Origin of the sequence: Ciceribacter azotifigens, from assembly GCF_048159625.1 — a bacterium.
GTDB lineage: Bacteria > Pseudomonadota > Alphaproteobacteria > Rhizobiales > Rhizobiaceae > Allorhizobium > Allorhizobium azotifigens.
In genome coordinates, this window is sequence record NZ_JBLQTA010000001.1 from 54,166 (window position 1) to 109,606 (window position 55,441).

General features: G+C 64.5%; 54 protein-coding genes and 1 tRNA gene (1 of these 55 cut by a window edge). 31 read left to right on the forward strand and 24 right to left on the reverse strand.

Translation table 11 applies throughout. The features are described 5' to 3' along the window. The first annotated feature begins 21 nt into the window (after positions 1-21). Positions 22-1,284, forward strand: coding sequence for an AGE family epimerase/isomerase (locus ACM6UT_RS00300; protein ID WP_416795383.1), 1,263 nt, complete (start codon positions 22-24; stop codon positions 1,282-1,284). A 31-nt stretch (positions 1,285-1,315) separates the two neighbouring features. Here ACM6UT_RS00300 and ACM6UT_RS00305 read toward each other — a convergent pair whose 3' ends face one another. The 4 genes from ACM6UT_RS00305 to ACM6UT_RS00320 all read right to left on the reverse strand — a co-directional run bounded on the left by ACM6UT_RS00305 (position 1,316) and on the right by ACM6UT_RS00320 (position 7,404). Continuing rightward, positions 1,316-2,518 carry an efflux RND transporter periplasmic adaptor subunit gene (locus tag ACM6UT_RS00305; RefSeq protein WP_416795384.1) on the reverse strand — a complete coding sequence of 401 codons (1,203 nt, stop codon included), beginning with the start codon at positions 2,516-2,518 and terminating at the stop codon, positions 1,316-1,318. Between the two features lie 5 nt (positions 2,519-2,523). Further along, on the reverse strand, positions 2,524-4,884 hold the full coding sequence (locus ACM6UT_RS00310; protein ID WP_416795385.1) for an ABC transporter permease: 2,361 nt from the start codon (positions 4,882-4,884) through the stop codon (positions 2,524-2,526). A 5-nt stretch (positions 4,885-4,889) separates the two neighbouring features. Continuing rightward, a complete protein-coding gene (locus ACM6UT_RS00315; RefSeq protein WP_416795386.1) occupies positions 4,890-5,597 on the reverse strand; it encodes an ABC transporter ATP-binding protein in 708 nt (235 codons plus the stop codon). A 1,731-nt stretch (positions 5,598-7,328) separates the two neighbouring features. Continuing rightward, positions 7,329-7,404: transfer RNA gene (locus ACM6UT_RS00320), tRNA-Ile, on the reverse strand. A gap of 150 nt (positions 7,405-7,554) precedes the next feature. Here ACM6UT_RS00320 and ACM6UT_RS00325 point away from each other — a divergent pair. Next, positions 7,555-8,295 (forward strand): SIMPL domain-containing protein, encoded by a 741-nt coding sequence (locus ACM6UT_RS00325; RefSeq protein WP_416795387.1) that lies wholly within the window; start codon positions 7,555-7,557, stop codon positions 8,293-8,295. 82 nt (positions 8,296-8,377) lie between these two features. Here the strand turns inward: ACM6UT_RS00325 and ACM6UT_RS00330 are convergent, their stop codons facing one another. After that, positions 8,378-8,755 (reverse strand): hypothetical protein, encoded by a 378-nt coding sequence (locus ACM6UT_RS00330; RefSeq protein ID WP_416795388.1) that lies wholly within the window; start codon positions 8,753-8,755, stop codon positions 8,378-8,380. A 134-nt stretch (positions 8,756-8,889) separates the two neighbouring features. Beyond that, positions 8,890-9,309, reverse strand: a complete 420-nt coding sequence (locus tag ACM6UT_RS00335; RefSeq protein ID WP_416795389.1) for a secondary thiamine-phosphate synthase enzyme YjbQ — start codon at positions 9,307-9,309, stop codon at positions 8,890-8,892. Positions 9,310-9,408: 99 nt separating this feature from the next. On the opposite strand from ACM6UT_RS00335, the gene ACM6UT_RS00340 reads away from it, so the two are divergent. Next, a complete protein-coding gene (locus ACM6UT_RS00340) occupies positions 9,409-9,876 on the forward strand; it encodes a heme-degrading domain-containing protein (RefSeq protein WP_416795390.1) in 468 nt (155 codons plus the stop codon). A 6-nt stretch (positions 9,877-9,882) separates the two neighbouring features. Here ACM6UT_RS00340 and ACM6UT_RS00345 read toward each other — a convergent pair whose 3' ends face one another. Continuing rightward, complete coding sequence (locus ACM6UT_RS00345; RefSeq protein ID WP_416795391.1) at positions 9,883-10,260, reverse strand: YybH family protein; 378 nt, start codon at positions 10,258-10,260, stop codon at positions 9,883-9,885. A 77-nt stretch (positions 10,261-10,337) separates the two neighbouring features. Then, positions 10,338-11,228 carry a LysR family transcriptional regulator ArgP gene (locus tag ACM6UT_RS00350; protein ID WP_416795392.1) on the reverse strand — a complete coding sequence of 297 codons (891 nt, stop codon included), beginning with the start codon at positions 11,226-11,228 and terminating at the stop codon, positions 10,338-10,340. Between the two features lie 92 nt (positions 11,229-11,320). Between ACM6UT_RS00350 and ACM6UT_RS00355 the strand changes: the two genes are divergently transcribed. Next, positions 11,321-11,926 carry a LysE/ArgO family amino acid transporter gene (locus tag ACM6UT_RS00355; protein ID WP_416795393.1) on the forward strand — a complete coding sequence of 202 codons (606 nt, stop codon included), beginning with the start codon at positions 11,321-11,323 and terminating at the stop codon, positions 11,924-11,926. Between the two features lie 9 nt (positions 11,927-11,935). Here the strand turns inward: ACM6UT_RS00355 and ACM6UT_RS00360 are convergent, their stop codons facing one another. The 3 genes from ACM6UT_RS00360 to dnaG form a co-directional block, all read right to left on the reverse strand. After that, on the reverse strand, positions 11,936-12,997 hold the full coding sequence (locus ACM6UT_RS00360; protein WP_416795394.1) for a DUF930 domain-containing protein: 1,062 nt from the start codon (positions 12,995-12,997) through the stop codon (positions 11,936-11,938). A 207-nt stretch (positions 12,998-13,204) separates the two neighbouring features. Beyond that, positions 13,205-15,247 carry an RNA polymerase sigma factor RpoD gene (gene rpoD, locus ACM6UT_RS00365; protein ID WP_416795395.1) on the reverse strand — a complete coding sequence of 681 codons (2,043 nt, stop codon included), beginning with the start codon at positions 15,245-15,247 and terminating at the stop codon, positions 13,205-13,207. A gap of 400 nt (positions 15,248-15,647) precedes the next feature. Further along, positions 15,648-17,639: a DNA primase gene (gene dnaG, locus ACM6UT_RS00370; RefSeq protein ID WP_416795396.1), complete on the reverse strand. Its 1,992-nt coding sequence runs from the start codon at positions 17,637-17,639 to the stop codon at positions 15,648-15,650. A gap of 221 nt (positions 17,640-17,860) precedes the next feature. On the opposite strand from dnaG, the gene ACM6UT_RS00375 reads away from it, so the two are divergent. After that, positions 17,861-18,151, forward strand: a complete 291-nt coding sequence (locus ACM6UT_RS00375) for a BrnT family toxin (protein WP_416795397.1) — start codon at positions 17,861-17,863, stop codon at positions 18,149-18,151. Beyond that, positions 18,117-18,449 (forward strand): BrnA antitoxin family protein, encoded by a 333-nt coding sequence (locus ACM6UT_RS00380; RefSeq protein ID WP_416795398.1) that lies wholly within the window; start codon positions 18,117-18,119, stop codon positions 18,447-18,449. The genes ACM6UT_RS00375 and ACM6UT_RS00380 overlap by 35 nt, the downstream gene beginning before the upstream one ends. Positions 18,450-18,504: 55 nt before the next feature. On the opposite strand, the gene ACM6UT_RS00385 is transcribed toward ACM6UT_RS00380, so the two are convergent. Then, positions 18,505-18,954, reverse strand: a complete 450-nt coding sequence (locus tag ACM6UT_RS00385; RefSeq protein WP_416795858.1) for a GatB/YqeY domain-containing protein — start codon at positions 18,952-18,954, stop codon at positions 18,505-18,507. A 328-nt stretch (positions 18,955-19,282) separates the two neighbouring features. Here ACM6UT_RS00385 and carA point away from each other — a divergent pair, with 328 nt between their 5' ends. Then, a complete protein-coding gene (gene carA / locus ACM6UT_RS00390; protein WP_416795399.1) occupies positions 19,283-20,488 on the forward strand; it encodes a glutamine-hydrolyzing carbamoyl-phosphate synthase small subunit in 1,206 nt (401 codons plus the stop codon). Positions 20,489-20,529: 41 nt separating this feature from the next. On the opposite strand, the gene ACM6UT_RS00395 is transcribed toward carA, so the two are convergent. Together ACM6UT_RS00395 and ACM6UT_RS00400 are read right to left on the reverse strand one after the other, a co-directional pair. Beyond that, positions 20,530-21,927: an MATE family efflux transporter gene (locus ACM6UT_RS00395; RefSeq protein WP_416795400.1), complete on the reverse strand. Its 1,398-nt coding sequence runs from the start codon at positions 21,925-21,927 to the stop codon at positions 20,530-20,532. Positions 21,928-22,117: 190 nt separating this feature from the next. Then, a complete protein-coding gene (locus tag ACM6UT_RS00400) occupies positions 22,118-22,441 on the reverse strand; it encodes an ArsR/SmtB family transcription factor (RefSeq protein WP_416795401.1) in 324 nt (107 codons plus the stop codon). Positions 22,442-22,491: 50 nt separating this feature from the next. Between ACM6UT_RS00400 and ACM6UT_RS00405 the strand changes: the two genes are divergently transcribed. Further along, positions 22,492-22,977 carry an SRPBCC domain-containing protein gene (locus ACM6UT_RS00405; RefSeq protein ID WP_416795402.1) on the forward strand — a complete coding sequence of 162 codons (486 nt, stop codon included), beginning with the start codon at positions 22,492-22,494 and terminating at the stop codon, positions 22,975-22,977. Positions 22,978-23,018: 41 nt separating this feature from the next. Here ACM6UT_RS00405 and ypfJ read toward each other — a convergent pair whose 3' ends face one another. Continuing rightward, the gene (gene ypfJ, locus ACM6UT_RS00410) at positions 23,019-23,936 is read right to left on the reverse strand and encodes a KPN_02809 family neutral zinc metallopeptidase (RefSeq protein ID WP_416795403.1); all 918 of its coding nucleotides are present in this window, start codon (positions 23,934-23,936) and stop codon (positions 23,019-23,021) included. Positions 23,937-24,038: 102 nt separating this feature from the next. After that, positions 24,039-25,523 carry an amidase gene (locus ACM6UT_RS00415; RefSeq protein ID WP_416795404.1) on the reverse strand — a complete coding sequence of 495 codons (1,485 nt, stop codon included), beginning with the start codon at positions 25,521-25,523 and terminating at the stop codon, positions 24,039-24,041. Between the two features lie 127 nt (positions 25,524-25,650). Between ACM6UT_RS00415 and ACM6UT_RS00420 the strand changes: the two genes are divergently transcribed. The 9 genes from ACM6UT_RS00420 to ACM6UT_RS00460 all read left to right on the forward strand — a co-directional run bounded on the left by ACM6UT_RS00420 (position 25,651) and on the right by ACM6UT_RS00460 (position 35,891). Next, on the forward strand, positions 25,651-25,917 hold the full coding sequence (locus tag ACM6UT_RS00420; RefSeq protein WP_416795405.1) for a hypothetical protein: 267 nt from the start codon (positions 25,651-25,653) through the stop codon (positions 25,915-25,917). Positions 25,918-26,299: 382 nt separating this feature from the next. Then, positions 26,300-29,794 (forward strand): carbamoyl-phosphate synthase large subunit, encoded by a 3,495-nt coding sequence (carB, locus tag ACM6UT_RS00425; protein ID WP_416795406.1) that lies wholly within the window; start codon positions 26,300-26,302, stop codon positions 29,792-29,794. 95 nt (positions 29,795-29,889) lie between these two features. Further along, positions 29,890-30,237, forward strand: coding sequence for an ArsR/SmtB family transcription factor (locus tag ACM6UT_RS00430; RefSeq protein WP_416795407.1), 348 nt, complete (start codon positions 29,890-29,892; stop codon positions 30,235-30,237). Continuing rightward, positions 30,234-30,680, forward strand: coding sequence for an SRPBCC domain-containing protein (locus ACM6UT_RS00435; protein ID WP_416795408.1), 447 nt, complete (start codon positions 30,234-30,236; stop codon positions 30,678-30,680). The genes ACM6UT_RS00430 and ACM6UT_RS00435 overlap by 4 nt, the downstream gene beginning before the upstream one ends. A 1-nt stretch (position 30,681) precedes the next feature. Continuing rightward, positions 30,682-31,158, forward strand: a complete 477-nt coding sequence (locus ACM6UT_RS00440) for an SRPBCC family protein (RefSeq protein ID WP_416795409.1) — start codon at positions 30,682-30,684, stop codon at positions 31,156-31,158. Between the two features lie 130 nt (positions 31,159-31,288). Then, positions 31,289-32,830, forward strand: a complete 1,542-nt coding sequence (locus ACM6UT_RS00445) for an MFS transporter (protein ID WP_416795410.1) — start codon at positions 31,289-31,291, stop codon at positions 32,828-32,830. A 99-nt stretch (positions 32,831-32,929) separates the two neighbouring features. Continuing rightward, positions 32,930-34,162, forward strand: a complete 1,233-nt coding sequence (locus ACM6UT_RS00450; protein WP_416795411.1) for a T6SS phospholipase effector Tle1-like catalytic domain-containing protein — start codon at positions 32,930-32,932, stop codon at positions 34,160-34,162. A 165-nt stretch (positions 34,163-34,327) separates the two neighbouring features. After that, positions 34,328-34,804: a transcription elongation factor GreA gene (greA, locus tag ACM6UT_RS00455; RefSeq protein WP_129332390.1), complete on the forward strand. Its 477-nt coding sequence runs from the start codon at positions 34,328-34,330 to the stop codon at positions 34,802-34,804. Positions 34,805-34,835: 31 nt separating this feature from the next. Then, on the forward strand, positions 34,836-35,891 hold the full coding sequence (locus ACM6UT_RS00460) for a glycosyltransferase family 4 protein (protein WP_416795412.1): 1,056 nt from the start codon (positions 34,836-34,838) through the stop codon (positions 35,889-35,891). 15 nt (positions 35,892-35,906) lie between these two features. Here the strand turns inward: ACM6UT_RS00460 and ACM6UT_RS00465 are convergent, their stop codons facing one another. Beyond that, entirely contained in the window at positions 35,907-36,833 is a 927-nt protein-coding gene (locus tag ACM6UT_RS00465) for a glycosyl transferase (RefSeq protein ID WP_416795413.1), read from the reverse strand. A 168-nt stretch (positions 36,834-37,001) separates the two neighbouring features. Between ACM6UT_RS00465 and ACM6UT_RS00470 the strand changes: the two genes are divergently transcribed. Then, the gene (locus ACM6UT_RS00470; protein WP_416795414.1) at positions 37,002-38,021 is read left to right on the forward strand and encodes a polysaccharide pyruvyl transferase family protein; all 1,020 of its coding nucleotides are present in this window, start codon (positions 37,002-37,004) and stop codon (positions 38,019-38,021) included. A gap of 5 nt (positions 38,022-38,026) precedes the next feature. Here the strand turns inward: ACM6UT_RS00470 and ACM6UT_RS00475 are convergent, their stop codons facing one another. From ACM6UT_RS00475 to ACM6UT_RS00485, 3 genes are all read right to left on the reverse strand, one after another. Continuing rightward, positions 38,027-38,671: a glycosyltransferase family 29 protein gene (locus ACM6UT_RS00475; protein WP_416795415.1), complete on the reverse strand. Its 645-nt coding sequence runs from the start codon at positions 38,669-38,671 to the stop codon at positions 38,027-38,029. Between the two features lie 80 nt (positions 38,672-38,751). Further along, a complete protein-coding gene (locus ACM6UT_RS00480) occupies positions 38,752-39,597 on the reverse strand; it encodes a glycosyltransferase family A protein (protein ID WP_416795416.1) in 846 nt (281 codons plus the stop codon). A gap of 20 nt (positions 39,598-39,617) precedes the next feature. Beyond that, entirely contained in the window at positions 39,618-40,085 is a 468-nt protein-coding gene (locus ACM6UT_RS00485) for an Lrp/AsnC family transcriptional regulator (protein WP_416795417.1), read from the reverse strand. Positions 40,086-40,315: 230 nt separating this feature from the next. Between ACM6UT_RS00485 and trxB the strand changes: the two genes are divergently transcribed. The 4 genes from trxB to ACM6UT_RS00505 all read left to right on the forward strand — a co-directional run bounded on the left by trxB (position 40,316) and on the right by ACM6UT_RS00505 (position 44,048). Continuing rightward, complete coding sequence (gene trxB / locus ACM6UT_RS00490; protein WP_416795418.1) at positions 40,316-41,290, forward strand: thioredoxin-disulfide reductase; 975 nt, start codon at positions 40,316-40,318, stop codon at positions 41,288-41,290. Positions 41,291-41,310: 20 nt separating this feature from the next. Further along, complete coding sequence (locus ACM6UT_RS00495; protein ID WP_416795859.1) at positions 41,311-42,207, forward strand: LysR family transcriptional regulator VtlR; 897 nt, start codon at positions 41,311-41,313, stop codon at positions 42,205-42,207. Between the two features lie 347 nt (positions 42,208-42,554). Next, on the forward strand, positions 42,555-42,848 hold the full coding sequence (locus ACM6UT_RS00500; protein WP_416795419.1) for an ArsR/SmtB family transcription factor: 294 nt from the start codon (positions 42,555-42,557) through the stop codon (positions 42,846-42,848). 87 nt (positions 42,849-42,935) lie between these two features. Next, on the forward strand, positions 42,936-44,048 hold the full coding sequence (locus tag ACM6UT_RS00505) for an alkene reductase (RefSeq protein WP_416795420.1): 1,113 nt from the start codon (positions 42,936-42,938) through the stop codon (positions 44,046-44,048). Positions 44,049-44,096: 48 nt separating this feature from the next. On the opposite strand, the gene ACM6UT_RS00510 is transcribed toward ACM6UT_RS00505, so the two are convergent. Then, a complete protein-coding gene (locus ACM6UT_RS00510) occupies positions 44,097-45,113 on the reverse strand; it encodes an NAD-dependent epimerase/dehydratase family protein (protein ID WP_416795421.1) in 1,017 nt (338 codons plus the stop codon). Positions 45,114-45,463: 350 nt separating this feature from the next. Further along, positions 45,464-45,730 carry a DUF2188 domain-containing protein gene (locus tag ACM6UT_RS00515; protein WP_416795422.1) on the reverse strand — a complete coding sequence of 89 codons (267 nt, stop codon included), beginning with the start codon at positions 45,728-45,730 and terminating at the stop codon, positions 45,464-45,466. Between the two features lie 333 nt (positions 45,731-46,063). Between ACM6UT_RS00515 and ACM6UT_RS00520 the strand changes: the two genes are divergently transcribed. Then, positions 46,064-47,263 (forward strand): OpgC family protein, encoded by a 1,200-nt coding sequence (locus tag ACM6UT_RS00520; RefSeq protein ID WP_416795423.1) that lies wholly within the window; start codon positions 46,064-46,066, stop codon positions 47,261-47,263. 72 nt (positions 47,264-47,335) lie between these two features. Here the strand turns inward: ACM6UT_RS00520 and ACM6UT_RS00525 are convergent, their stop codons facing one another. Continuing rightward, positions 47,336-48,538, reverse strand: a complete 1,203-nt coding sequence (locus ACM6UT_RS00525; protein WP_416795424.1) for a pyridoxal phosphate-dependent aminotransferase — start codon at positions 48,536-48,538, stop codon at positions 47,336-47,338. A gap of 221 nt (positions 48,539-48,759) precedes the next feature. On the opposite strand from ACM6UT_RS00525, the gene ACM6UT_RS00530 reads away from it, so the two are divergent. The 6 genes from ACM6UT_RS00530 (at position 48,760) to ACM6UT_RS00555 (ending at position 53,803) form a co-directional block, all read left to right on the forward strand. Continuing rightward, a complete protein-coding gene (locus ACM6UT_RS00530) occupies positions 48,760-49,689 on the forward strand; it encodes an EAL domain-containing protein (RefSeq protein WP_416795425.1) in 930 nt (309 codons plus the stop codon). A 253-nt stretch (positions 49,690-49,942) separates the two neighbouring features. Continuing rightward, entirely contained in the window at positions 49,943-50,347 is a 405-nt protein-coding gene (locus ACM6UT_RS00535) for a hypothetical protein (protein WP_416795426.1), read from the forward strand. 97 nt (positions 50,348-50,444) lie between these two features. Beyond that, complete coding sequence (locus ACM6UT_RS00540; RefSeq protein ID WP_416795427.1) at positions 50,445-51,593, forward strand: PQQ-dependent sugar dehydrogenase; 1,149 nt, start codon at positions 50,445-50,447, stop codon at positions 51,591-51,593. Between the two features lie 82 nt (positions 51,594-51,675). Then, positions 51,676-52,566 carry a DMT family transporter gene (locus tag ACM6UT_RS00545; RefSeq protein ID WP_416795428.1) on the forward strand — a complete coding sequence of 297 codons (891 nt, stop codon included), beginning with the start codon at positions 51,676-51,678 and terminating at the stop codon, positions 52,564-52,566. A 462-nt stretch (positions 52,567-53,028) separates the two neighbouring features. Beyond that, positions 53,029-53,244 (forward strand): cold-shock protein, encoded by a 216-nt coding sequence (locus tag ACM6UT_RS00550; protein WP_112690789.1) that lies wholly within the window; start codon positions 53,029-53,031, stop codon positions 53,242-53,244. 148 nt (positions 53,245-53,392) lie between these two features. Further along, positions 53,393-53,803 carry a BA14K family protein gene (locus ACM6UT_RS00555; protein ID WP_416795429.1) on the forward strand — a complete coding sequence of 137 codons (411 nt, stop codon included), beginning with the start codon at positions 53,393-53,395 and terminating at the stop codon, positions 53,801-53,803. 68 nt (positions 53,804-53,871) lie between these two features. Here the strand turns inward: ACM6UT_RS00555 and ACM6UT_RS00560 are convergent, their stop codons facing one another. Then, complete coding sequence (locus ACM6UT_RS00560) at positions 53,872-54,519, reverse strand: MBL fold metallo-hydrolase (RefSeq protein WP_416795430.1); 648 nt, start codon at positions 54,517-54,519, stop codon at positions 53,872-53,874. A gap of 334 nt (positions 54,520-54,853) precedes the next feature. Here ACM6UT_RS00560 and ACM6UT_RS00565 point away from each other — a divergent pair, with 334 nt between their 5' ends. Together ACM6UT_RS00565 and ACM6UT_RS00570 are read left to right on the forward strand one after the other, a co-directional pair. After that, positions 54,854-55,321: a MarR family winged helix-turn-helix transcriptional regulator gene (locus ACM6UT_RS00565; protein WP_416795431.1), complete on the forward strand. Its 468-nt coding sequence runs from the start codon at positions 54,854-54,856 to the stop codon at positions 55,319-55,321. Further along, positions 55,322-55,441, forward strand: partial view of a response regulator gene (locus ACM6UT_RS00570; RefSeq protein ID WP_416795432.1) — the beginning only. It continues 585 nt past the right edge of the window; only the first 120 of its 705 coding nucleotides appear in the window; the start codon lies at positions 55,322-55,324; the stop codon falls past the right edge of the window. It begins immediately after the preceding gene.

The following is a 55,441-nucleotide window of genomic DNA, read 5'->3' on the forward strand; positions in this document are numbered from 1 at the left end:
AGATGCGCTGAGGAGGATGCCATGCCCGAAACCGCCAAGCATACGGGTCTCGCCTATCGCTGGGCCGATCGGCCCTATCACCGCAAATGGCTTCTCGATCGGGCAGGCGAGCTCTTCGACTTCTTCCAGTTCGCGAGCACCAATCCGAAGGGCGGCTTTTTCGACCTGAAGCGCGATGGCACGCCGCTCGTCGCCGGCAATCCGGTCCGCGGCATCCACGCCGCCGCCCGCATGGTCCACTGCTTTGCGATCGGCGATCTGCTCGGCCGGCCCGGCTCGGCCGATGTCATCGACCACGGCATGCAGTTCCTCTGGAACCGCCACCGCGACCGAAAGCATGGCGGCTATTTCTGGCAGGTCGACGACAACGGCCCCGTCGACGCCAGCAAGCAGGGCTACGGCCACGCCTTCGTGCTGCTTGCCGCCTCCTCCGCCAAGGTGGCCGGCCATCCGCTCGCCGAAGCCATGCTCGATGACGTCACCGAGATCCTCCAGACCCGCTTCTGGGAGGAAGCCCACGGGGCGATCGCCGAGGAATTTGCCGCCGACTGGTCGCCGGTCCCCGGCTATCGCGGCCAGAATTCCAACATGCACCTCACCGAGGCGCTGATGGCCGCGTTCGAGGCGACCGGCGAACGCCACTATCTCGACAAGGCCGAGCGGATCGCCGATCTCGTCATCCGCCGTCGCGCCAGCGAATGCGGCTGGCGGGTACCGGAGCATTTCGACGAGAACTGGCAGCTCGACCGCGACTATCGGGGCAACGAGATGTTCCGTCCCTCCGGCACCACGCCCGGCCACTGGCTCGAATGGGCCCGCCTGGTCCTCCAGCTCTGGGTGCTTGGCGGCAGGCGCCACGACTGGATGCCGGAGGCCGCCCGCGGCCTGTTCTTCCAGTCGATGTCGCTTGGCTGGGACCGCACGCACGGCGGCTTCTTCTACACGCTCGACTGGGAGAATGCGCCCGCCCGCCGTTCAAAGCTCTGGTGGCCGCTCTGCGAGGGCGCCGGCGCCGCCCACTATCTCGCCGAACACCTGCCGAGCGACTTCCACGAGGAGAGCTACCGCCGCATCTGGAGCTTCATCGCCCGCCACAGCCTCGACCGCACCCACGGCGGCTGGTTCGAGGAACTGACCGAGGACCTGGTCCCCGCGACCACCATCTTCCCCGGCAAGGGCGACATCTACCACGCGCTGCAGGCCTGCCTGATCCCGCTCTTCCCGGCAACCGCGAGCCTCACCCGGGTGATTTCCGAAACCGGCGGCCCGGCCTTGGAGGCTTGAGACCCGAGGATCCAGACCCGATGCCAGCCCCTCACTCCTGCCGCGGCTCGACGAGGCTGCCGTCGCTCAGCGTGTCGCTCGGATGCAGGATCACCACGTCGCCGGGCTCGAGCCCGGAGAGGACCTCGGCATGTTCGTCGTTCATGTGGCCGATGCCGACCTCCGTCTGGCGGGCGCGCCCGTCGCGGATGACGAAGAGGTTCCAGTTGCGCCCGTCGCGGAAGAGCGCGCTCAGCGGCACCTGCAGCACGTCCTCGCCTTCCCATAGTGTCAGCCGCGCATAGACGCGGAAATTGTGCCCGAGCCGCGGGTCGCTCTCCTGCAGGTCGAGCACGAGATTGACCCGCTGCTCCTCGATCCCGAGCGCCGAGACCTTGGTGAAACCCGCCGGGTCGACACGCCGCACGACCGCCGGCAGCGCCCGGTCGCCGCCCCAGTCGACGATCTCCGCCTTCGCACCGGGCGCGATCCGCACCGCGTCGGAGGAGAGCAGATCGACCGCCACTTCGAGGTCGGACGGGTCGCCGATCTCGGCGATTTTGGTGCCGGTCGCGACCGGCTGCTCGCTTTTTGCGAAGACCGTCAGCACCACCCCGTCCACCGGCGCCGTCACGTAGACGCAACAGCCGCCGCCCTTGTCAGTCGGAGCCGAGGCGGGCTGGACAAGGCGTGCCTCGGCGCTCGCAAGCTCGGCCTTGCGAAGCTCGATCGCCGCGCCTGCCGAGGCGAGCTGCGCCTCCAGCACCTCGACGTCGGTGCGTGCCTTCTGCAGCTGGCTCTCGGCGATATAACGGGTCCGGGCAAGCTGGACGGCGCGTTCGAGATTGTCGCGCGCGAAATCGAGGTCGGACTTGATCCGTCGGTAGTCGGTCTCCGCCATCGACACGGCGGCGCGCGCGGCGTCGCGTGCGGCGGCGAGTTCCGCCTCGCTGCGGCGGTCGATCAGCGGCGGGTCGAGCGGATGGATCGCCGCCACCAGCGTCACGTCCGCCTTCACCCGGTCGCCCTCGTCGAGCACCGTGCGGGCGAGATGGCCGGCGATCGGCGCCGAGACGGCATAGACGTCGCGCACCCGCGTGATCCCCTCCTGCGAGATCGTCACCCGGAGCGGCCCGCGCTCGGCCACGCCGGTGTCGACCGGCTGCGGCTTTTCCCGGAGCGCATAGGCAAATCCCGCGATGATCGCGGCGACGACCAGCAGCAAGCCCGCCCGTTTCAGCCATTTGGACCACATGCACCTTACTCCCTGGACTTCAGCACGCTCACGAGGTCGAGCCTGTCGATGCGCCGGCGGACGATCAGCGCCGAGACCAGCGACGCGCCCATGACGACGAGGCTCGCGATCGCGAACGTCTGCGAATTGACGACGAAGGGAACACGAAAGAGGTCGCTGGCGAGCCCTTCGATCACCAGCCTCGAAAACACGTAGCCGAGCAGCCAGCCGAAGGGCTGCGCGACGAGCACGACGACGGAGAGCTCGGTGAGCAGCACGCTCGAAACCTCCGTCCGCGTGAAACCGAGCACGCGCAGGCTCGCGAGTTCCCGCGCCCGCTCAGACAACTGGATGCGGGCGGAATTGTAGATGAGCCCGAAGGCGACGATGACCGCGAGCGTCGTATAGACCGCCGTCATCGTCGCGATGTTCTTCTCGATCGTCGCCCGGAACTGCTGCCGCGAGAGCCCGATCAACATGATGTAGGCGACCGCCGGCGTGTTCTTCACGCTGTCGTAGAGCGCCTCCTTCAGCACCGGATCGACCGAGATCCGCGCACCGGAAATCCGCCGCCCGTCGCCGATCAGCCGGTCGAGCGCGTCGATGCGCATATAGGCATCGATGCCGACGAGGCTCTGCACGATGCCGGTCACCGGCACGTCGATCCGGCGATGATCCTTCTCGACCAGTTCCACCTCCACCATGTCGCCGACCTTCAGCTCCAGCGCTTCGGCGACGCGGCCGATGACGAGAAGCCCCGAGGACGGCGGTTCGAGCGGCCGCATCTCCGCATCCATGATCCGCCCGAGCTCGCCGCCCTCCGGCATGCCGAGGATGGCGAGGTCCTTCTCGTGGTTCTTGTTGCGCAGCTTGACGGCGATCGACCGGAAGGGTTCGGCCCGCGTCACCCCCGGCATGTGCCGGATAGCATCGAGGGCGGCCGGCGCGCGCTCGCGGTCGAGCCTCAGCGTCGCGTCCTGCCGCTCCATGCGGAAGAAGATCTGGTCCACCATGTAGTCGACCGAATCCGACGAGAACATCGCCACCACCAGCAGCGCCACCGAAAGCGCGACCCCGAGCGAGGTGAGCAGCGAGCGCACCGGCGTGCGGATGATCTGCCTGACCGCCATGATCGTCAGTTGCGAGAACAGCTTCGAACTCAGCTGCCGGCGGAAGAGCGAGCGGAAGCGCACCGGCGCCGGCGGTTTCATCGCCACCGCGGCCGGCAGCACGATCACCGACCAGATCGCCTTGCCGGCACCGACGACCGCGGCGGCGACGCTCACGCCGCCCGAGATCGCGTAGAGATCGACGCTCTCGCGGAAGATCAGGAACGGAAACGAGAAGAATTCCGCATAGAGCCGCGTCAGCCCGCGGCCGATCCAGTTGCCGGCACCGAAGCCGATCACCACACCGATTAGCGCAATCACGATGGTGAGCTTGGCATAGTGCCAGGCGACCTCGAAATCGCGGTAGCCGAGCGCCTTCAGGAGCCCGATCTGCTCGCGCTCCAGCGTGATCAGCCGCGTCAGGATCATGTTGACGAGGAAGGCCGCGACGAAGAGGAAGATCGGCGGAATGATCGCCGCCATCGCCTCCAGCTGGATGAGCTCGTTGTCGAGGAAGGTGTGCGAGATCTGGTCCTTGCGCAGATACGTGCCCTGCCCGCCGTAAGGATCGAGCAGGTCGTCGATTGCGCTGACGAGATCGTCGGTGTCGGCGCCACGCAACACCGTCAGCGAGGCGTCGTTGAAGGCGCCGTCCATGTCCATGACGCCCTCGAGTGCCGTGCGGGTCATGTAGAAGACGCCGAAGCGGCGCGGATCGGGCACCATGTCGCCGGGGCCGATCGTGTAGATGTATTCCGGCGAGAGCACGATGCCGGTCACCGTCAGCGTCTGCTTGCGGCCGTTCATGATCGCGTCGAAGGTACTGCCCTGCGTCAGCCGGTGGGCCAACGCGAAGCTTTCGAGCACCGCCGCCTCGTGCGGACGGTCGGGCTCTGGCAGCCGGCCGCTGCGGATATAAAGCCGGTTCACCGCCGGCTGGCCGCTGTCGGGGATCGAGACGGCGACGCCGGTCGCGGGCTCGGCCATGCCGGGCATGTCGAGCAGCACGTAGTCGACGATCCTCAAGTCGACGCCGCCCACACCCTCAAGCGCCGCGATGCGTTCCTTCAGGTGGAGCGGTGCCCGGTTCGCCGTGACGAAGAGATTGCCGAACCGGTAGCGCTCGTAGAAGACCGCGCGCGTCTCTTCGAGCGACCGGTAGGCGCCGACCGCAAGGATGATCGTCATCACGCCGCAGGCCATGACCAGCGCGACCGCCAGCACCTGGGCCCAGAGCCTCAGGATGTCACGGAAGAGCTTGCGGTCGAGCATCGACATTGACGTCACCAGACCACGGAGGACGGCGGCAGGCGCTCGGTATTGATCACCGTCTCGGATATCCGCCCGTCATGGAAGGTGAGCACCCGGTGGGCGATCTGCCGGATCGCGGCATTGTGGGTGATGATCGCCGTCGTCGTCTTCAGTTCCTCGTTGATCCGGCAGAGCGCTTCGAGCACCAGGATGCCGGTCTTCGAATCGAGCGCCCCCGTCGGCTCGTCGCACAGCAGCACTTCCGGCCGCTTGGCGATCGCCCGGGCGATCGCCACCCGCTGCTGTTCGCCGCCGGAAAGCTGTGCCGGGAAATGGTCCATCCGCTGCTTCAGCCCGACCATCTCCAGCGCCTCGCCGGGCTTCATCGGATTGCGCGATATCTCGGTCACGAGCGCGACGTTCTCCCAGGCGGTCAGGCTCGGGATCAGGTTGTAGAACTGGAAGACGAAGCCGACATGGTCGCGGCGGTAGAGCGTCAACTGCCGCTCGGAGAGGCTCGTCAGCTCGTGGTCGGCGAAGCGGACCCGGCCCGAGGTCGCCTGGTCGAGCCCGCCCATGATGTTGAGAATCGTCGACTTGCCGCTGCCCGACGGCCCGAGCATGACGACGATTTCGCCGCCTTCGAGCGTGAGGTTGATGCCGCGCAAGGCCTGCACCTCCACGTCGCCCGTCCGGTACGACTTGGTGACGTTTTCAACGAGGAAGAGCGGTTCGGCCATTGGCTCACCTTACAGCATGTGGCGCGACCATAAAGCAGGGCGTCAGGCCCCGCGTTGACAAAAGTCAACGGAAGATCGCCCACCGGCCCGCCGGCAAGCCTCGCACCAGTTTCGCGACCTAGCACCTTCTTGCAGAAAACACTGTTTGTGGGCATACTCGCGGACCGCGAATGCAGCCCTGTCGTGCAGACTGATCATGAGGATCTGTGATGGCGTATGATTGGAGTGGCGTGCGTACCCGGCGTATCCGGAGACTGAAACTGGCGGCGATCACCATGGTCGGCCTTTTCATCATCTCGGCCCCTGTGCTGGCCTTTTCCTGACAATTCGAAAACCCCGGCCGCCAATGGCGGCGGTGCCGCTTGTCCCTTTTCCCCGTCCTGACGGGGGTGAGGAGTGGTCGGCGATGCCGGGCGATCGATCCGGTGAATCGATTGCGGCGACGAACGCACCCACCTCCCCCTTGAGGGGGGAGGTCGCGCGCAACGCGCGGGTGGGGTGACGACGTCACGGATCACCCCACCCCGGACCTGCGGTCCGACCCTCCCCGCGCAAGCGGGGCGAGGGAACGGCTGACGCCAGTGTCGCTTGTCCCTTCTCTCCGCAAGCGGGGGTGAGGCGCGGTTCGCGAAGCGAAGCAATCGATCCAGGTAACCTATTACAGCAACGAACGCCCTGAACCATGCGAAGGGTGGGGGCCGGCAGGCGGATGAGGGGCGATCCTGCGGGGGGGGACGCACCCATCCACCGTCATGCCGGGCTCGACCCGGCATCCAGCCGCGCGATATCCATCGCGCGGGGAGACTTTTTCGCCTCCTTCTAAATGCATTCTTTCGGCTCGCCGACGCTCGCCGGCTGGATGCCGGATCAAGTCCGGCATGACGGAGGCGATGGATGCCTAACCGATCTCCCCCCTTGAGGGGGAGATGTCACCGAAGGTGACAGAGGGGTGAGCGGCCCCACTGCGGGGTCTCAACAAAAATTCCCCAACGAAATCAATCCCCACCCCCCATTTTCATTCACCCCCTTCCGACCTGTCGTAGAATCACCCTGTTCCGCCATCGGATACACCGGGCCATGCGAAGTCCGGCGAGGCGGGGCCGGCGCCGGGGTCGACGACTGTCGCAGGTAAAAAACCCCGGCCGCTGCAACGGTCTCCCCCCGCGGGAGGCGGAAGGCGAAGACGGTCCGGACCGGCTCGCCCTCACCGCCGTGAATGCGGGCGTGCCTCGGAGGCACACAGACAGGCGCCCGGGAGCTTGAAAAAGCCCCCCGGCGAAAAGACGGCGGGGTGGAACGAGCCGGCGCAAATGCCGCTCCTCCATCTGCCGGCGAGGGTCAGGCCGGACGGTACCATCCGGCGGGAACCTCCCGGGTCACCGGCCAGGTTCGAGCGAATGTCCTTCACCGGATGCGCGCTTCGAGCCGATCCGCGCCCGGCCGATGTCGAAACTTGAAGTTCCGGCAAAGGCGCCGCCTGCCAGAGAGACGCATGCAGCGGGCAAGAACGCCGAACGGGGCGCCGCGAGGAGCCAGATATTCATACTCTGACAGGCCCCCCGCGGCGCCGCGTCCGAGACTGAGGTGACCGACCCGGAGGGAGACATCCCGACCGGCGGCGAAGCCTGAGCGGTTTTTGACAAGCTGACAAAGACACCGATGGTGGCGAGCCGTTGCGATGTTGGCGGGAAGTGCGCGGCAAAGGGAGATGACGGCGGCAGGAAACAGAAATGGTGGGCCCGGAGGGACTCGAACCCCCAACCAAGCGGTTATGAGCCGCCGGCTCTGACCATTGAGCTACAGGCCCGGCGCCAGGCGCCGCCGGCGGCAATGGTCCCCGCCGGCAAGGTCCCGCTCTAACGCAATTCGGTGGAGGCGACAAGCCATTGCCGCAATGGCTACACAATCGATCGCCATCACGCTATGCGAAGGGACCGATCAACCAAAGGATTAGACGATGACGAGCCGTATCCTGCCTTCCCTCGCATTCGCGGCGCTCGCCTGCGCCGCCACCCTCTCCCCCGCCGCCGCTTTCGCCGAAGAGGAAAAGCTGCGCGAAGCCACCATCGTCGTCTCCGGCGAGGGCGAGGCGAAACTGGCCCCGGATCTTGCGGTCCTCTCGCTCAGCGTCCTACGCGAGGCGCCGACCGCGGCCGAGGCGCTCGCCGCCAACACCGAGGCGATGGGCAAGGTCATCGCCGAGCTGAAGGCCGGCGGCATCGAGGCGCGCGACCTGCAGACCAGCGATTTCTCGGTCATGCCGCGCTACCGCGACCGCAACGACGACGAACAGATCCGCGAGCCGGAAATCATCGGCTATGCGGTGACCAACGGGCTCACGGTGCGCGTGCGCGACCTCGGCAAGCTCGGCGCGATCATCGACCAGTCGGTGCGGCTCGGCGTCAACCAGGGCGGCAGCATCGTCTTCACCAACGACAAGCCGGATGCCGCAATCAGCGAGGCCCGCAAGGCAGCCGCCGCCGAGGCGATCGCCAAGGCAAAGACGCTCGCCGAAGCCACCGGCGTGACGCTCGGCCGCGTGGTCGAGATCAGCGAGAACTTTGCCCGCCCGATGCCGCAGCCGGTATTCCGCGCGGCGATGGAGAAGGACATGATGGCAGGAGCGCCGGCACCGATCGAGGCCGGCGAAAACAGCTACAGCGTGACGGTCAACATCACCTACGCGATCAAGCAGTAAGCCGAAAAAATGCGAACGGCCGCCCCTGCCCGGACCTGATCCGGGGCAGGAGCGGCCGGCGCCCCCAGCAGTGCGGGCGCGATCAGTAGCGGATGATCGGGCAGCCGCGCACGTTGGCGAAGACCATCCGGTCGCGTTCGCCGTAGCGATAACCGGCGACGACCACCTTGCGCGGCGTCACGCGCTGGACGCGGGCGTGGCGCAGGCCGTTCCAGCGGGCCTTTTCCACCGCACGACCGGGATTGCAGGGCCGGTACTGGCGCCGCTCGTAGCGCTCATGGCGTTCGTACCGGCGGTAGGGATCTTCCCAGCCGCGGCGCTCGCCCGGATAGTAGCCGGGTTCGCCGACATAGATGCCGACGCCGAAATCCGCGCCTGCTGCGGCGGAACCGGCCGTCGCAGAAACCGCGCCGAGGGCGATGAGGGCCGCGAGGCCTGCCTTTGCGAGAATGTTGCGCATGTCTTCCTCCTTGGTCAGTGGCGTGGAACCGTTGTTCCGTTTGCCTTGTCGATTGGGAGGACATTAGCCGCGCCGGGCTGAACGCCGTCAGAACCCGCCGTTCACGTGCCGTTCATCGGCAGGATCGCCGGGAATCAGGGCGAAAGATGCAAGACGACCGAGCGCCGGTGCGGCCGGTCGCGGTGCTCGAAGAGATAGATGCCCTGCCAGGTGCCGAGGAGCAGGCGGCCGGTGTTGACCGGCACGGTGAGCGAGACCGGCGTCAAAGCCGCCTTGATATGCGCCGGCATGTCGTCCGGCCCCTCGCTGTCGTGGGTCACCCAGCGCATCGAGGGATCGTCGGCCGGCGGCACCAGGCGGCGCAGGAAGCGCGTGAGGTCGTCCTGCACGGAAGGGTCGGCGTTTTCCTGGATCAACAGCGAGCAGGAGGTGTGGCGGACGAAGAGCGTCAGCAGGCCCTCGCCGCCGTGGCCGGAGACGAAGCGGCGCGCCTCGTCGGTGAACTCGTAGAGCCCCTGCCCCGACGTCGCGATGGTGAGAATGGTCTGCGGCATGTTCGCCTCCCTCTTCGGCCGGCACGGATGCATTTGACATTCGATGCCTCGCCGCCGCAAGGTCCGCGGCGACCGTCACGTCCAGCAGAGGAGCATGCCATGACCACGGATACCAGCCTGATCGACGAACTCGAGGCGCAGGAAAAGGCGCTGGTCTTTGCGGCTTTCGACGAGACGGTGGCCTACGAGATCGGCGAGCGGCTGGTCCGGGCGGCAAGGCAGGACGAGGCCCCGGTGGTGATCGATATCCGCACGCCCGACCGCACCCTCTTCCATGCCGCCCTGCCCGGCTCGTCGCCCGACAACGATCATTGGGCGCGGCGCAAGAGCAATGTGACACTCAGGCTCCACAAGTCGTCGATGCGCGTCGGCGAGAGTTACCGCCTCAAGGGCCGCACGCTCGGCCCCGACCACGGCTTCGATCCGCTCGACTACGCCTCTCACGGCGGCAGCTTCCCGGTCCGCGTCACCGGCACCGGGGTCGTGGCTGCGATCACCGTCTCCGGCCTCGCCTCGGCGGAAGATCACGCGATGATCGTCAAGGTTCTCGAAGAATACCTGCGGTGAGCGGCGTCAGAGCGGCGTCGCGCAGTAGAGGCTGATCCTCTGGAACGGGCCGCCGTCACGCTCGAAGACGAAGACCGCCGGCAGGGAAACCCGTGCCTTCGCCGGCTCGTCCTCACCGGGCGCCGCCCTGGTGACGGCCGAAAGCGTCACCTCGGCCGCGCCGCGGAGATCTGCTTCGCTGGTCATCACCACGACGTCGGAAAAGCGGATATCGCGGCCGAGCACGAAGGCCGCAAGCGTGTTGCGGATCGAATCGGCGCCGATCACGCGGCTGCCGTCCGGCATGTCGAGTGCCGCATCGTCATCGATGAGCCCCATCAGGGCCTCGAAATCGCGGCGGTTGAGCGCCGCAAGGCTCGCATCGATCTGGCTCTTGAGGCGCATCTTTCTTCTCCCCGCTTCCTCCACCCGTCCCGAGCAGTTAGCGCGCGATCGTCATCGCGGCAAGGGGTGGCGGCGTTTCAGGCCTCCGGCGGCAGCAGCACGGTGGCGGCCGCCTGGACCACCGCCTCCGTGATGCCGCGGATCGCCGGCTGCACCGAGCGGCTCCAGTGCCAGTAGAGCGGCACGTCGTAAGGCGCATCCGCGACGAGCTGCACCAGCCTGCCTTCGGCGATCAGGTCGCGCACCAGCACCTCCGGGTTCATGCCCCAGCCGATGCCGGCGAGCGTCGCGTCGATGAAGGCTTCCGACGAGGGAAGCCAGTGGGTCGGCGTGGCGACCGCCTCGCCGAAGACCTTCCCGATCCAGCGCGCCTGCAGCATGTCCTTGGCGTTGAACGTGAGGCATGGCGCGGCAGCGAGTGCCTCAGGTGTCACGCCCCCCGGAAACCAGCGGCGGGCGAATGCCGGGCTCGCCGTCGCGAGATAGCGCAGCGCCCCGAGCGGACGACTGTCGCAGCCCTGCACCGCGCCGCTGTCGCCGGTGACCGCCGCACGCACCTCGCCACGCCGCAGCCATGCGGCGCTGTGGTCCTGGTCGTCCAGCACAAGGTCGAACAGGCAGTCGTCGACCGCCGCCATGGCCGGTACGAACCATGTCGCCAGGCTGTCGGCATTGACGGCGATGCGGATGCTCGGACGTTCGGCCGAGATCGGGCCGACGCCGATCTCCTCGCGCAGGCTGTATTCGAGCAGCGCCACCTCCTCCACGTGGCGGAAGAGTTTCTGACCGGCCGGCGTCGCCGTGCAGGGCTGGCCGCGGACGACAAGCACGAGGCCGAGACGCTCCTCGAGGAGTTTTATCCGCTGCGACACGGCCGAAGGCGTCAGGCCGAGGAGGCGTGCCGCCTTCTCGAAGCTCCCGGCGCGCAGGACGGTTGCGAGCGCATCGAGCAGCGCGTAGTCCATCATTGATGAATTTTCCTTACCCAGATGCCATATATTTAATTTTCCTAATCGCCAGCCGCGGCGTAGTCAAAGACCATTTCTGGCAGAGAGGTCCGATGACGACAGCAGCAATCTCCGGCTTCTTCCTCGGCCTCAGCCTGATCGTCGCGATCGGCGCCCAGAACGCCTTCGTGCTCAGGCAGGGGCTGAGGCGCGAGCACGTCTTCTGGATCTGCCTGACCTGTGCCGCCTCCGATGCCGTTTTGATTGCGGCCGGCGTCTCCGGCTTCCGCGCCACGACCGGTGCCCTGCCCTGGCTCGAACCGGCGCTGCGTTTCGGCGGCGTCGCCTTTCTCGGCTTTTACGGCCTGAAAAGCCTGCGCGCGGCAATTGCCGGTAACGCCGCCCTCGACCCCTCCGCCACCGAGGCGCAGAGCCTTGCGGCGGCGCTTGCGACCTGCCTTGCGCTCACCTGGCTCAATCCGCACGTCTATCTCGATACGGTGGTGCTGCTCGGTTCGATCTCGACGCAATATCCGGGCCGGGAGACCGCCTTCGGGATCGGTGCGGCCATCGGCTCCTTCCTGTTCTTCTTTTCGCTCGGATACGGCGCGCGCCTGCTGCGTCCCCTCTTCGCGCGGCCCGCCGCATGGCGCCTCCTGGACGGCGTAATCGCACTCGTCATGTGGACGATCGCCGGCCGCCTCGCGTTTGCCGGATAGCGCGCGCCTTCAGAACACCGGAAAGCCCCGGCTCTTCCACTCGCTGCGCGGGATTTCCTTGCCGACGGCGAAGGCGAAGGAGCGCACGGTCATTGCGTTGGCGTCGAGCTCGCAGCGGAAGCGCAGCTCGTACCAGCGCGCACTCGCCCGGAAGGCGGCGTTGCGGACGTCGAGCACCGTCCCGGTCTTCAGCGCGAAGGACGGCAGAAGTTCAGGCCGGTAAGGCGGCGAAGCGCGGCGAAGCTGCTCGCGCAGTTCGGTCACGCAGAGCTCGGCGGCGCGCTCGTCCCGCGGCATGTCGCCCATCGCCGTCTTCGCAACGGGGTTGTCGGTGATCGCGGTGGAGAAGAGCTTCTTCACCTCCGGAAGATCGTTCGGCACGTCCGCCTCGGTCGGCGTATTCGGCTTCGCTTCGGTCTTCGGCGGGCTCTCCGGCGCGGCCTCCTCCAGCGCGGCGATCGTTTCGGCGGCAAGGTCGCCGGCGCCTGGCTTCGCCGTCTCGTCCGCCATGTCGGCTTTCGGAAGATCAATCTTCGGCTGCGGCTTCGCCCCGGCCGCAGGCTCCTTCTTTTCCGCCGTTTCGGTAGGAGGCTTGGGCTCGAGCTTCGGCTTTTCCTCGGGAGGCTTTGCCGCCGGTTCCTCGGCGGCGTTGCCGTCGCGCGCTTCACGCGGGCCGCTGTCCTTCTCGCCGAAGGCGAAGACCGGGCGCAGCGTCGGGATCGGCACGCGACCGCCCGGCGGCTGCCCCTCCGCGGCGACAGGAGGCGGCTCCGCCTTCTTTTCCTCCTGCTTCGGCGGCGGTGGTGGCGGTTCTTCCTTCTTTTCCTCTTTCGGAGGCGGTGGAGGCTCTTCTTTCTTCTCTTCCTTGGGAGGCGGCGGCGGCTCCGGCTTCTTCTCCTCCGGCGGCGGCACGATCTCGACGCTGACGCTCTCCTCCGTCTGCGGCGCGGGCATCTCGAAGGGCAGATCGAGGAAGAGGACGGCGGCAAAGACGAGATGCAGCGCGACGGAGGCCGGTATGCCCCATCGGAGACTGTTGCTGCTGCGCGGCCTCGGCGTCTCGTCGTTCATGGGGAGCATGTAAGTCGGAAAGGAGACGGGATAAAGTCCGCATGACCGGCGGTTGAAGAGAAATGCGCGCCGTTACCCGCGAGCAACGAGGTGTCGCGGATTGTAGGGCGGTGCCGGTCAGGGCTGAAGCCCAACCGCGACATAGAAACAAGGAGACCGGCGAGATTGCTCTCGCCGGCCCTTCGTCTTTTATCCGGGTGACAGGTATCAGCTGTCCAGGAAGCTTCTGAGCTTGCGGCTCCGGCTCGGGTGCTTGAGCTTGCGGAGCGCCTTGGCCTCGATCTGGCGAATACGTTCGCGGGTGACCGAGAACTGCTGGCCGACTTCTTCGAGCGTGTGGTCGGTGTTCATGCCGATGCCGAAGCGCATGCGCAGAACGCGTTCCTCGCGCGGGGTGAGCGAGGCGAGGACACGGGTCGTCGTCTCCCTGAGGTTCGCCTGGATGGCGGCGTCGATCGGCAGGAGCGCGTTCTTGTCCTCGATGAAATCGCCGAGATGCGAATCTTCTTCGTCGCCCACCGGGGTTTCGAGCGAGATCGGCTCCTTGGCGATCTTCAGGACCTTGCGGACCTTTTCGAGCGGCATTGCGAGCTTTTCGGCCAGTTCTTCCGGCGTCGGCTCGCGGCCGATCTCGTGCAGCATCTGGCGCGAGGTACGGACGATCTTGTTGATCGTCTCGATCATGTGCACCGGAATGCGGATCGTGCGGGCCTGGTCGGCGATCGAGCGGGTGATCGCCTGCCGGATCCACCAGGTGGCATAGGTCGAGAACTTGTAGCCGCGGCGATACTCGAACTTGTCGACCGCCTTCATCAGGCCGATATTGCCTTCCTGAATGAGGTCGAGGAACTGCAGGCCGCGGTTCGTGTACTTCTTGGCAATCGAGATCACGAGACGGAGGTTCGCCTCGACCATCTCCTTCTTGGCGATGCGCGCTTCGCGTTCGCCCTTCTGCACCATGTGCACGATGCGGCGGAATTCCGAAATCGAGATACCGGTTTCCTGGGCGAGGTTCTGGATCTCGCCGCGGATGTCGCGGATCGTCTGGTTTTCCTCGCGGGCGAATTCCTTCCAGCCGCGCGCCGCCAGATTGCCGATCGACTTCATCCAGTTCGGGTCGAGTTCCGCACCCTGATACTGTTCGAGGAAGGCCTCGCGCTTGACGCCATAGGATTCGGCGAGACGCAGCAGCCGGCCTTCATTCTGCACGAGGCGCTTGTTGATGTCGTAGAGCTGTTCGACCAGCGCATCGATGCGGTTCTGGTTGAGCGACAGCGACTTCACCGCCGTGATCAGTTGGTCCTTGAGTTCCTTGTAGCGGCGTTCCTGGCCCGACGACAGCGTTCCGGCGCAGGCGAGACGCGCCTCCACCTGCTGGTCCTGCAGCTTCCGGAGCTTCTTGTAAGTGTCGGCGATGAGGTCGAGGGTTTCCATGACCTGCGGACGCAGCTCAGCTTCCATCGCCGCCAGCGACAGGTTGCTCTCGTCCTCGTCTTCTTCCTCTTCCTCCGGCGGCAGGCCTTCGCCGCCGACATTGGTGATGTCGTCTTCGCTCGACGAGCGGCTGCGCCTCGCCTTTTCCTTCTCTTCCGCCGCCTTGCGGTCGGCCTCGATCTTTTCCGGGCTCTGGAACTGCGGGGCAGCCTTGGCCTCGGGACCGGAATAGGTGGTTTCGAGATCGATGATCTCGCGCAGCAGCGTCGTGCCTTCGTTCAGCTCGTCACGCCAGATGATCAGCGCCTGGAAGGTGAGCGGGCTTTCGCAGAGGCCCGCGATCATCGTCTCGCGGCCGGCCTCGATGCGCTTGGCGATCGCGATTTCACCCTCGCGCGAGAGAAGCTCGACCGAGCCCATTTCGCGCAGGTACATGCGCACGGGGTCGTCCGTGCGGTCGGTCGGCTCTTTCTTCTTGGCGGTTGCGAGCGCGGTGCCGGCGGTCGGCGCCAGTTCGCCGCCTTCCTCTGCATCGTCGCCGTCATCGTCGTCGGAAGCGGCTTCTTCGGCTTCCTCGTCCTCGATGACGTTGATGCCCATGTCCGAAAGCATGGACATGGTGTCTTCGATCTGTTCCGAGGTGACTTCTTCCGAGGGCAGCACCGAGTTCAGCTCGTCCATGGTGACGTAGCCGCGCTTCTTCGCCGCCTTGATCATTTTCTTGACCGCGTCGTCGGAAAGGTCGAGAAGCGGACCGTCCGTCGAAACGTCGCGTTCGCTGTCGGCTTCTTCGTTTTCTTTGACTTTGGTTGCCATTTATCTCGTCGCTTTCCCTGACGCTGTCATTACCACGTGATGCCACACGGACAGGCTCGAACGGGGCCATGTCCGCCGCGAATCACAGTCACTGACCTAACGGAATGATCTTTAATCCCCGATTAACTACGGGAGTACCAACGGCCATGCCGCACACTTGCGCTTTCGAATGACCGCACATGGTAATATAGATCCGCCCTGATCCAATTCACCTACAAATGCCTATTCTGGTGATTCCCACAAATTTTCCCGGCGTCAAGCTCTACAGGCGTCAATACCCAGGAAAATTGGAGAAAAACCACGGCTACGAGCCATCATCCTTGTTTGTTACCGCAGATGTAGGATCGAAACCGCGGAAGACAAGGGGGAAAGCCGCCCTCGCCGAAGTTTCCGCCGACGGCTAGTGGTGCCCCGTCGCCGCACCCTTCACCCGCCCCGACATCACGCCGAAACCGTCGACGATCGCTTCCTGGTTCTCCATGCGGGTGATCTCGAGCTGTACCTGATGCAGCGCGCCGATCAGCTGGTCGATGCGCCCCGCATCCTCGGCCTCCGTGGCGTCCGCGATCTCGCGCTCGAGTTCGAGCCGCTGCTTCTTCAACGCCCGCGCCCGCTTGTGCAGCGACAGGGCCTGCCGATAGCCTTCGCGCGCATCCTCGCCGGCGGCGATCTCGGTCGCCGTCCAAAGCCGCGCATTGCGGATCTGCTGGTCGAGGCTGCGGATGAGCTCGGAAAAGCCCTGCTCGTCCAGCTTCGCCGTCAGGTGGTCGCGGTCGAGATGCGCGCCGGCCCCCGCCGCCGCGGTCAGGAGCGCCGACCAGAGCCGCTGCAGGTCGCGGTTCTCGTATTCGATATGGGCGACCTCGTCGTAATCGTCCTGCAGGATCTGCGGATGGTTGACGACGGTGAGCGCCAGCACGCTCTCGCGAAGCGTCGGCTGGTCGGACCGGCCCTTGACCATACCCGAGCGCGCCAGGCGATCGGAAACGGCCGCGCCGCGCTGGCCGTAGCCCTGACCGGGAGCCCCGCCCCTGCCCTGTCCCTGTCGCTGCCCGCGCTCGAAACCGCCGCGGCGGTCGCCGCGTCCTGCCGGCGCGCCCGACTGGAAGAAGGCGTTGAGGCGGTCGCGGACGTCTTGCTGGTAGTGGCGCCTGACGCTCTCGTCGGCGATGACGGCGATCACCTGCTTCAGCCGTGCCTCGAGCTCGGCGCGCTTTTCCGGCGTATCGAACCCGCCGCCCCCGGCCTCGCGCCGCCACACCATCTCGGCGAGCGGGCGCGCCTCGGAAAGCACCTTGTCGAAGGGCGCGCGGCCCTCGTGCTTGACGAGGTCGTCCGGGTCCTTGCCGTCCGGAAGCAGGGCGAAACGGACCGAGCGGCCGGGTTTGAGATGCGGAAGGGCGAGATCGACGGCGCGGAAAGCGGCCCGCTGGCCCGCACCGTCGCCGTCGAAGCAGAGCACCGGAACCGGCGTCATCTTCCACATGAGGTCGAGCTGGTTTTCCGTGAGCGCCGTACCGAGCGGCGCGACAGCGTTCGCCACACCTGCCTGGGCGAGCGCGATGACGTCCATGTAGCCTTCCACCGCGATGATGGTATCGGCACCGCCCGCACCCTGGATCGACCGTCGCGCGCGGGAAAAGTTGTAGAGCACGTTGCCCTTGTGGAAGAGCTCCGTATCCGGCGAGTTCATGTACTTCGCCAGCGCATCCGGCGCCATCGCGCGGCCGCCGAAGGCGATGACCTTGTCGCGCGACGACAGGATCGGAAACATGATGCGGTCGCGGAAATAGTCGTAGGAGACGGGAATGTCGTCGCCGTGGCGCACCAGTCCGCAGGCCTCGATCTGCTCCTTCGGCACGCCCTTGCCGGCGAGATATTCCTTGAGCGCGTTGCGGCTCTCCGGCGCGTAGCCGAGGCGGAAGGTCTCGATCGTACGACCGGAAAGGCCGCGCTCACGCAGATAGGCCCGCGCCCTGGCGCCGTTCGCCGTCTGCAACTGCTCCTGGAAGAAGACGGTCGCCATCTCCATGACGTCGAGGAGCGTCGTGCGCTCCTTCTCCCGCCGTTCGGCCTGCGGATCGGGCGCCGGCATCGGCACGCCCGCCATGTCGGCGACCTGCTGGACCGCCTCCGGGAAGCTCAGACCTTCAAGATCGGTGAGGAAGCGGAAATGGTCGCCGGTGACCCCGCAGCCGAAGCAGTGATAGCGCCCTTTGCGGTCCTCGCAGTGGAAGCTCGGCGACTTCTCCCCGTGGAAGGGGCAGCAGGCCCAGTAGTCGCCGCGCGAGACATTGGTCTTCTTCCGATCCCAGGATACGCGCCGGCCGATCACCGCCGAAATCGGCACGCGGTCGCGGATCTCGTCGAGAAAGGGTTGGGAAAAGCGCATGAATGTCCTCGGGGTCGATCCATCCATATAGGCCGCCCGCACGGCAAATACCATCGCGCCGACGATCCATACCCGTTATTCACAGCCGTTGACTGTACTTACGTTTGTATATACAATTTTGCCGACTTGGTCTTTGTTGGACATCTCGACGGCCAGAGAGTTCGTGAGGTGACCGGACGAAACCGAGTCCATCCTCTTTCGTCCTGAAGAAAGCGGCACCGATGGATGTCTCTCAAGCAGACTTCTCCCGCTTCGAATGGGACGAAGACAAGCGACTGAGGAATATAGAGAAACACGGAATTGATTTCGAAGACGCGGTACTGGCTTTGGCCTTGCCGCGGGTCGAGTATCCTTCCGACAGAAATGGAGAGAGACGCACGGTTGCGATTTGTCCGGATGACTTGCGCCTGGTCGCCGTGGTCTACACGATGAGGGGCGATATCTGCCGGATAATTTCAGCTCGCGTCGCACGACCAAATGAGCAACGAGAATATTACACGCGTTACCCGTGAGGACATACTGCGCAAGCGGGCAAGGGGCGAAAAGAGCCGCACCGACTGGAAACGCGTCGATGCCATGACCGACGAGGACATCGTCGCGGCCATGCGGGACGATCCCGACTGGCAGGACCTGATCGACATCGACTGGTCGAAGGCGGTCGCCGTGACCCCGCAACAGAAGACGGCGATATCGATCCGGCTGGACGAGGATATCGTCGATTTCTTCAAGGCGACCGGCAAGGGCTACCAGACGCGCATCAACGCGGTCCTTCGCCATTTCGTGACCGAGCAAAAACGCTCGAAGCGCTGAACGAAAAACTCCGCCCGGAGGCGGAGTCTCGTTAATCCATACCCGAAGGCAAAGCTTATTTCAGCAGATCCTTGACGACGCCGGAGGCCTTGGCGAAGTCCATCTGGCCGGGGTAGCGTTCTTTCAGCGCATTCATGCACTTGCCCATGTCGCGCAGGCCCTGTGCGCCGGTCTCCGTGATGACGGAGGCGCAGAGCTCGCGCACCTTTTCCTCCGGCAACTGCTCGGGCATGAAGCTCTTGATGACGCCGATTTCCTCGCGCTCCTGGGCGGCGAGTTCCGGACGTCCGTTCTCTTCGTAGATGCGGGCGGATTCGTCCCGCTGCTTGATCATCTTGACGAGGATCTGCATGATGTCGTCGTCGCTGACCGGGTCCTTGCCCAGTCCGCGATTGGCGATATCCCGATCCTTGATCGCAGCCTGGATCAGCCGCAACGTCGACGTCCGGCACGTATCCTTGGCCTTCAGGGCATCCTTGAGGGAATTGGCGAGCACATCTCGCATCATGATTATTCTCCGCGAAAAAGCCGTTGGGCCGGCAGGGTCGATTGTGGCTTTTCCTTGTCAATTGAACCGCACTAATAGCCAGTGACGCCCGCGCAGGCAAATCAATTAGACAAGCCGTTGAATCCGATGGACGTTAATTCCACGGTTTCCACAGTGAAGAATTGACCTGGCGGAGCGATCCGTCTATTTTCCGGCACCTGCACGAAAATGTAATCAGGGCTTCAAGCGCGCTTTGCCGCGCAGCCTCGATCTGCGACAGAAGATGGCCACTGTCAGCCGGTTCTTCAAGGGAACCGGGGGCAGACGGCTAAACAAGGAACGGAATATGACCGCGACAGCCCCATGGACCACCCGCAAGCCAACCGCCCTTCTCGTTCTCGCCGACGGAACCGTGATCGAAGGCCGTGGGATCGGCGCGACGGGCAAGGTGCAGGCTGAGGTTTGCTTCAACACTGCGCTCACCGGTTACGAGGAAATCCTGACCGATCCGTCGTATCTCGGCCAGATCGTCACCTTCACCTTCCCGCATGTCGGCAATGTCGGCACCAATGCGGAAGACATCGAGGACCTGACGCCGGCCGCCCGTCACGGCGCCGTCGGCGTGATCTTCAAGGCCGACATCACCGATCCTTCGAACTACCGCGCCGCCCAGCACCTCGACGCCTGGCTGAAGGCCCGCGGCATCATCGGCCTCTGCGGCGTCGACACGCGCGCGCTGACGGCCTGGATCCGCGAGAACGGTGCCCCGAACGCGGTGATCGCCCATGACCCGACCGGTGTCTTCGACCTCGAGACGCTGAAGGCGGAAGCGAAAGCCTGGAGCGGCCTCGAAGGCCTCGACCTCGCCAAGGTCGCGACCTCCGGCCAGTCTTCGGTCTGGACGGAAACGCCCTGGGTCTGGAACAAGGGCTTCGGCACGCTCGGCGCCGAAGATGCGAAATACCACGTCGTCTGCGTCGACTACGGCGTGAAGCGCAACATCCTGCGGCTCTTCGCCGGTCTGGACGCAAAGGTGACGGTGGTACCTGCGACGACCAGCGCCGAGGACATCCTTTCGCTCAATCCCGACGGCATCTTCCTCTCGAACGGCCCGGGAGACCCGGCCGCAACCGGCGTCTATGCCGTACGGGTCATCCGCAAGCTCATCGACAGCGGCCTGCCGGTCTTCGGCATCTGCCTCGGCCACCAGATGCTGGCGCTGGCACTCGGCGGCACGACCGAGAAGATGCACCAGGGCCACCACGGCGCCAACCATCCGGTCAAGGACTTCACCACCGGCAAGGTCGAGATCGTATCGATGAACCACGGTTTCGCGGTCGACTCGAAGTCGCTGCCGGAAGGCGTTGAGGAGACTCACGTTTCGCTCTTCGACGGCTCGAATTGCGGCCTGCGCCTCGTCGGCAAGCCGGTCTTTTCGGTCCAGCATCACCCGGAAGCCTCGCCCGGCCCGCAGGACAGCCACTATCTCTTCCGCCGCTTCATGAACATGGTGCGCGAGAGAAAGGGCGAGATGGCGCTCGCAGAGCGCTGATCGGACTCTCTTATTAGCGGATCATTTCGACGGCCCGGCAATCACTGCCGGGCCGTTCGCATTTCGTAGCGCACCCTGAGATAGAAGCGGGCGCAAAGCAGGAACGAGGCACTGCCGAGACCGACGAGGAAGCCGAGCCAGATACCGACCCCGCCGAGCCCGAACGGGAAGGCCATCAGCCAGGCGAGGAAGAAGCCGATCGGCCAGTAGGCTATGAGCGCCATGACCATCGGCACACGGGCGTCCTTCAACCCGCGCAGCAGGCCGCTCGCGATCGCCTGCAGCCCGTCGACGAGCTGGAAGATGCCGGCGACCACCACGAGGTGCGCGGCAAAGTCGAGCACCGCCGGCGCCTCGGGCTTGTTGGTGTCGATGAAGATGCTGCTGAGCACCCGCGGCAATGAGAAGAACAGGATACCGCCGGCAATTGCGATCACGCTGGCGATGGCGAGAACGGCAATCGCCGCGCGCACAAGCTCGGCATAATCGCCGCGGCCGTGGGCGACACCGATCCTGACTGTCGCGGCCTGCGAGAGGCCGAGCGGGATCATGAAGGCGATGGAGGCAAGCTGCAGCGCAATGCCGTGGGCGGCGAGCTCGATCGTGCCGATCCGCCCCATCAGCAGCGAGGCGGCGGTGAAGAGGCTCACCTCGGCGAGAACGGTCACGCTGATCGGCAGGCCGAGATGCACGACTTCCCAGAGCGCGTGCCAGTCCGGCCGCCAGAAGCGGACGAAGAGCTCGTATTTCCGGGTCTGTTCGAGGGCCTGGATATAGACGACCATGGCGAGGAAGCTTGCCCACTGCACGCAGACGGCGACGATCGCGGCACCCGTCATGCCGAGTGCCGGCAGGCCGAAATGACCGAGCACGAGGCCATAGGCCAGCACGCCGTTCATCAGCAGCACGCCGAGCGTCACATAGAGCACGATCCCGGCCCGGCCGATGGCGCTGACGAGCGCCCGCAGCACGGCGAAGAGCAGTGCCGGCAGGAGGCCCAACTGGACGATCATCACATAGCCGGCAGTCAGCGCCGCGACTTCCGGCTTCTGGCCGAGCGCGAGCAGGATCCGCTCGGCATTGAAGAAGAGCGGCATCGTCAGTAGCGAATAGGCAATCGACGCCCACATGCCCATGCGCAGCGAACGGCGGACCGAAACCACGTCACCGCGGCCATAGGCCTGTGCCACCATCGGCACGACGGCGATCGAAAGCCCCGAACCGAAGATGAAGATGGTGAAGAAGAACTGGCCGGCAAGTACCATCGCCGCGAGCGATTGCGCACCCAGCTGACCGACAATGACGACGTCGGTCGTGTGAATGCCGAGCTGGGCGAGCTGTGCGCCGATCAGCGGAATCCCGAGCGCCAGCGTTGCGCGGATATGCGCGCCCCAGCTGTTGGAGGAGCCGACCGGCCGAACTGCGGTATGCGTGGACATGTTCAGAACCCTGGACGAAAAAAGCCGCTTCCAGGAAATCTGGCAAGCGGCGGACAGCATCACCGTTACGCGAGCCGTCCGGAACGCGCAACCCGAAAGGGCGTTCCTTCAGCAAAACTCGTCGACATATCAACTCGCCTTATGGTGCCGTGCAAAATCGTCCGGGCTCGCACGGCCTGCAGCGAAGCAGTCACGCTTCCAGGTCCCGTTTCAGGCGATCCAGCAGCGATACGGCGTTCGCCGCATACTCACCGATCCAGCGGTCGTGGATCGCCTTGATCGGCAACGGGTTCAGGATGTTGCGGCGCTCCCGCCCCTCCCTCTTGACGATGACGAGGTCGGCGCCTTCCAGCACCTTCAGGTGCTGCATCACCGTACAGCGGTCAAGTGCGGGAAAAGACTCGCAAAGTGCCCCGGTGGTCAGCGGCCCTGTCTTCAACCGGTCGAGCATCGCTCGCCGCACCGGCGCGGCCAGCGCCTTGAAGACCAGATCCTCCTGATTCGTACTTGACATGTTATATTTTTATAACATTATTGGAGCTCTGCCAAGAGGAGGAGACGACCATGAGCGGTCCGCTGAAGTTCAGAGTGTCTGCGCATATCTCCAAACCCGTGGGCGAGGTCTTCGAAGCCGTCGCCGATCCGGCGACACTCTCACGCTATTTCACCACGGGCGGCGCCAAGGGGCGGCTCGAGACCGGCGCGACGGTCTATTGGGATTTCCATGACTTTCCCGGCGCCTTCCCGGTCGAGGTCGTGGAGGTCGTGCCGGACCGGCGCATCGTGCTGCGCTGGGAAGCGAACGAAGGCCCGCCCACCGAGGGCGAGGCGGTGACTACACAGGCCGGATACAAGACCACCGTGACGATGGAGTTCGAACCGCTCGACGACGGACGCACGCTTGTCACCATCGCCGAGGAAGGCTGGCGGCCGACGGAGGGCGGGCTCCGCGCCTCCTACGGCAATTGCCAGGGCTGGATGCAGATGCTCTGCGCCATGAAGGCCTGGCTCGAATACCGCATCAACCTGCGCGAGGGGATGTTCAGATAGGCAGGCGGACGCCGGCGCGGCATCCGCCCGGGCACCGACGATCAGACGTCGCCGGAGAAGGTGTCGCAGGCCCCGACCTTGCCGGCGTCATAGCCGCGCTTGAACCACTTCATCCGCTGTGCCGAGGTGCCGTGGTTGAAGCTGTCGGGAACGACATAGCCCTGGCTGCGCTTCTGCAGCGTATCGTCGCCGATCTGCTGCGCGGCGTTCAGCGCCTCCTCGATGTCGCCTTCGGAGAGAAGCCCCTTCTGGTCGGTCTGCTTGGCCCAGATACCGGCAAAGCAATCGGCCTGCAGCTCGACACGCACCGACATGCGGTTCGCCTCGCCTTCGCCCATCGTCTGGCGCATCTGGTTGAACTTCGGCAGGATGCCCGTCAGGTTCTGCACGTGATGGCCGACCTCATGGGCGACTACATAGGCCTGGGCGAAATCGCCGGACGCGCCGAACTGGCGGGAGAGTTGCTGGAAGAAATCCGTGTCGAGATAGACCTTGCGATCACCCGGACAGTAAAACGGGCCGGTCGCCGACGACGCTGTGCCGCAGGCAGACCGGGTCACGCCTGAAAAGAGCACCAGCCTCGGTTCTTCGTAACGCTCGCCTGAGGCGGAAAAGATCGTGTCCCAGGTGTCCTCGGTCTCGGCGAGCACGACGCCGACGAAACTGCCGATCTCCTTCTCCTGTGGCGAAAGTTCGCGCTGCGTAGTCTGCTCGTAGCCGGGGCCGCTCGTCGAGCCGTCATCCAGCATCTGCAGCATGTCGATCCCCATCATCTTCAGGACGAAGTAGAGGACGATCAGGATCACGATGGTCGAGAAGCTCAAGCCCCCGCCGCGCCGCCCGACCGGGATGCGCAGGCCCGAGCGACCGAACGGATCGCGCCCCATGCCCGTGCCGCCCGTCGAGGCGCTGCGACGATCCTCGATGTTCTGCGACTGACGTCGGCCTCTCCATTCCATGTCGGCACCTCTTCTTCCGGCTTCATTCTTCTGTCCGCAAGAACAGTCTATAGCCGAAAGCGTTCCCGCCGACCATCCGGAGCGCCGCGCGAGCGGCTCCAATCAGAGGTTCGGGCGCCTGTCCCTCCACGGCCGGGCCTCTTCCAGCTGCCCCGCGAGCCGGAAGAGCGTTTCCTCGTCGGCAAAGCGGCCGACGAAATGCATGCCGACCGGCAGGCCTTCCGGCGACCAGCAGAGCGGCACCGACATTGCCGGCTGTCCGGTGACGTTGAAGACCGGCGTCCAGGGGATGAACCCGAACGTCTCGGCGGCGAGCTGCTCGGCGATGCCGAGCTTCTTCAGAAGCCACCCGCCGCGGATGTGTCCCATCACCCGGATGAGCGCCTTTTCGATCGGCTTGGGCTGCAGCGCGCCGATCTTCACCGGCAGGCTCGAAAGAACCGGCGTCATCAGCACGTCGTGATTCTCGAAGAAGCCGAGAATCGACCGGGCGGCAAGCTTCAGGTAACGCATCGCCGCGGCGAGTTCGGCGGAGGAGAAGGCCTGCCCAAGGAGCGCAAGCCCGAAGGAAGACGGATCGTAATCCTCCGGCCGTATCTTCACACCGGCCATCTCCGCGGTGAACGCGATGTCGGCACGCAGCTCGGCGGCAAGCACCGTCAGGAAGGCCATGGAAAACGCCGTGCGGTCGACGGCCGGGGCCGCCTCCACCACCTCGTGCCCGAGCTCTTCCAGAAGCCGCACCGCCTCGGCGAAGGCGGCCTTCACCTCCGGCGCCACCTCCCCACCGAGCATCGGCGTGTCGGAGACCGCGATCCGCAGCCTTCCCGGCGGATGACCGACCGCCGTGAGCCAGAAGCCCGAATAGGCCGGCAGCGGATGCGGCGTGCCGATATCCGGTCCGTGAGTGGCGTCGAGCATAGCCGCCGAATCGCGCACTGAGCGCGTCAGCACGTGCTCGCCGGCAAAACCCGACCAGGCTTCGCCGATAAAGGGGCCGGCGGGTGTGCGTCCGCGCGTCGGCTTCATACCGAAGAGGCCGCAAGCGGAAGCGGGAATACGGATCGACCCGCCACCATCGCCGCCCGAGGCTATCGGCACCATGCCCGCCGCGACCGCCGCCGCAGAGCCGCCGCTCGATCCGCCCGGCGTCAGGCTCGGGTCCCACGGATTGCGGCAGGGGCCGAAGATCTCCGGCTCGGTATAGGGCGTCAAACCGAATTCGGGCGTGTTGGTCTTGCCGAGAAAAATCACGCCGGCCTTGCGCCAGCGCCTGACGAGTTCGTTCTCTCCGGATGCGGGAATGCGGGCCCATAGCCGGTTGCCGTTCGAGGTCGGCACGCCTTCGATCTGGGCAAGAAGGTCCTTGACGAGGAAAGGAACACCGGCAAACGGCCCCTCGCCCGCCGTTTCCGCGGCCTGGCGCCGCGCCGTATCGAACATCGGCCGGACGACGGCATTGAGCTTCGGATTGTCCCGCTCGATGTGGGCGATCGCCGTCTCGACGAGTTCGCGCGCCGACACCTCTTTGCGCCGGACCAGCTCCGCCAGTCCGAGCGCGTCGTAATTCAAATAGTCTGCAAACATGTGAGCCCCCCGAGGAGGCCGCAGGCTAGCACGCGCAAATTCCGGAGCAACCTGCCGATTTTACCGGGGGAAATTCTTCCAATGAGTGTATATTTCATAGATGCAACCACAGGATGGAGACTTGCAGATGGCCTATCCCGTTCACAACCAGCAGGCCGATGCCATGACCCTGTTTCTGGCAAACGGCACACAGGTCAATCTTCCGGGCAACGGCAACGCCAATGCGGGAGATGCGATCGACCGCATCAGCTACCACGGACTGACCTATGACCGCGTCGGCGGCTGGGTGGTCGCGGACGGCACCCAGTTGGCAGCCAGCTACGCCGGCGGACAGAACGTCTATCTGACGACGCCGCAGCATTTCGAGGTCGTCTATCACTATAACGGCCCGTGAAACACGGTTGGACATCCCCCAGAACGCACGTCCCCCCCCCCCCGCGATGCCGCAAGCGCGCGGCATCGCTGAGAAGGCGGCTGATGCTCCTTTGCCGATCATGCGCTTGAACGCATTTGTTCGGCTGCCTCTCGTGCGTCCAAGTGCTTGAGCGCCCCACGACGCCGGAGCATTTCGACGCGTGGACGTCGCGGGCTCCGATCGCATCGGCGCGCTCTGAACGCGCCCTCCCCAACTTTCCTCGCGCGCGATGAATTTTGGGGTTCCGCTACGGCGAACAATTCCCTATAAGCCGCTTCTAGCCTGAAAAGACCCTCCTTGCGCCCCGGCCGGTGAATTGCCCTGGCCGGCGTTTCGCGCAACAAGAAATTGGAAGACGCCGATGCCGAAGCGCCAAGATATCAAGTCCATCCTCATCATCGGCGCGGGGCCGATCGTCATCGGTCAGGCTTGCGAATTCGACTATTCAGGAACTCAGGCCTGCAAGGCGCTGAAGGAGGAAGGCTACCGGGTCATCCTGGTCAACTCCAACCCGGCGACGATCATGACCGATCCGGGCCTTGCCGACGCGACCTATGTCGAGCCGATCACTCCGGAAGTCGTTGCCAAGATCATCGCCAAGGAACGCCCGGACGCGCTGCTGCCGACCATGGGCGGCCAGACGGCGCTCAACACCGCACTCTCCCTGAAGAGAATGGGCGTGCTCGACCGCTACAACGTCGAGATGATCGGCGCCAAGCCGGCCGCAATCGACAAGGCGGAAGACCGCGCGCTGTTCCGCGAGGCGATGGCGAAGATCGGGCTCGAAACGCCGAAGTCGATGCTGGCGAACGCCACCGAGATCAAGGATGCCGACCGCAAGACCCACGAGGCCGCGCGCGCGGAGCTGAAGGCGAAGCTGTCCGGCGCCGAGCTCGACAAGGCGCTCGACGAACTTGAGAACCAGTGGAACCTCGGCGAGAGCGATCGCAAGCAGCGCTACATGAGCCATGCCATGGCGATCGCCGCCCAGGCGCTCGACGATGTCGGCCTGCCGGCGATCATCCGCCCGTCCTTCACCATGGGCGGCACCGGCGGCGGCATCGCCTACAACCGCTCGGAATTCTTCGAGATCGTCGGCTCCGGCCTCGACGCCTCGCCGACCACCGAAGTGCTGATCGAGGAATCGGTTCTCGGCTGGAAGGAATATGAAATGGAAGTCGTCCGCGACAAGGCGGACAACTGCATCATCATCTGCTCGATCGAGAACATCGATCCGATGGGCGTGCACACGGGCGATTCGATCACGGTCGCGCCGGCGCTGACCCTGACCGACAAGGAATACCAGATGATGCGCAACGCCTCGATCGCGGTGCTGCGCGAGATCGGGGTCGAGACCGGCGGCTCGAACGTCCAGTTCGCCGTCAACCCGAAGGACGGCCGCCTCGTCGTCATCGAAATGAACCCGCGCGTGTCGCGCTCCTCGGCGCTGGCCTCCAAGGCGACCGGCTTCCCGATTGCCAAGGTCGCCGCCAAGCTCGCTATCGGCTACACGCTGGACGAACTGGAAAACGACATCACCGGCGGCGCGACCCCGGCCTCCTTCGAGCCGTCGATCGACTACGTCGTCACCAAGATCCCGCGCTTTGCCTTCGAGAAGTTCCCGGGCGCAGAACCGACGCTCACCACCGCCATGAAGTCGGTTGGTGAAGTCATGGCGATCGGCCGCACTTTCGCAGAATCGCTGCAGAAGGCGCTGCGCGGCCTCGAAACCGGCCTCACCGGCCTCGACGAGATCGAGATCCCCGGCCTTGGCACCAATGGTGACGGAGCCGACGACAAGAACGCCATCCGCGCCGCGATCGGCACGCCGACGCCGGACCGCCTGCGCATGGTCGCCCAGGCTCTGCGCCTCGGCATGTCGCCGGAGGAAGTGCACGAAGGCTGCAAGATCGATCCATGGTTCATCGCCCAGTTCAAGGCGATCGTCGACATGGAAGCGCGTGTCCGCGAACACGGCCTGCCGGAAGACGCCGAGAACCTGCGCATGCTGAAGGCCATGGGCTTCTCCGACGCCCGCCTCGCCTCGCTGACCGGCGGCAAGCCGAAGGACGTCGCGATGCTGCGCAATTCGCTGGGTGTCCGCCCGGTCTTTAAGCGCATCGACACCTGTGCGGCCGAATTCGCCTCGCCGACCGCCTACATGTATTCGACCTACGAGACGCCCTTCGTCGGCAATGCCCGTTCCGAAGCACAGGTCTCCGACCGCAAGAAGGTGGTCATCCTCGGCGGCGGCCCGAACCGCATCGGCCAGGGCATCGAGTTCGACTATTGCTGCTGCCATGCCGCCTTCGCGCTGAAGGATGCCGGCTATGAAGCGATCATGGTCAACTGCAACCCGGAAACCGTCTCGACCGACTACGACACCTCCGACCGCCTGTATTTCGAGCCGCTGACGGCCGAAGACGTGATCGAGATCATGCGCGCCGAGCAGGAAAACGGCACACTCGTCGGCGTCATCGTCCAGTTCGGCGGGCAGACCCCGCTGAAGCTCGCAGAAGCACTGGAAAAGAACGGCATCCCGATCCTCGGCACCGCGCCGGACGCGATCGACCTTGCCGAAGACCGCGACCGCTTCCAGAAGCTGCTGATGAAGCTCGACCTGACGCAGCCGAACAACGGCATCGCCTACTCCGTCGAACAGGCCCGCCTGGTCGCCTCGGAGATCGGCTTCCCGCTGGTCGTTCGCCCGTCCTACGTCCTCGGCGGCCGCGCCATGCAGATCATCCACAATGAGAGCATGCTGCAGTCCTACCTGCTGGACACCGTTCCGGGCCTCGTTCCGGAAGACATCAAGCAGCGCTACCCGAACGACAAGACCGGCCAGATCAACACGCTGCTCGGCAAGAACCCGCTGCTCTTCGACAGCTACCTGACCAACGCGGTCGAAGTCGACGTCGACGCGCTCTGCGATGGCGAGAACGTCTTCGTCTCCGGCATCATGGAACACATCGAGGAAGCCGGCATTCACTCGGGCGATAGCGCCTGCTCGCTGCCGTCGCGCTCCTTCTCGCCGGAACTGCTGGACGAGCTGGAACGCCAGACCAAGGCCATGGCCAAGGCATTGAACGTCGGCGGCCTGATGAACGTGCAGTACGCCATCAAGGACGGCGTGATCTACGTTCTCGAAGTCAACCCGCGCGCCTCGCGCACGGTGCCCTTCGTCGCCAAGACCATCGGCGCGCCGATCGCCAAGATCGCCGCCCGCATCATGGCTGGCGAGAAGCTCGACCAGGCGATCGCCGCCTACGGCAAGAAGCCGGATCCGCGCAACCTCAAGCACATCGCGGTCAAGGAAGCCGTCTTCCCGTTTGCCCGCTTCCCCGGCGTCGACACCCTGCTCGGCCCGGAAATGCGCTCGACCGGCGAGGTCATCGGCCTCGACACCGATTTCGCGCTCGCCTTCGCCAAGAGCCAGCTCGGCGCCGGCGTCGAGCTGCCGCGTGACGGAACGGTCTTCGTTTCGGTTCGCGACGAGGACAAGGAACGGGTCCTGCCGGCCGTGCGCCTGCTCGCCGATATCGGCTTCAAGGTCATGGCGACCGGCGGCACCCAGCGCTTCCTCGCCGAGAAGGGCATCGACGCCGTCAAGATCAACAAGGTTCTCGAAGGCCGTCCGCACATCGAGGACGCGATCCGCAACCGCCAGGTCCAACTCGTCATCAACACGACCGACGGCAACAAGGCGATCTCGGATTCGAAGTCGCTGCGCCGCGCCGCGCTGATGCAGAAGGTACCCTACTACACCACCATGGCCGGCACGCTGGCCGCGGCGGAGGCAATCCGGGCGCTGAAGAACGGCCAGCTCGAAGTCCGGCCGCTGCAGAGCTACTTCTGAGACGATCCCCAGACGCCAGGCCGGTCAAGCGCCACTTGACCGGCTTCTTTTTATGTTGTAGTTAACCGACAAGTTAATTAACTTTACGGTTAATCATGCAGACCGATCCGCTTTCCGAAACGCTCTTCGCCCTCGCCGATCCGACCCGCCGCGCCATTCTTGCCCGGCTCGCGAAGGGCGAGGCGACGGTGAACGAACTGGCGTCGCCTTTCGACATGAGCCTGCCGGCCGTGTCGAAGCACCTGAAGGTGCTCGAGCGGGCAAAGCTGATCTCGCGGGGACGTTCCGCGCAGTGGCGTCCCTGCCGGCTGGAGCCCGAACCGCTGAAGGGCGTCGACGACTGGTTGACGGACTACCGGAAGCTCTGGGAGGACAGACTCGACCGGCTGGATACCTATCTCGCCACCCTGCAGAAGGACCGTGCAAAAGAGGAAGGCAAATGAGCGACAAGATCGAAATCCTCAACGAACGCCTGTTTCCCGTCGATCGCCGAACGCTCTTCGACGCGTTCGCCGATCCGGAAAAGCTCGCACGCTGGTGGGGACCGCACGGCTTCACCAACCGCATCACCGCATTCGACCTCCGGCCGGGCGGCACCTGGCTCGTCACCATGACCGCCTCGAATGGTACCGACTTCCAAAATCGCTGGACCTTCGAGGATGTATCCCACGGAAGGAGCATCCGCGCTTTCCATCACGAGCCGGTCCACGCCTTTTCACTCGAGATGACCTTCGCCGATGACAACGGCGGCGCCCGCCTGACCTGGCGGATGCTGTTCGACCGGACGGAAGAAAACCTGGAACTGGGGCGGTTTCTCCACGCCGCCAACGAGCAGAATTTCGATCGGCTGGAAGCCCTCCTCCGTCAACGCAAGGGAGTACACTGAGATGTCCGACGTCCTCGATCCCGCAAAGATCCTGCGTGTGGAACGCACCGTCAGCGCGCCGCGCGAACTGATCTTCGAAGCCTTTTCCGATGCCCGGCATCTGGATGCCTGGTGGGGTCCGAACGGCTTCACCAACGAGACCCATGCGATGGAGTTCGCCGTCGGTGGGCTCTGGCACTATACGATGTACGGCCCTGACGGAAAGGTATGGCCGAACTGGATCCGGTACACGGAAATCTCTCCGCCCTCGCGCCTCGCTTACGAGCATGGCGCCGAGCTCGGAGAAGCGGCCCACTTCAACGGCATCATCACCTTCGAAGACGAAGGCGGAAAGACCCGTGTCTCGCTGATCCTCATCTTCGCGACGAAGGAAGCCCGCGACGCGACCCTGGAGTTCGGCGCCATCGAAGGCGGAAACCAGACACTCGCCAAGCTCGACGCCTACGTGCAGCGCAAGGCACGCGCGGCCGACAACTGACGGTCGCGTCGTCGCAGGCGTTCCGTTCCCTCGTCCGTCAGCGGCATCCCTCACCGTCCCATCAAAATTTGACATTTGTCTATTGATCGGAATTGCCGCAGAGTGATGGTTCTTCCAGAAGGAGCGTTCCATGCACACGCCGCTTGACACGCCGGCCGGCAAGGCCGGCCGCCGCGAATGGGTTGGCCTGGCGATCCTGTCGATCGCCTGCCTGATCTATTCCATGGACCTTTCGGTGCTCTTCCTCGCCATGCCGGCAATCGTCACCGATCTCGATCCCACGGCGGCCGAACTGCTGTGGATCAACGACATCTACGGCTTCATGGTGGCGGGCTTTCTCGTCACTATGGGCACGCTCGGCGACCGCATCGGCCGGCGCAAGGTGCTCCTTGCCGGTGCCTCGGCCTTCGGTGCGGCGTCGATCTTCGCTGCCTTTTCGACCAGCGCTCCGATGCTGATCGTCGCGCGCGCCTGCCTCGGCGTCGCGGGCGCCACCATCGCGCCGTCGACGCTTTCCCTGGTCGTCAATCTGTTTGCCGACGAAGGCGAGCGCAACCGCGCCATCGGCATCTGGGGTACCGCCTTCGCGCTCGGCGGGCTGATCGGACCGCTGATCGGTGGGGTCCTGCTGCAATATTTCCACTGGGGTTCGGTCTTCCTGGTCAACGTGCCGGTGATGCTGGTGCTCGTCGTTGCGGCCCCCTTCCTGCTACCGGAATATCGCAGCGGCAGCGCCGGCCGGATCGACCTGCCGAGCGTCGCCCTGTCGCTCACAACCGTGCTTCCGATCATCTACGGCTTCAAGAAGATCGCGACGGAAGGGATGACGGGCATCCATCTCCTGCCGGTCGCGATCGGGCTCGCCGTCGGGGCGCTGTTCATACGGCGCCAGCGGCGGCTCGCCGATCCGCTGATCGATCTCGCCCTTTTCAGGATACCCGCCTTTACGGCCTCCCTGCTCGTCAATCTCGCCGGCGTCTTCTTCGTCTTCGGCATCTTCCTGTTCCAGAACCAGTACCTGCAACTCGTCCTCGGCCTTTCCCCGCTCGAGGCTGCGCTCTGGTCGGGTCTGCCGGGCCTCGTCTTCACCGTCATGTCGTTGCAGGCCTACCGGATCACCAACCGGCTCGGCTCGGTGAGGACGGTGCTGCTCGGCCTCGTCGTCAACGCGGTCGGCGCCGCCGCAATGGGCGTCGCCGCCTATCACCAGAGCCTCTTCGGGGTTCTTTGTGCGAGCGGCCTGATCGCCATCGGCTTCGTGCCGGTGATCCTGACCACGACGGGGCTGATCGTCGGCTCGGCCCCACCCGAGCGCACCGGTGCGGCCTCGGCGATCTCGGAGACGAGCGCGGAATTCGGCGGTGCGCTTGGGGTGGCCCTGCTCGGCAGCCTCGGCACCGTCGTCTACCGCTTCGAAATGGACGGCGCCGACCTCGACAGCCTGCCGCCACCCATGGCCGAGTCGAGCCGCTCGACGCTCGCCGGCGCGGTCGATGCCGCCCGAACCCTCGGCGAGACCGCTGCCCCCTGGCTCGATCTCGCCCGCGGCAGTTTCTCCCTCGGCTTTGCCGTCTCCTGCGCGCTCGCCACGGTGGCGCTCGTGCTGCTCGCCGCCGTCGCCCGCCGCGTCTACGCCGGCGCGCCTGCAATCGAGAGCAACTCTGCGCATTGATCGGTGAGCGAGCCTACCGCCGTCTGCCCGGTCAACCGCAAATTGTGGTGAGACGCGCCAACTGCTATGCTGCCCCAATCGCGGCGGGGAGCATGCGCCATGGCGAAGAACATCGTCCTACTGTTCGACGGCACGTCAAACGAGATTGCCGAGGACAGAACCAACATCCTGCGCCTTTTCGGGGCGCTGAAGCGAAACACCGACCAGATCGTCTATTACGATCCGGGCGTCGGCACCTTCGGCGCGGTGAACGCCTGGCTGAAGCCCTATCGCGATGCGGTCGAGATCTGGGGCATGGCGACCGGCTGGGGCCTCGATCAGAACGTCAAGGACGCCTACCGTTTCATCGTCGAGAATTACGAATCCGCCCCGCGCGGCAGGGGCAGCCGGAAGGACGGCGAGGACGACCGCCTCTTTCTCTTCGGCTTCAGCCGCGGCGCCTACACCGCAAGGGTGCTGGCGGGCTTCATCCACGCCCTCGGGCTCGTCAGCCGCCACAACCTCAACCTCGTCGACTATGCCTACAGCGCCTACAAGGCGATCCCGGATTTCGTGCCGCCACCGGAGAGCGATGCCGGTCCCGGCGAGGACACGCCTTCCGCGTTTTCCGCGATGCGCCTGCATGAGCGGACGCTGAAGACCTTCAGGCCGAAAATCAGGATGCTCGGTCTCTTCGACACCGTCGGTTCGGTGATCGAACACGGCCCCTCGGGTGTGCGGCTGAAGACGCATCCCTTCACCCGGCGCAATCCGAGCGTCGAGGTCGTCCGCCAGGCGCTGGCGATCGACGAGCGGCGAACGATGTTCCGGCCGCAATACTGGGACACCGACCAGCCTTACTGGGGAAGCCCGTTCCGGCCGAAGGAACCGCCACCGCCGCAGGACGTCAAGGAAGTGTGGTTCGCCGGCTGCCACGGAGACGTCGGCGGCGGCCAACCGGAACGGGAAAGTGCGCTGATCAAGATTCCGCTCGCCTGGATGGTCAAGGAGGCGACCGACAAGGGCCTCGAGGTCATTACGCGGACGGTGAACGAGATCGTATTCGGGCAGAACCCGCAAAAGCCCTATGTCGCGCCCGACCCGAAGGGGCCGGACCACGACAGCATGAATCTCGCCTGGCGCGTTCTGGAAATCGTGCCGCGACGGGTGCCGGACAGTTCGTGGCGACGCGGCGGCGCCGCGGGCGGCGTCTATCTGCCGTTTTCCGACCCGCGTTTCATCCCGGCCGAGGCCCTGGTCCACCAGTCGGTGATCGACCGCATGGCCGCGCCCCTGCCTCGCGGTCCCTACCGGCCGGAAAACCTTCCCTCCCGTTACAGGATCGAACCGTGACAGGCCGGAACGCCGCGGGGGGCCTCGACAAAAGCTCTGGAAATTCCGACCGGGCTGCTATACCTTCCACCGAAGTGATTTGAGACATGGTTCCGTAGCGCCGCTCCGGAACCTGTTTTCTTTTATGTCTGCGCCATGCAGGCGCCACATGCGAAGGAAGTCGAAATGGTAGAAAAGGTACCGATGACGCAGAACGGTTTCGCCAAGCTGCAGGAAGAACTGCGCTGGCGGCAACAGGAAGAGCGCCCGCGGATCATCGAGGCGATCGCGGAAGCGCGCGCCCATGGCGACCTTTCCGAAAATGCCGAGTACCACGCCGCCAAGGAAGCACAGAGCCACAACGAGGGCCGTATCACGGAACTCGAGGACCTGATTGCGCGCGCGGAAGTCATCGACCTTTCGAAGATGTCGGGTTCCAAAATCAAGTTCGGCGCGACGGTGAAGCTCGTCGACGAGGACACGGATGAAGAGAAGGTCTACCAGATCGTCGGCGACCAGGAAGCCGACGTGAAGGCCGGCCGCATCTCGATCTCCTCGCCGATCGCGCGGGCCATGATCGGCAAGGAAGTGGGCGACTCGATCGAAGTCGTCGCCCCCGGCGGCTCCAAAGCCTACGAGATCCTGGCGGTGCAGTGGGGCTGAGGCCCCTGCCGCCGGAACAGGGATTGCCCGCGTGACGGATATCGCCGACGTCGAGGTCATCGCGCCGAATTTCAAGCAGCGGCTTTCCGGCGTCACCTCGACGATCATCCAACTCGTTCCCGTCCAGAACCGGCTCGGCCAGAAGGTTGCAACTCTCGGGCCGGGCCTTCCCGCCTCGCTTCCGCGGATCGGCTATGCCGACCTCCTGCGTCTCTGGAATAGGCCGCGAAGCGGGCAGAAGCGCGTCTGGCACGCGCGCCGCAACAACGAGATGCTGGCCGGGCTCGTGCTGCGCGATCTCCTGCGCATGCCGCTCAAGATTCTCTTCACCTCCGCCTCACAGCGCAGGCACACCCGCTGGACCAAGGCGCTGATCGCCCGCGTCGACGCCGTCGTCGCGACGAGCGCCCGTACCGCCGCCTATCTCGACGTCGAAAACAGCGTCGTCATGCACGGCATCGATACCGCACGCTTCTCTCCGCCGGCAGACAAGGCGGCGGCCAAGCGGGCCGTGGGGCTCGATCCCGAGCGGAAGATCGCTGGCTGTTTCGGCCGCGTGCGCCGCCAGAAGGGCACCGACCTCTTCGTCGACACGATGATCGCCCTGCTTCCCAGCCGGCCGGACTGGATCGCCATCATCGCAGGCCGGGCGACCGCCTCGCACGCAGCCTTCGAGACCGAACTCAAGGAACGGGTGGCGAAGGCCGGGCTTTCGGACCGCATTCTCTTCGTCGGCGAACACACCAACATCAACGACTGGTACCGGGCGCTCGACCTCTTCGTCGCACCGCAGCGCTGGGAGGGTTTCGGCCTGACGCCGCTCGAGGCGATGGCGACCGCCGTGCCTGTCGTCGCGACCGATGTCGGCGCCTTCCCCGAACTGATCGTCACCGGAGAACAGGAAACGGGCGTCGTTATCCCGGCCGACGATCTCGCGGCGATGACGGCCGCCGCCGGCGCCTTCATGGACGATCCGGCACGCCTATCCGCCGCGGGCACCCGGGCGCTCGCCCATGTCACCGAAAATTTCAGCATCGAAGGCGAAGCCCGCCGGCTCGGGGAGATCTACGCCGCGCTCGCGCGGTGACGGCGAAGAGCGCCGTCAGGCGGTCGTCACCGCGAACCGCGGATCGTAGCCGATCGCGGTCCCGCGCAGTGCCGAAACCGGCGAATAGTTGACAAGTTTGATGCCTTTCTGGTGGCAAACTTCATGCGCAAGCAGGATGTGCCGGACGATGCGCGCCTCGGCGCCGGCGATGCCGGACTTCGCCGTGTCCCCGGCTTGCTCGTAAAAGCGCGGACGGTCTGCATTCGAGATGTCGATGCCGAAGAGCCCGATCGTCTGCGGGCGGCAATAGGCGGCGAACTGGATCGCGCTGATCGCCACCGAGCCGCCCTGAAAGACGCCGACCGAGGGATCGCTCGAAAAGCCGGCGATGCCGTCGTCCGACACGGTGGCGCAGCTGATGCCGGCAAGCTCGGCGGCGCCGCGACGTCGTGTGCGGTACGGCTTGCGGATGTCGTCAATCAGGATGATGCGTTTGTCCGAGAGCCAGGCGCGGTCGAGCTCGCAGATCGTGCGGATGACGCCGACCGAGAAGAGGCAGAGCGTATCGGCACCAATCTTCGCCCGCATCAGGTCGAAATGCCGCCAGACGAAGCGCTCATCCTCGACGGCGACGGCAAGCGGGGTGGCGATCTTGTTGCCGATCAGGCTCATGGCCCCATTGAGGAGGATCACCGTCGAGGGGCCTGCATCTTCGACCCGCGTCTGCGTGACCGACGGGCCGGAGCCGATGACGAAGATCTCCGCGCCGGCGCGCTTCGCCAGGACGTCCGGATGCAGCAAGGCCCCGACCCTGCTCCCGCGGTAGACGATCTCTCCGATGTCTTCGGTCCCTGCCGGTTTGACCATCGAAAGGCCGGGCGTCCAGGCATAGGCATGGGCGAAGGACGGCCCGCGGACGAGGCGCACGAGAAGCTTGACTGCCTTCCGCCACAGGGGAGGTTTCGACCGCGATCCTGACACCCGCACTCCAATTCTCGCCGCACACCCCTCCGGCGCGTCTAGTCCGTTCTCGGCCGGAACGCCGTCCCTGCCGGACCTTCCGCCGAAAAGGCTTGATCCCCCGTCGGGCGGACAGATAAAGACGCCGATGGCGGCTTGGCAAGGTGCCGCGCGCAAGGAAAACGAGTCGTGGCGAATGCGGTCATCCTGAACGACACCCGAGGCGACAGCCATTTCGGCTGTTTCCGGGTCATGCGGCTCATCGAGGAGAACCTCGCGAGCCGCGGCATTCGCGTGCTCGCCCGCAGCGGCGTGCGCAACGACTGGGAGAACGATCGCCCCTTCCTCGATGCCATGGCGAAGAGCGACGTCATTGTCATCAACGGCGAAGGAACGCTCCATCACGGCGCCCATTCCGGAGCCCGGCTTCTCCGGGTGGTCGATCACCCAGCGCGTGGTGACAAGCCGGTCGCGCTGATCAACGCGATCTATCAGGAAAACCCCTCGGAATGGTCCCACTATCTCGAAAAGATGGCGATCATTTCGACGCGCGACTCCTGGAGCGCCGCGGAGGCCGGCCGCCATGCCGGTCGTGATGTCGGCTTCGTCCCGGACCTCTCCCTATCCGGAGGCTTCGAGGAGGCCGCGCCGGGCATAACACGCAACCTCCTGCTGGTCGGTGATTCCGTTTCGCGCGACGTTTCGCGCCGGCTGCTGGCGCTGGCCGATTCACGCGCCGACGCGCGCCTGCTTCCGATCCTCAAGACGATCAAGGCGAGCAAGCCACATGTGGCGACGCCGCTCAGGCTCCTGCGGGAGGCCTATATCCGGCTCCATGCCGCCGCATTCGGCTGGAGGCACGGCAATGTCCTGTTCAACAGGGACGAAGCCGGCTTCATCGACGCGCTCCAGCACGGCTACCTGCATGTGACCGGCCGTTTCCACGCGGTCTGCTTCTGCCTCTTCACCCGGACGCCGTTCCTGGCGATCGAGTCGAATTCCTGGAAGATCGGGGCGCTGATGCATGATCTCGGGCTCGGCGAGAAACGTCTGGTCGCGATCGAAGACCTGCCGGACCTGCTCGCCTCCCCCGATATCCTCGCCTATTCCGCGGAGGAGATGCGGGCAATCGAAGAGGGCATCGCCATGTGCCGGACGCGGAGCGCCGCCCTCTTCGACGATATCGCCCGCCTGGCGCGACGAGGCTGAGCGCCTCAACCGTCGGGATCGGCTCGATGCAGCGCGAAGCGCTTGTCCGAGACCATCAGCCGCGAGACGAAATCCTCTTCGGTATCATAGTCGTGCGGCGACGTTGCCTTCGTCTGCCCACCGGAAAGCGAACCGCTCTCGTAGAAGTCGAAACCGTAGAGGTCGACCGACTTGCACGGGGAACGGCTGAGGAGTTCGATGACCATCAACCCGGTCGTCGGCCGGTTGTCGGCCCGGGCGCACAGGACCTTATGGCTCTCCCGCGGATAGAGGAAGAAGAACGGCCATCGCACGATCCAGTGCTGAAGGGCGTTGCGTGGCGGCGACATCCAGAAGAGATGGCTTGCGCCGCGCTCGGCCATGATCGACTTTTCGAGCTCGATGCTGGTGGCGATGACATCCGTCCTTGACCCGTGGGAAGCCGCCGATGGGATCGGAGCGCTGTTGAACCGGACGACGAGATCGTGGGCGTCGATCTCCGCTCCGAACGTCGTGCCGGAGAGCGCACGTGAATTTCCGACGAGTGCCACGCGCCTGTCGCGGACCAGTTGGAACACGTCCTGCTCGTCGAGCGGCGAACGATATTGCAGCCCGAGGAACCGACGCAGGGCACCGACGACGCGCAGATATTTCTTCTCGATCTTCCGCATGCACAACGTCCAGATAGAACAGATCTCACGTCCGGACGAACGCGCCGGAGGAGGCTTTATCGAGGGCTAACGCATCGCCGTCAGCGAAGCGCCGACGCATCGGTCACCAGAGCATAAACCAGCCTTGCCAGCAGCATGTTCCTGGGTCGCAGGAAGCGCCGGAAATAAGGGATCTCCTGCAGCTTGCGCCGGTCCATCCACTCCTGCTCGCGTGGCGTCATCTCGTGGAATTCATACTCGCCACGCCGCATCGGAAACAGCGAGGTCTTCAGCTTGCCGGCACGGTAGGTCCGTGGAAACGGCACATGCATCACGATCGGCGAGAACGGGAAGAGCCGGACGTAGCCGAGATCGGCAAGAACCTTCTTGTTCTCCGCCTCGCTCTCGCGGAACGTCCAGCCGAGCTTCTTCAGCGTCGACAGGCGCAGGATGCCGACATCGGCATAGGAGCGACGGGGGTCGCCATCGGGGAAGCGATAGGCCTTCACGTCTTCGAGAATGTCGTAGGCGTAGCCTTTCCGCAGGAAGCGCGGATCGACCTGAAGAACCTTGTCGTCCGATGCGAAAAGCTGGCCGTACTGCTTCAGGATGGCATCGTTGAATGGCCGGACGAACTGCATGTCGTCCTGGATGAGGAATATGAAGTCATACCCCTCCTCCTCCGCATAGCGGCACATGCGCTGGATGTTGCCGTAGAGATTGCCGTGGCGGCGGCCCCGCTTGTCCTCGGTCGAGGTCACGCAGAGCTTCATCCGCGGGCGGTATTTCTCGATCACCGCCTTGGTGACGTCGTCCTCGCTCTGGTCGTCGATCAGCGCGACGTCGAAGCCCGGACACATCTTGAAGGTCGACAGGATGCAGCGCTCGAGAGTGCTCCCCATATTATAGGAGAAGATGCACAGCAGCACGTTCTTGGAAGTCAGCATTGCGACCGGTGTCCCCGCGTTCAAATCTCCACCAGCCCGAGCCGCTTCACCTGCCGGATGGTCAGCATGGTGCGGACGGTGTGGACGTGGTCGTTGGCCGTCAGCACCTCGATCACGAAGTCCTGGAACTTGGTGAGGTTTTCCGCAACGCAATGGAGGAGGAAGTCGCTGTCGCCGGAGACCATCCAGGCCTGGCGAACGATCGGCCAGCTTTCGGTCGCCGCGGCGAACGCCTTGAGGTTGCTTTCCGACTGGTGCTTGAGGCCAACCATGCAGAAGGCGACGAGATCGAAGCCGAGCTTCGGTGCATTGAGGAACGCGTGATACCCCTCGATGATGCCGGCTTCCTCGAGCTTGCGCACGCGACGCAGGCAGGGCGGCGCGGAAATGCCGACGCGCTCGGAGAGCTCGACATTGGTGATGCGGCCGTCGCGTTGCAGCTCGCGGAGGATACGGATGTCGATGGCGTCCAGCTCGGCGCGGAACAAGGGAGAAACCTTCTCAGATATGACTGCGCGGATATGTACCGCATTCCGGCGATTACGCAAGAATCAGTCCCACGGAGGCACAATTATTGCGGTACGGTGTGGATGCCGTGCCGTTATTGCAAGGCTGACCTTGAATAAACGCATGGAGCAATCATAAATGGGGCGGCAGACATAGGGCCCCGATGCGAATCGATCGCTCATCTTCTGCGACATCCCTGAAAGGAACCACCATGACTGCCCGCCATACCAAGGTGTTGATCATAGGCTCCGGCCCGGCCGGCTACACGGCCGCCATTTACGCCGCGCGGGCCATGCTGAGCCCCGTGCTGATCGCCGGCATGGAACAGGGCGGCCAGTTGATGATCACGACCGATGTCGAGAACTATCCGGGGTTTGCCGATCCGATCCAGGGGCCGTGGCTCATGGAGCAGATGCTGAAACAGGCCGAGCACGTTGGCGCCGAGATCGTCAACGATCTCGTGACCGAGGTCGACATGGATCGCCGGCCCTTCACGGTGCGCACCGATTCCGGCGCGGTCTGGACGGCCGATACGCTCATCATCGCCACCGGCGCCAAGGCGAAGTGGCTCGGTATTGAGAGCGAGCAGCATTTCCAGGGCTTCGGTGTCTCCGCCTGCGCGACCTGCGACGGCTTCTTCTATCGCAACAAGGACGTGATCGTCGTCGGCGGTGGCAATTCCGCCGTCGAGGAGGCGCTTTATCTCTCGAACATCGCGAAGTCGGTGACGGTCGTCCACCGCCGCGATTCCTTCCGCTCGGAAAAGATCCTGCAGGAGCGCCTGTTTGCGAAGGACAACATCAAGGTCGTCTGGAACACGGAAGTGGACGCGATCACCGGTGAGGCGGCCAAGCCGCCGATGCCGCCGTCGGTGACCGGCGTGCGCCTCAGGAACACCGTGACCGGCGCGATCTCCGAAATGGCGATCGACGGCGTCTTCGTCGCCATCGGCCATGCCCCGGCGGTCGAACTCTTCAAGGACAAGCTGAAGCTGAAGTCCAATGGCTATCTCTGGACCGCACCGGACTCCACCGCCACCAGCGTCGAAGGTGTCTTCGCCGCCGGCGACGTGACCGACGACGTCTACCGCCAGGCGATCACCGCCGCCGGCATGGGCTGCATGGCTACCCTCGAGGCCGAACGCTACCTGACGGCCGTTTCCACCCGAGCCGAAGCGGCGGAGTGACCATGATGAGAGGCGGCGGAATGCCCCTGGACTGGGACAAGCTGCGCATTTTTCATGCGGCAGCGGAGGCGGGTTCGTTCACGCACGCGGCGGACAAGCTCCATCTGTCCCAGTCGGCGATCAGCCGCCAGGTCAGCGCGCTGGAACAGGAGGTCGGCGTCAAGCTCTTCCACCGCCACGCGCGCGGCCTCATCCTCACCGAGCAGGGCGAACTTCTCTACCGCACCGCCCACGACGTGCTGCTGAAGCTCGAAACGGTGAAGATGCAGCTCACCGAGACGACGGAGAAGCCGAGCGGCAAGCTCCGCGTCACGACGACCGTCGGGCTCGGCCAGGGCTGGCTCACCGACAAGATCCAGGAGTTCCTGCAGCTCTATCCCGACATGTCGATCCAGCTCATCCTCGACAACGAGGAGCTGGACGTAAACATGCGCCATGCCGACTGCGCAATCCGCCTGCGTCAGCCGCAGCAGTCGGACCTCATCCAGCGCAAGCTGTTCACGGTGCACATGCACGTCTATGCCGCGCCCTCCTACATCAACCGCTACGGCGAGCCGCAGTCGATCGAGGATCTCGACAACCACCGCATCATCACCTTCGGGGAGCCGGCGCCGAACTACCTGCTCGACGTCAACTGGCTGGAAGTCGCCGGCCGCAGCTCGGACAATCCGCGCCAGCCGCACCTGCAGATCAACAGTCTCACCTCGATCAAGCGCGCCTGCCTGCTCGGCATCGGCATCGCGATGCTGCCGGACTATATCGTCGGCCGCGATCCAGGGCTGTTGCAGCTCGTGACCAGCGCCGACGTGCCGTCCTTCGACACCTATTTCTGCTATCCCGACGAGATGAAAAACGCGGCAAAGCTGAAAGCCTTCCGTGATTTCATCGTCGCGAAGGCCAGAAACTGGAACTTCTAATTCACGCGCTGCGTGCGGACTGCCGCAGGTCTGCAACACGTGCATGACAGACATGCATTATAATGCATTGTTCACTGCACAAATAACGACCATATCGCACTCAGCTGATGCACACGGTGGCTTTTCCTCCCAGTTCCACCGCACCAGCTGTTCCCCTCTGGAGGTTTTTTGACCTTCACACTTATAGGGCCCTGGAGCGATCCGGTGGCCCTTTTTTTTGTCCTGTTCCGCCAGGTCCCCGCTGGGAATATCTCGTATTTTCGAAAGATATCGCATTCGCGGGTGTTGAATCTCGGGCGCAGGCTTATATTTCAACGCGTGAGACGGAAGACACGGAACGGACAGAAATGAACCTCGACGAAGTCCTCAAAGCGCTTGCACACCCGACCAGGGTCGAAATGCTGACATGGCTGAAGAATCCGCACGATCACTTCGAAGCTCAACAGCACCCCTTCGAGGTCGGTGTCAGCGCCGGACAGTTCGAGCGTTGCGGCCTGTCGCAGTCGACCGTCTCGGCCCACCTCTCGACGCTGCAGAGGGCGGGCCTGCTCTCCTCCACCCGCATCGGCCAGTGGGTCTTCTACAAGCGCAACGAGGAAACCATCGGCGCGTTCCTGAAGGCTATTGCCTCGAGACTCTGATACCGCCATTCTCCGCTGGCGACGCTCGCCCGCCTTCCTCCCAACGGCAGACGAACGCCTCTCATCTTCCCGAAAGGCACCCCTCCCATGACCATGCTTTTTGATCCGATCCAGCTCGGAGACATGCTTCTGCCCAATCGCATCGCGATGGCGCCGCTTACCCGCAACCGCTCGCCGGGCGCAATCCCGAACGACCTCAACGTGACCTATTACGTCCAGCGCGCGACGGCAGGCCTGCTGGTCAGCGAGGGGACCGCGATCACCCAGCAGGGCCAGGGCTACGCGCACGTGCCGGGGCTCTACAAGCCGGAAGCACTCGCCGGCTGGCGGAAGGTGACGGATGCTGTTCATGAGGCGGGCGGCCATATCGCCGTCCAGCTCTGGCATGTCGGCCGCGTCTCCCACACCTCGCTGCAGCCGGGCGGTGCCGCACCGGTTGCCCCGTCCGCGATCCGCGCCAAGTCGAAGACCTACGTCATCGGCGAGGACGGCAGCGGCGCGTTCGTCGACACGTCCGAGCCGCGCGCGCTCGAGCTTTCGGAAATCCCCGGCATCGTCGAGGACTACCGGCGTGCTGCCCGCGACGCGATGGATTGCGGCTTCGACGCGGTGGAGATCCATGGCGCCAACGGCTACCTGATCGACCAGTTCCTGCGCTCCGGCACCAACCACCGCACCGACGCCTATGGCGGATCGATCGAGAACCGCGTTCGGTTCGCGCTCGAGGTCGTGGAGGCCGTGACGAAGGAAATCGGCGGCAACCGTACCGGCATCCGCATCTCGCCGGTGACACCGGCCAACGACGCATTCGACCCGGACCCGCAGCCGCTCTTCAACCATCTCGTCGAACGGTTCGCCGCGTTCGACCTCGCCTTCATCCATGTGATCGAAGGGGCAACCGGCGGCGACCGCGATTTCCGGCAGGGCGACAAGCCGTTCGACTGGGCCGGACTGAAGGCAGCGCATCGCCGCAAGGGCGGCAAGGCGGTCTGGATGACCAACAACGCCTATGACCGGGCGAGCGCCATGGAGGCCGTGGCGAGCGGCTATGCCGACATGGTCTCTTTCGGCCGGGAATACATCGCCAATCCGGACCTGGTGCGGCGCCTGAAGGAGAACGCCGAACTCAACACGCCGAACCGCGCCACCTTCTACGGCGGCGGCGCTGAAGGCTATACGGACTACCCCTTCCTCGACTGAAAAGGGCATTGCCCCGCGGCGTCTGCTGCGGGGCTCCTTCCTCAACGGTCAGGCGCGGGCGGTTTCAGGCAGCAGGCCGGCTGCCTGCTTCGGTTTCGGCAGGCAGCCGAGGCTTGCGAGGGTCTCGGTGACGGCAAGATCGAGGGGCGTATGCGGCTCGGCGCCGAGTACCTCGAGGAGACGACGGTTGCTCATCCGCAGCGGCACCTGCCAGAGATAGCGCATCTCCAGGACTTCCCGGAAGAGCGGGACGAAGGGCGAAGCGAGACGCACGAAGAACCACGGGAAGCGCCGGATCGGCAGCCGGGGCTGCCCGACGGCACGGCGGATCGCTTCGGCAAGCTGCAGCCCGTCCGCATCGAAGACACCCTCCGTATGGAAACGTGCGAATGGCGGCAGACGGTCGGCGCGCTCGACGAGCTGCATCATTGTTTCCGCGACGTCCGGCAGATAGGCCCACTGGTGACCGACACCGGGCGCGCCGGGCAGCGTGACGGCTTTTACCGGCGCGCCGGGCTTGACCAGCCCCTGGGCGAACCAGTTGTTGCCGGCGCCGGGTCCGAAGAAGTCCCCTGCCCTGACGATGATCACCAGCACGCCGCCGGTGGCGGCCGCTTCGAGACGTTCTTCGAGCGCAACGCGGATCTTTCCCTTCACGGTCACCGGCCGCTGAGGGCTCTCCTCGTCGAGGTCCGGGAAGCTCTCGGGACCGAAATTGTAGACGGTACCGGGCATCACGATGCGAGCGCCAGCCGCCTTCGCCGCGGCGATCGTGTTGTCGATCATCGGCAGCACCAGACGCGCCCAGTCGCGGTAGCCGGGCGGATTGACGGCATGCACGATCAGCGAGACGCCTTCCGCCGTGCGAACGACGTCGGCGCGGCTCATCGCGTCGCCCTGCCGCCAGTCGATCGTGGGATTGCGCGCCGCGATCGCCTTCGCATTCCTGTGCAGCGCGCGGACGCGGTAGCCGCGTCCCGCGAGCTTCGCGGCCATGGCGCCGCCGATCCCGCCCGTCGCCCCCAGCACCAGCGCCGTCGGTCGTGAAATCAGGTCCTCTGTCATGACATTGCTCCGTGTGTTGTTCTGATGACTGGAGGATGCACGGAGAAGGCGATATACGGAATTGCGATATTTTCTTCAGTTGATATACATAAATGTATGAACAAGACGACGCCGCGATGCCGCGTCGCCTTCGACGCGCTCGTGAAGGGATTACTCGCCTATATTGCGGGGAAATAGCAGACAGATCCGGCGTTTGCGCAGAACCTCGCCGCCTCGGAAAACGCTGTCATCGGGGGTGAGCTGATGTCGCCATTTCCTTGATACGACTCGATGGCAAGGCCGGATCGCGAGGGCAATCGTGGCGTCGCCCGCTGCGAGACCGAAGGCACGGCATCGGGTCGTCGGCTCGACTAGACGGAAGCTTCGCCGGGACGGAACCGGTCTATGATCTCGACCTCCGGCCGGTCGCCACCGTCGCTGTACTCTTCACGCCACTTGCCGGACTCGTCCTGGTAGCTGATCTCGACCGGCTCGTCGCCGACCTGCTGTTCCTGGACCACGATACGAACGGCTTCGAGCGCCTCGTCGTGGCTGGCGAAGGTCTCCGAATAAACCTCGCCAAGCTTGTACGCCCATCCACCGTCGTGCGGCACGATTTCGTAGGTGACCTTGGCCATGCATGTCTCCTGGATGCGTTTTCTCGCCCACGGCACTATCTCATCAAAGCCGCCGATCTGCAAACCGGGGCGGCGGCACGAGGATCATGTTACGCCGAAAACGCTTTGTCCGGAACAGCTTGCAACGGGCCTGCGGCGGTAGGACGCTCCTCCTCCGCCCGGCGTGCGGGAAACGACATCACTTCCGCGCGAGCGCCTGGAACCTTCGGTCCGCACCGTCGTTTCCCCGGTCAGCCCTCGTGGCCATCGGCGTGTTGCGCCGCAATGTGACCAAAATGAACGACAACAACGCTTCCGCGCCGGGCGGGGCGAAGCGAGTCGGGAGCACAGCTATTGAAGAGACTGGACCTCATCGACGGCATGCGAGGCTACTTCCTCGTCTTCATGCTGCTCAACCATCTGGTTTTCGCCGGCGGGCTGTGGCTCGTCCAGATCAACCACCGTAACCTCGCCTTCGTGGAGGATGCCCAAGGCTTCGTCTTCCTCTCCGGGCTGCTGTCCGGGATGGTCTATGCGCGCAAGATGATGAAGAGCGGCTATGCCGTCGGTCGCGACAAGCTGTGGGCGCGCGCACTGGAACTCTATCGTTACGCAATGGGCATCGTGCTCGTGATCCTGGCGCTGCAACTCATGCTTCCCGGCGCATCCGTGATCTGGAAGGACTGGCTCGGCGGCACCCGGCTCGACGACCCGTTGCGGCTCGGGACGATCGCCGGCTTCCTGTTTCAGCCAACCTTCATGGACATCCTGCCGCAATACATCATCTACATGGTGGCGGCACCGGTCGTGATCTGGCTCTGCATCGCCGGCCGCTGGAGGACCGTCGCCATCGCCTCGCTGCTGGTCTGGATGACCGCTCAGCTCGGCCTGCACCGGCTCGTCACCTATCCGCTCGACGGCTGGCTCGGCGCCTCCCCGCAGAAGGAAGGCATCCGCGCGAGCTTCAATCTGCTCGGCTGGCAGATCGTCTTCTTCGCCGGGATCATCGCCGGCTCGCTGACCTCGATGAAGAAGGTCGAGTGGAAGGAGGTCTTTCATCCCGACCATACCTTCCTCGCCAAGATGGCACTGGCGGTCTGCCTGTTCTTCCTGCCGCTGAGACTGGTGACGGCGCACGGCCTGATGCCGGGCATCGTTCTGGAGAAATTCGGGCTGATGGAGGTCCGTGCCGATTTCGGGCCGGTATACCTTTTGAACTTCGCCGCCGCCGCCTATGGCGTGGCCTGGCTGCTGATTGCCGGTCCTCGCCACGATCACGCGGTGATCCGCCGGAGCGCCTCGATACTGACCGGCATCTTCTCGCTGCGCTACCTGCAGCTCCTCGGCCGCCATTCCCTGCAGATCTATGTCTGGCACGTCCTGATCGTCTACATGATCTTCTACATGGACGGGCGAACCGAAGAACTGACGCAGCTCACCAAGACGATAATCGCGCTCGGATCGCTGGCACTGCTGAGCCTGCCGGCCCTCTGGCGGGAACGCGACCGCTTCCTCGGGCCGCCGTCAAGCCCTGCGCCGAGCGTTGCGGGCTGACATTCCTGAAGTCCAAACAAAAAGGGCGGAGCCGCAAGGCCCCGCTCTTTCCGGTTCTTTTCGTCCGGCCGATTACCTGCAGTCGGCGCAGAAGCGCTGGATCCGGTGGCAGGCCTCTTCCAGCTTGTCGTTCGAGGTCGCGTAGGAGACGCGGAAGTTCGGGCCGAGGCCGAAGGACGAGCCGTGAACGGTCGCGACACCTTCGGTGGCGAGCAGTTCCATGACGAAGTCCTCGTCGGTCGCGATGACCTTGCCCGAGGGAGCCTTCTTGCCGATCAGCGCCGCGCAGGACGGGTAGACGTAGAAGGCGCCTTCCGGCTTCGGGCAGACGAGGCCGTTCGCCTGGTTCAGCATCGAAACGACCAGATCGCGGCGCTCCTCGAAGGCCTTCTTGCTCATCGGGATGAAGTCCTGCGGACCGTTGAGGGCCTCGACGGCGGCCCACTGGGCGATCGAGCAGGCACCGGAGGTCTGCTGGCCCTGGATCATGTCCATCGCCTTGATGAGCTCGATCGGGCCGGCGGCGTAGCCAATACGCCAGCCGGTCATCGCATAGGCCTTGGAGACGCCGTTCATGGTGAGCGTGCGGTCGTAAAGGCCGGGCTCGACCTGGGCCGGGGTGTAATAGACGAAATCGCCGAACACCAGATGCTCGTACATGTCGTCCGTCAGCACCCAGACATGCGGGTGCCGCATCAGGACGTCGGTCAGCGCCTTGAGTTCGTCATAGCTGTAGGCGGCGCCCGACGGGTTCGACGGCGAGTTGAACATGAACCACTTGGTCTTCGGCGTGATCGCCTTTTCCAGCTGCTCGGCCGTCAGCTTGAAATTGTTCTCGATCGTCGTCTTGACGAAGACCGGCGTGCCGCCGCAAAGCGCGATCATTTCCGGATACGACACCCAGTAGGGCGCCGGGATGACGACTTCATCCCCTGCATTGATCGTCGCCATGAAGGCGTTGAAGAGAATCTGCTTTCCGCCCGTGCCGACGATCGTCTGGCTCGGCTTGTAGTCCAGCCCGTTCTCGCGCTTGAACTTGGCGGCAATCGCCTCGCGCAGCGGCTGGATGCCGGAAACCGGCGTGTACTTCGTCTCGCCGCGCTGGATCGCCGCGATCGCTGCATCCTTGATATTCTGCGGCGTGTCGAAGTCCGGCTCGCCGACGGACAGCGAAATCACATCCTTGCCCTGGGCTTTGAGATCCCGGGCCATCTGCGTGACGGCAATGGTCGCGGAAGGCTTGATGCGCGAAAGGGCGTCGGCCAGAAATGCCATGATTTGTGTGTCCTGAAGCTGTTGAACGGGGGAACCACGACGTGCAGGGCTCCAGGTCCAAGTTCTATGGCGAAATCACCCCGCTGTTTCAAGCCCAATCCGGCCACAGTGTCGCGAAAACGCAAGGCTGGCGGGACCGCCGCGCGATTAATCGGCAGGTAAGCCTTCCACGATAAAACGGAAGCATGCGGGCAGAATTTCATCCGTGCGGGCCGTTCTGAATGACCACAGCGAGCATCTTCAACAACCTGGTCCGGGGCGAGGACGGTGCATGGTCGACCGTCTATGGTCCTTTCGTCCTCAGATGCGCGCTGCAACCCGTCTTCCGCCAGCTCTCCCCGAAGGTACTCGACATCCATTCCTTCCAGGGTCTGGTGCGTGCCGAGCGCAACGGCGAACCCTTCGCACCGGCACACTTCTTCCCGCTCGTGGAGCTGAATGACCTTCCGGAAATCGAGAGCCTGCTTCGGACCATCCACATCCTGAATGCCGGCCTGCTGCACAGAAAGCGGGCCATGACCCTCATCAGCTTCAACCCGGCGCTTTATCCGGACCCGACGCGCCTGCGCGTCGAATTCGACCGCATCCGCCTGGCGGCTCACAGCGCCGGCATGGAGCCCGATCGCATCATCTGCGACATCTCCGGCGCATCCGGCATCGAGCTGCCGCGACTGACGCGCCATGTCGACCGCCTCAAGGAAGCCGGCTTCCGCGTTTCCCTCACCGACCACGGCGCCGGCGACACTGACATCGAGCGGGTCCGCACCCTGCGACCCGACTTCGTGCGTCTCGACGGCGACTGGGTGCGCGACTACATGCACAATTCCGCGGGTTTCGCGTTACTGCGCGTGGTCGTGCGGAAACTCTCCGAGCACGGCACCGAGACGATCCTCGAACGGCTCGAGGAGCTGTGGCAGGTTGATGTCTGCGAGGAACTCGGCGTGTCGCTGATGCAGGGCTATGCGCTTGCAAGGCCCGAGATCGCGCCGACGAATTTCAACGCGGAGTATCCCGAGATCATCCTTCCGCTCGCCGACCGCGATACGGAACTGCCGATGCCGGTTCAGTCCGCGCCCCCGGCGACAGGTCACGCCGTCGCGAAGGCGGGACCCCAGCGGCCGGCCCCGGTTTTCGGCAAGCGTCGCAACTGACGGCAGCGACACCCGCGCGCTGTTTACGAGGCGTTAAGCCTGCCGCGCAATTGCCGCGGAAAGACACACCTGCGCCACATTCCCGTCCCGGAGAAGTCCATAAAGGCGGCGCACTCTCTGGATGGAACCGGCGAACAGGACGCCGGCATCCGCGAAAGTATCCGCCTCCCCGTTTGCGAAGTCCTTCTGCCGATTGCGGATCGGCCGGGAGCTTCATGGCCGGGAGGCAAAGAGCGTCCCGAGGGCTTCTGTCATGCTGATCGACAACGATGAAAAGGCCGCACGCAAGGGCATCCGCGCGAGCGCCGCAACCATTCTTCTCACCGCGGGCCTTCTCCTCGGATCGGGACCCGGCCTCGCGCCGCTACCGGCGAGCGCCGCGGAGGCGGACCTCGCCCCCGGCGCGGCGGCCCCGTCAGCCTTGCGAGCCGCGGAGGCGATCGTCGCGCCGGAACCGGAAGTCTCTCCGCTCACCACCGGCTCGATCACGGCCGTCGTCCGGCCGGAGAGCGCCGGGATTGCCGGATCGATCGACCGGCGCGTGCTGATGGTCCTGATGATGGTCGGCTTCGTGGGGATGGCGTCGGCCAGCATCACGTTCTGGCGCCGCAGCATTCGTGACGTCATCCAGGCGGAGCGGAGGCGCCGCGGGTGGTAGAGCGCCGTCACCGGCTCGTGACCGGTGACGATCTTGCCAATCGGGCGCAACCTTCCGATATTCCGCATGAGAGAGGCGGGAAAGAACGGGAGGTATCATGCGCATCAGACGGTTATTCGACACGCGAATATTGGCCGTTGTCACGCCGCTGCTCGGTCTCGCCGCCTCCCCCGCCCTTGCCGAAGAATATCCCTCGCAGAAGGCCTCCCTGGAGGTCACGAAGGTGGCCGGCGGTCTCGACCATCCCTGGACCGTCGAAGTCCTGCCGGACGGGGCCTACATCGTCACGGAGCGGCCGGGACGTCTGCGGATCATCCGCGACGGCAAGGTCGGCGAGCCGGTGTCCGGCCTGCCGAAGCTCTACACCGAAGGACAAGGCGGCCTGCTCGACGTGGCGCTTGCCCCCGACTTTGCAGCCAGCCGCAGGCTCTATTTCACCGCCTCGATCCCCGGTCCCGGCGGACAGGGCACGGCACTCTTCAGCGCCACGCTCTCACCGGACGAGGATCGTCTGGAAGACGTGGCGAAGCTCTTTCAGATGAACCGCTTCACCGAGACCGAAATCCATTTCGGTTCGCGGATCGCGATCGCCGCCGACGGAAGCCTGTTCTTCGGCATCGGCGAGCGGGGCGAGATGGACCGCGCGCAGGACCCGCGGGACCATGCCGGTTCCATCCTCCACATCATGCCCGACGGCGGCATCCCCCGCGACAATCCTTTCGCCAGAAGCGAGACGGCCGCCCGTGAGATCTGGTCGATCGGCCACCGCAATCCCCAGGGGGTCGTCATCGACGCTGCGGATGGAAAGCTCTTCGTCGTCGAGCACGGCGCCCGCGGCGGCGACGAAATCAACGCGGTGACGGCCGGCAAGAACTACGGCTGGCCGGTGATCGCCTACGGCAAGCACTATTCCGGTGCCGAAATCGGCATCGGGCAGGCGGCGGAAGGCTACGAACAGCCGATCTACTACTGGGACCCATCGATCGCACCGGGCGCCATCGACGTCTACCACGGCAAGATGTTTCCCGAATGGGAGGGGAATTTCCTCGTCGCCGCCCTCAAGTATCAGTTGCTTGCGCGCGTCGAGCGCGACGGCAGCGGCGCCCCCACGCATGAAGAGCGGCTGTTCGAGGGAGAATTCGGCAGGTTGAGAGACGTCAAGGTCGCGCCCGATGGCGCGGTGCTGCTCCTGACCGACGAAGACGACGGAACGCTTCTGCGGGTCTCCCGCGCCGGCGCGCCCTGACCCTCGCCGTCCCGCTTGCCGCCCGGGCGGCCTCCTGATAACGCTTGCCGCCATCCGACCTCCCCCGCGAGAGAGCCACGCAATGTCCCGAATTCAGGCCAACCTGGTCTTGCTGCTTGCCGCCGCCATCTGGGGTGGCGGCTTCGTCGCGCAGTCGAGCGCGATGGACATGCTCGGACCGAACTGGTTCAACGGCATTCGCTTCGGCCTCGCCTTCCTCGCCGTCCTGCCCTTCGCCTGGCGCGAGGCACAGAACGCCGACCGGCCGCTAACAAGCGGCGATGTCACTGCATTCGTGGTTATCGGCGCGGTCCTCTTCGTCGCCCAGACGCTGCAGCAGTTCGGCATCAAGACCACCACGGTCACCAATGCGAGCTTCCTCACAGGGCTTTACGTCGTCTTTGTTCCCGCGATCGCTGTTCTCATCCTGCGCCGCAGGCCGCATTGGATTGTCTGGCCCGCGGCGGTGCTGACGCTCCTCGGCATCCTGCTCCTGAGCGGCGGCTCTCTCTCCGGCCTGACCGACGGCGACCTTCTGGTCATGGTCTGCGCCGTGCTCTTCGCCATCCAGATCACCCTGACGCCGATCGCCGTCGGGAAAAGCGACCGGCCGCTTGCGCTCGCCACTCTGCAATTTGGCGTCTGTGCCCTGGGCGGAACCCTCGGCGGTGCGGCGCTGGAACCGATCACAGCCGATGCGATCGCCGGCTCGCTGACGGAAATCCTCTATGCGGGCCTTCTCTCCTCGGGGCTAGCCTTCGTCCTCCAGATCGTCGGCCAGCGCTATACGACGGCGCCGCAGGCAGCGATCTTCCTTTCATCCGAGGCCCTCTTTGGAGCGCTCTTCGGCGCCATCCTGATGGGCGATTCGCTTCCGGCGATTGGCTACGCCGGATGTGCGATCATGTTTGCGGCGATGCTGATGGTGGAACTAGTCCCGGAACTGACACGACGCAGGATGGCAACCGCCTGACGATGTGGACGGCGAGTATTTGATTCCCGACACCCGTCGGACGAGTACTCCCTTCCGTCGCAGTTCTATCGGGCTAGCTCGATATAACCCGTTCGGGTTAGACCGCGAAAACTCGTAAAAATGACGAAGGATTTCAATGAAATCCCATAAAACCTTATGGCTACAATGCGTTGGTCATCCCCGTCTAAAAACTTTCGCTTGCCAATCTTTTATAAAGAAAGCACTGTTGCGCCGTTCGGGCAGTTTTACGAGCACGGGAAGACCTAAAACCAATGCGCTCCGGATGCGCAAAAGATATCCGGGCAACCGAACGGCGAAGCGGTCGAGAGACTGGTTCGGCGTTTTTGGGTGTTTAAAAGGGGTTACTTTCCTCCTGCGTCAAGACGCGCCTGCACCACTCTGAATTGGGGTGAACTTGCAATGCTGCCCGCGATTTCGGGCAGAGAGAAAAGGACCTGACGCATGGCCGAGACTGGCATTGTAAAATTCTTCAATACCGACAAGGGCTTTGGCTTCATTAAGCCCGATAACGGTGGTGCGGACATTTTCGTCCACATTTCCGCTGTTCAAGCTTCCGGACTGACCGGTCTGAGCGAAAACCAGAAAGTTAGCTTCGACACCGAGCCGGACCGTCGCGGCAAGGGCCCGAAGGCGGTCAACCTGCAGATCGCCGGTTGACCTTCACGACGGCTTTCGTCTTCGCGTAGCGGCCCGGCATAACTGCCGGGTTTTTTTATTCAGCTTGTGTTCAGGTCGGTTGCCTTAACTTCTCCTCATCGTCGGATAGACAATGCGAAGAGATTCGCAGACGCAGGAAGGCAACGCCATGAGCAAGTTCGCAAAAATCACCCTCTTGTCGGCAGCGGTCGCGACCGTCGCAGTATCGGTTTCGACGCCCGCATTGGCCGGTCATCGCCACCACCGCAACGATGCAGCGATCATTGCCGGCGTCGTCGGACTGGCGGCCGGTGTTGCTGCGGGCAGCGCGCTCGCCCAGCCGCGTTACGTCGAACCGGACCCGGTCTACGTCGAGCGTCCGCCGGTCTATGTCCAGCCGCAGCCGGCTTATGTCGACGAATATCCGCCGGCGCCGCGCCGCACCTATGTCACCTATGATCTCGAGCCCTGGTCGCCGCAGTGGTACCGCTACTGCTCGGACCGCTATCGCAGCTTCAACCCGCGCTCCGGCACCTATGTCGGCTACGACGGCCGCGAGCATTTCTGCACCGCAGGCTGATCCGGGTTTCAGAGCACGGGAATAACCGATGCGCCGCCTCGCCGGCGCATCGTTCGTTTCAGGGCACCTCAAAGCCCCTGGAGATAAGGGTTCGTGCGCCGTTCCTCGCCAATCCGCCCTCCCGGTCCGTGACCGCAGATGAAGCCGACATCGTCTCCGAGCGGCAGGACCTTGTCCCTGATCGAATTCAGCAGCGTCTGGTGGTCGCCACCCGGCAGGTCGGTGCGGCCGATCGATCCGTTGAAAAGCACGTCCCCGACATGGGCGAAGTTCTGCGCCCTGTTGAAGAAGATGACGTGCCCCGGCGCATGGCCCGGGCAGTGATAGACTTCGAACACGTGCTCGCCAAAGGAAACCTGGTCGCCATCCTTCAGCCAGCGATCGGGGATCACGTTACGCACGGCCATCGGCACGTTGAACATCAGCGCCTGTTTCTCGAGGTTCTGGAGCAAGGGAAGATCGTCCTCGTGCGGGCCGACGACCGGAACGCCGAGGACTTCCCTGAGTTCGTCGGCGCCGCCGGCATGATCGATGTGGCCATGCGTCAGCCAGATTTCCCTGATCGTGATGCCGTTGCGTTCAATAGCTTGCCGGATGACGTCGACATCACCGCCGGGATCGATGACGACGCCTTCCTTCGTCTGCGAATCGAAGAGGATGGTGCAATTCTGCTGAAAGGGTGTGACCGGGATGATTCCGGCCTGCAACTGTCCCATGGCGTACTCTCGAAGCTCCGGTCTCGCCGTTTGTCGGCATGGCGCATAACATGTTTGGCCGAAAACGAAAACCAAGGCCTGCCGGACCAACATGATCGTCCCTATATCGGCAGCACGGCAATCGCCGGCGCCAGAGAACGCTTTCCCACCCCCTGGAAACTGTGCGATGGCGCTATTTCCATTGGTGTTTCCGGTGATCTCCGCTTAGTTTTGGCGGCGATATCGGCACATCGACCCGATGCCTGCCGACGAATGCCGGACGGGCCGAACGAAAGGAAACGACAAAGTGATACGACAGTCTGCGGGCAAGACTGCCAGGAAGGAACTTCCGCAAATGCCGGTCGTCGACGACACGACGATCGATTTCGACACGATCGAGCGCCTGTTCTTCGCCTACCGCGATTTCGTCTCGGACCCGGACGCAATCCTCGCCAAGATCGGTTACGGCCGCGCCCATCACCGCGTCGTCTACTTCGTGAGCCGCCGCCCGGGCATGACGGTCGCTGATCTCCTCGGCATCCTGCAGATCACCAAGCAGAGCCTTGCCCGCGTGCTGAAGGAACTCATCGATTCCGGCTATATCCGCCAGATCGCCGGTCCGGCGGACCGCCGCCAGCGCCGGCTCTATCCGACGCTTGCCGGTCGGGAACTCGCCCTTGCCCTCTCGCAACCGCAATCACTGCGCATATCAAGGGCACTCGAAGGTTTCACCCCCGAGATGAGGGAGGCGGTGAAACGCTTCCTTGAAGGCATGACGCAAACGCCGGCGACCGGCGAGCCGCAGACGTCCGGAGATGAATGAATGGCAAAGAAGACGACGATCATCGCCGACGATGCACCCCACCTCCTCGTGGTCGACGACGATACGCGCATCCGCGACCTGCTCCACCGCTACCTGACGGAACAGGGCTTCCGCATCACC

What these genes read in the sequence shown, in the direction of transcription:
- ACM6UT_RS00525 (WP_416795424.1), bottom strand. Translation starts at nt 48,538, where the DNA reads ATGGCATTTCTGGCCGACGCCCTTTCGCGCATCAAGCCTTCCGCGACC.
- ACM6UT_RS00560 (WP_416795430.1), bottom strand. Translation starts at nt 54,519, where the DNA reads ATGGGACAGTTGCAGGCCGGAATCATCCCGGTCACACCCTTTCAGCAG.
- carB (WP_416795406.1), top strand. Translation starts at nt 26,300, where the DNA reads ATGCCGAAGCGCCAAGATATCAAGTCCATCCTCATCATCGGCGCGGGG.
- ACM6UT_RS00330 (WP_416795388.1), bottom strand. Translation starts at nt 8,755, where the DNA reads ATGCGCAACATTCTCGCAAAGGCAGGCCTCGCGGCCCTCATCGCCCTC.
- ACM6UT_RS00555 (WP_416795429.1), top strand. Translation starts at nt 53,393, where the DNA reads ATGAGCAAGTTCGCAAAAATCACCCTCTTGTCGGCAGCGGTCGCGACC.
- ACM6UT_RS00335 (WP_416795389.1), bottom strand. Translation starts at nt 9,309, where the DNA reads ATGCCGCAGACCATTCTCACCATCGCGACGTCGGGGCAGGGGCTCTAC.
- trxB (WP_416795418.1), top strand. Translation starts at nt 40,316, where the DNA reads ATGACTGCCCGCCATACCAAGGTGTTGATCATAGGCTCCGGCCCGGCC.
- carA (WP_416795399.1), top strand. Translation starts at nt 19,283, where the DNA reads ATGACCGCGACAGCCCCATGGACCACCCGCAAGCCAACCGCCCTTCTC.
- ACM6UT_RS00440 (WP_416795409.1), top strand. Translation starts at nt 30,682, where the DNA reads ATGTCCGACGTCCTCGATCCCGCAAAGATCCTGCGTGTGGAACGCACC.
- ACM6UT_RS00400 (WP_416795401.1), bottom strand. Translation starts at nt 22,441, where the DNA reads ATGTCAAGTACGAATCAGGAGGATCTGGTCTTCAAGGCGCTGGCCGCG.
- ACM6UT_RS00355 (WP_416795393.1), top strand. Translation starts at nt 11,321, where the DNA reads ATGACGACAGCAGCAATCTCCGGCTTCTTCCTCGGCCTCAGCCTGATC.
- ACM6UT_RS00480 (WP_416795416.1), bottom strand. Translation starts at nt 39,597, where the DNA reads ATGCTGACTTCCAAGAACGTGCTGCTGTGCATCTTCTCCTATAATATG.
- ACM6UT_RS00385 (WP_416795858.1), bottom strand. Translation starts at nt 18,954, where the DNA reads ATGCGAGATGTGCTCGCCAATTCCCTCAAGGATGCCCTGAAGGCCAAG.
- dnaG (WP_416795396.1), bottom strand. Translation starts at nt 17,639, where the DNA reads ATGCGCTTTTCCCAACCCTTTCTCGACGAGATCCGCGACCGCGTGCCG.
- ACM6UT_RS00350 (WP_416795392.1), bottom strand. Translation starts at nt 11,228, where the DNA reads ATGATGGACTACGCGCTGCTCGATGCGCTCGCAACCGTCCTGCGCGCC.
- ACM6UT_RS00310 (WP_416795385.1), bottom strand. Translation starts at nt 4,884, where the DNA reads ATGTCGATGCTCGACCGCAAGCTCTTCCGTGACATCCTGAGGCTCTGG.
- ACM6UT_RS00545 (WP_416795428.1), top strand. Translation starts at nt 51,676, where the DNA reads ATGTCCCGAATTCAGGCCAACCTGGTCTTGCTGCTTGCCGCCGCCATC.
- ACM6UT_RS00375 (WP_416795397.1), top strand. Translation starts at nt 17,861, where the DNA reads ATGGATGTCTCTCAAGCAGACTTCTCCCGCTTCGAATGGGACGAAGAC.
- ACM6UT_RS00405 (WP_416795402.1), top strand. Translation starts at nt 22,492, where the DNA reads ATGAGCGGTCCGCTGAAGTTCAGAGTGTCTGCGCATATCTCCAAACCC.
- ACM6UT_RS00430 (WP_416795407.1), top strand. Translation starts at nt 29,890, where the DNA reads ATGCAGACCGATCCGCTTTCCGAAACGCTCTTCGCCCTCGCCGATCCG.
- ACM6UT_RS00550 (WP_112690789.1), top strand. Translation starts at nt 53,029, where the DNA reads ATGGCCGAGACTGGCATTGTAAAATTCTTCAATACCGACAAGGGCTTT.
- ACM6UT_RS00300 (WP_416795383.1), top strand. Translation starts at nt 22, where the DNA reads ATGCCCGAAACCGCCAAGCATACGGGTCTCGCCTATCGCTGGGCCGAT.
- rpoD (WP_416795395.1), bottom strand. Translation starts at nt 15,247, where the DNA reads ATGGCAACCAAAGTCAAAGAAAACGAAGAAGCCGACAGCGAACGCGAC.
- ACM6UT_RS00325 (WP_416795387.1), top strand. Translation starts at nt 7,555, where the DNA reads ATGACGAGCCGTATCCTGCCTTCCCTCGCATTCGCGGCGCTCGCCTGC.
- ACM6UT_RS00415 (WP_416795404.1), bottom strand. Translation starts at nt 25,523, where the DNA reads ATGTTTGCAGACTATTTGAATTACGACGCGCTCGGACTGGCGGAGCTG.
- ACM6UT_RS00495 (WP_416795859.1), top strand. Translation starts at nt 41,311, where the DNA reads ATGCCCCTGGACTGGGACAAGCTGCGCATTTTTCATGCGGCAGCGGAG.
- ACM6UT_RS00305 (WP_416795384.1), bottom strand. Translation starts at nt 2,518, where the DNA reads ATGTGGTCCAAATGGCTGAAACGGGCGGGCTTGCTGCTGGTCGTCGCC.
- ACM6UT_RS00435 (WP_416795408.1), top strand. Translation starts at nt 30,234, where the DNA reads ATGAGCGACAAGATCGAAATCCTCAACGAACGCCTGTTTCCCGTCGAT.
- ACM6UT_RS00535 (WP_416795426.1), top strand. Translation starts at nt 49,943, where the DNA reads ATGCTGATCGACAACGATGAAAAGGCCGCACGCAAGGGCATCCGCGCG.
- ACM6UT_RS00345 (WP_416795391.1), bottom strand. Translation starts at nt 10,260, where the DNA reads ATGCGCCTCAAGAGCCAGATCGATGCGAGCCTTGCGGCGCTCAACCGC.
- ACM6UT_RS00565 (WP_416795431.1), top strand. Translation starts at nt 54,854, where the DNA reads ATGCCGGTCGTCGACGACACGACGATCGATTTCGACACGATCGAGCGC.
- ACM6UT_RS00445 (WP_416795410.1), top strand. Translation starts at nt 31,289, where the DNA reads ATGCACACGCCGCTTGACACGCCGGCCGGCAAGGCCGGCCGCCGCGAA.
- ypfJ (WP_416795403.1), bottom strand. Translation starts at nt 23,936, where the DNA reads ATGGAATGGAGAGGCCGACGTCAGTCGCAGAACATCGAGGATCGTCGC.
- ACM6UT_RS00540 (WP_416795427.1), top strand. Translation starts at nt 50,445, where the DNA reads ATGCGCATCAGACGGTTATTCGACACGCGAATATTGGCCGTTGTCACG.
- ACM6UT_RS00505 (WP_416795420.1), top strand. Translation starts at nt 42,936, where the DNA reads ATGACCATGCTTTTTGATCCGATCCAGCTCGGAGACATGCTTCTGCCC.
- ACM6UT_RS00515 (WP_416795422.1), bottom strand. Translation starts at nt 45,730, where the DNA reads ATGGCCAAGGTCACCTACGAAATCGTGCCGCACGACGGTGGATGGGCG.
- greA (WP_129332390.1), top strand. Translation starts at nt 34,328, where the DNA reads ATGGTAGAAAAGGTACCGATGACGCAGAACGGTTTCGCCAAGCTGCAG.
- ACM6UT_RS00360 (WP_416795394.1), bottom strand. Translation starts at nt 12,997, where the DNA reads ATGAACGACGAGACGCCGAGGCCGCGCAGCAGCAACAGTCTCCGATGG.
- ACM6UT_RS00510 (WP_416795421.1), bottom strand. Translation starts at nt 45,113, where the DNA reads ATGACAGAGGACCTGATTTCACGACCGACGGCGCTGGTGCTGGGGGCG.
- ACM6UT_RS00450 (WP_416795411.1), top strand. Translation starts at nt 32,930, where the DNA reads ATGGCGAAGAACATCGTCCTACTGTTCGACGGCACGTCAAACGAGATT.
- ACM6UT_RS00340 (WP_416795390.1), top strand. Translation starts at nt 9,409, where the DNA reads ATGACCACGGATACCAGCCTGATCGACGAACTCGAGGCGCAGGAAAAG.
- ACM6UT_RS00380 (WP_416795398.1), top strand. Translation starts at nt 18,117, where the DNA reads ATGAGCAACGAGAATATTACACGCGTTACCCGTGAGGACATACTGCGC.
- ACM6UT_RS00530 (WP_416795425.1), top strand. Translation starts at nt 48,760, where the DNA reads ATGACCACAGCGAGCATCTTCAACAACCTGGTCCGGGGCGAGGACGGT.
- ACM6UT_RS00475 (WP_416795415.1), bottom strand. Translation starts at nt 38,671, where the DNA reads ATGCGGAAGATCGAGAAGAAATATCTGCGCGTCGTCGGTGCCCTGCGT.
- ACM6UT_RS00420 (WP_416795405.1), top strand. Translation starts at nt 25,651, where the DNA reads ATGGCCTATCCCGTTCACAACCAGCAGGCCGATGCCATGACCCTGTTT.
- ACM6UT_RS00315 (WP_416795386.1), bottom strand. Translation starts at nt 5,597, where the DNA reads ATGGCCGAACCGCTCTTCCTCGTTGAAAACGTCACCAAGTCGTACCGG.
- ACM6UT_RS00395 (WP_416795400.1), bottom strand. Translation starts at nt 21,927, where the DNA reads ATGTCCACGCATACCGCAGTTCGGCCGGTCGGCTCCTCCAACAGCTGG.
- ACM6UT_RS00500 (WP_416795419.1), top strand. Translation starts at nt 42,555, where the DNA reads ATGAACCTCGACGAAGTCCTCAAAGCGCTTGCACACCCGACCAGGGTC.